The organism is Phenylobacterium sp. (assembly GCF_020253645.1).
GTDB lineage: Bacteria > Pseudomonadota > Alphaproteobacteria > Caulobacterales > Caulobacteraceae > Phenylobacterium.
The window spans coordinates 1-53,665 of record NZ_JADCBG010000019.1 but is presented as its reverse complement, the minus strand read 5'-3'; the positions used below and the strand labels follow the sequence as shown (position 1 = coordinate 53,665).

At 69.0% G+C, this 53,665-nt stretch carries 57 protein-coding genes and 1 riboswitch (1 of these 58 cut by a window edge); of the genes, 31 read left to right on the top strand and 26 right to left on the bottom strand.

From position 1 onward, the window contains the following. The 3 genes in view from INE98_RS01125 to INE98_RS01115 are tightly spaced (at most 45 nt apart) and all read right to left on the bottom strand, a layout consistent with a single transcriptional unit that may run on beyond the window. Positions 1-625 carry the 5' portion of a hypothetical protein gene (locus INE98_RS01125; protein ID WP_293535929.1) on the bottom strand. Its footprint begins 233 nt before the window's first position, so 625 of the gene's 858 nt are visible here — the first part of the coding sequence; the start codon lies at positions 623-625; its stop codon lies beyond the left edge, outside the window. Positions 626-670: 45 nt separating this feature from the next. Then, positions 671-1,702 carry a P63C domain-containing protein gene (locus INE98_RS01120; RefSeq protein WP_293535928.1) on the bottom strand — a complete coding sequence of 344 codons (1,032 nt, stop codon included), beginning with the start codon at positions 1,700-1,702 and terminating at the stop codon, positions 671-673. An 18-nt stretch (positions 1,703-1,720) separates the two neighbouring features. After that, the gene (locus INE98_RS01115; RefSeq protein ID WP_293535927.1) at positions 1,721-1,891 is read right to left on the bottom strand and encodes a hypothetical protein; all 171 of its coding nucleotides are present in this window, start codon (positions 1,889-1,891) and stop codon (positions 1,721-1,723) included. Positions 1,892-2,296: 405 nt separating this feature from the next. Here INE98_RS01115 and trmD point away from each other — a divergent pair, with 405 nt between their 5' ends. The 5 genes from trmD (at position 2,297) to INE98_RS01090 (ending at position 5,693) form a co-directional block, all read left to right on the top strand. Then, positions 2,297-3,019: a tRNA (guanosine(37)-N1)-methyltransferase TrmD gene (gene trmD, locus INE98_RS01110; RefSeq protein ID WP_293535926.1), complete on the top strand. Its 723-nt coding sequence runs from the start codon at positions 2,297-2,299 to the stop codon at positions 3,017-3,019. 24 nt (positions 3,020-3,043) lie between these two features. Beyond that, entirely contained in the window at positions 3,044-3,457 is a 414-nt protein-coding gene (gene rplS, locus INE98_RS01105; protein ID WP_293535925.1) for a 50S ribosomal protein L19, read from the top strand. A gap of 47 nt (positions 3,458-3,504) precedes the next feature. Next, complete coding sequence (gene rfbD, locus INE98_RS01100) at positions 3,505-4,419, top strand: dTDP-4-dehydrorhamnose reductase (RefSeq protein ID WP_293535924.1); 915 nt, start codon at positions 3,505-3,507, stop codon at positions 4,417-4,419. Further along, positions 4,416-5,282: a glucose-1-phosphate thymidylyltransferase RfbA gene (gene rfbA / locus INE98_RS01095; RefSeq protein ID WP_293535923.1), complete on the top strand. Its 867-nt coding sequence runs from the start codon at positions 4,416-4,418 to the stop codon at positions 5,280-5,282. Before rfbD ends, rfbA begins: the two co-directional genes overlap by 4 nt. Positions 5,283-5,348: 66 nt before the next feature. Continuing rightward, entirely contained in the window at positions 5,349-5,693 is a 345-nt protein-coding gene (locus INE98_RS01090) for a P-II family nitrogen regulator (RefSeq protein WP_293535922.1), read from the top strand. Between the two features lie 93 nt (positions 5,694-5,786). Here INE98_RS01090 and dnaJ read toward each other — a convergent pair whose 3' ends face one another. The 3 genes from dnaJ to INE98_RS01075 all read right to left on the bottom strand — a co-directional run bounded on the left by dnaJ (position 5,787) and on the right by INE98_RS01075 (position 9,576). Beyond that, a complete protein-coding gene (dnaJ, locus tag INE98_RS01085; RefSeq protein ID WP_293535921.1) occupies positions 5,787-6,926 on the bottom strand; it encodes a molecular chaperone DnaJ in 1,140 nt (379 codons plus the stop codon). A gap of 83 nt (positions 6,927-7,009) precedes the next feature. Continuing rightward, positions 7,010-8,905: a molecular chaperone DnaK gene (dnaK, locus tag INE98_RS01080; protein ID WP_293535920.1), complete on the bottom strand. Its 1,896-nt coding sequence runs from the start codon at positions 8,903-8,905 to the stop codon at positions 7,010-7,012. A 173-nt stretch (positions 8,906-9,078) separates the two neighbouring features. After that, a complete protein-coding gene (locus INE98_RS01075) occupies positions 9,079-9,576 on the bottom strand; it encodes a hypothetical protein (protein ID WP_293535919.1) in 498 nt (165 codons plus the stop codon). 134 nt (positions 9,577-9,710) lie between these two features. Here INE98_RS01075 and INE98_RS01070 point away from each other — a divergent pair, with 134 nt between their 5' ends. Then, a complete protein-coding gene (locus INE98_RS01070) occupies positions 9,711-10,607 on the top strand; it encodes a dienelactone hydrolase family protein (protein WP_293535918.1) in 897 nt (298 codons plus the stop codon). On the opposite strand, the gene INE98_RS01065 is transcribed toward INE98_RS01070, so the two are convergent. Next, positions 10,588-11,511 carry a LysR family transcriptional regulator gene (locus tag INE98_RS01065; RefSeq protein ID WP_293535917.1) on the bottom strand — a complete coding sequence of 308 codons (924 nt, stop codon included), beginning with the start codon at positions 11,509-11,511 and terminating at the stop codon, positions 10,588-10,590. The genes INE98_RS01070 and INE98_RS01065 overlap by 20 nt on opposite strands. Positions 11,512-11,607: 96 nt before the next feature. Between INE98_RS01065 and INE98_RS01060 the strand changes: the two genes are divergently transcribed. Continuing rightward, a complete protein-coding gene (locus tag INE98_RS01060) occupies positions 11,608-12,306 on the top strand; it encodes a pirin family protein (RefSeq protein ID WP_293535916.1) in 699 nt (232 codons plus the stop codon). 10 nt (positions 12,307-12,316) lie between these two features. Here INE98_RS01060 and INE98_RS01055 read toward each other — a convergent pair whose 3' ends face one another. From INE98_RS01055 to INE98_RS01040, 4 genes are all read right to left on the bottom strand, one after another. Then, positions 12,317-13,933, bottom strand: coding sequence for a M17 family metallopeptidase (locus INE98_RS01055; protein ID WP_293535915.1), 1,617 nt, complete (start codon positions 13,931-13,933; stop codon positions 12,317-12,319). Positions 13,934-13,973: 40 nt separating this feature from the next. Further along, positions 13,974-15,587, bottom strand: a complete 1,614-nt coding sequence (gene purH / locus INE98_RS01050; protein ID WP_293535914.1) for a bifunctional phosphoribosylaminoimidazolecarboxamide formyltransferase/IMP cyclohydrolase — start codon at positions 15,585-15,587, stop codon at positions 13,974-13,976. A gap of 22 nt (positions 15,588-15,609) precedes the next feature. After that, positions 15,610-15,693, bottom strand: a riboswitch (ZMP/ZTP riboswitch). 47 nt (positions 15,694-15,740) lie between these two features. Further along, entirely contained in the window at positions 15,741-16,400 is a 660-nt protein-coding gene (gene rpe, locus INE98_RS01045) for a ribulose-phosphate 3-epimerase (protein ID WP_293535913.1), read from the bottom strand. Continuing rightward, the gene (locus INE98_RS01040) at positions 16,397-17,734 is read right to left on the bottom strand and encodes an RsmB/NOP family class I SAM-dependent RNA methyltransferase (protein ID WP_293535912.1); all 1,338 of its coding nucleotides are present in this window, start codon (positions 17,732-17,734) and stop codon (positions 16,397-16,399) included. The genes rpe and INE98_RS01040 overlap by 4 nt, the downstream gene beginning before the upstream one ends. 62 nt (positions 17,735-17,796) lie before the next feature. Here INE98_RS01040 and INE98_RS01035 point away from each other — a divergent pair, with 62 nt between their 5' ends. Further along, positions 17,797-18,006 carry a DUF1674 domain-containing protein gene (locus tag INE98_RS01035; RefSeq protein WP_293535911.1) on the top strand — a complete coding sequence of 70 codons (210 nt, stop codon included), beginning with the start codon at positions 17,797-17,799 and terminating at the stop codon, positions 18,004-18,006. Positions 18,007-18,125: 119 nt separating this feature from the next. Here the strand turns inward: INE98_RS01035 and pyrF are convergent, their stop codons facing one another. After that, positions 18,126-18,845 carry an orotidine-5'-phosphate decarboxylase gene (pyrF, locus tag INE98_RS01030; protein WP_293535909.1) on the bottom strand — a complete coding sequence of 240 codons (720 nt, stop codon included), beginning with the start codon at positions 18,843-18,845 and terminating at the stop codon, positions 18,126-18,128. A 51-nt stretch (positions 18,846-18,896) separates the two neighbouring features. On the opposite strand from pyrF, the gene INE98_RS01025 reads away from it, so the two are divergent. Next, positions 18,897-19,586 carry a MarC family protein gene (locus INE98_RS01025; RefSeq protein WP_293535907.1) on the top strand — a complete coding sequence of 230 codons (690 nt, stop codon included), beginning with the start codon at positions 18,897-18,899 and terminating at the stop codon, positions 19,584-19,586. Positions 19,587-19,592: 6 nt separating this feature from the next. On the opposite strand, the gene INE98_RS01020 is transcribed toward INE98_RS01025, so the two are convergent. Then, positions 19,593-20,393, bottom strand: coding sequence for an SDR family oxidoreductase (locus INE98_RS01020; RefSeq protein ID WP_293535905.1), 801 nt, complete (start codon positions 20,391-20,393; stop codon positions 19,593-19,595). Between the two features lie 50 nt (positions 20,394-20,443). Continuing rightward, entirely contained in the window at positions 20,444-21,196 is a 753-nt protein-coding gene (locus INE98_RS01015; RefSeq protein ID WP_293535903.1) for a methyltransferase domain-containing protein, read from the bottom strand. 72 nt (positions 21,197-21,268) lie between these two features. On the opposite strand from INE98_RS01015, the gene gloB reads away from it, so the two are divergent. Then, positions 21,269-22,015, top strand: coding sequence for a hydroxyacylglutathione hydrolase (gene gloB / locus INE98_RS01010; protein WP_293535901.1), 747 nt, complete (start codon positions 21,269-21,271; stop codon positions 22,013-22,015). On the opposite strand, the gene INE98_RS01005 is transcribed toward gloB, so the two are convergent. The 3 genes from INE98_RS01005 to INE98_RS00995 are packed head-to-tail and all read right to left on the bottom strand — an operon-like array spanning position 22,012 to position 24,787. After that, the gene (locus tag INE98_RS01005) at positions 22,012-22,800 is read right to left on the bottom strand and encodes a DUF4908 domain-containing protein (RefSeq protein ID WP_293535899.1); all 789 of its coding nucleotides are present in this window, start codon (positions 22,798-22,800) and stop codon (positions 22,012-22,014) included. The genes gloB and INE98_RS01005 overlap by 4 nt on opposite strands. Positions 22,801-22,848: 48 nt before the next feature. Beyond that, positions 22,849-23,574, bottom strand: coding sequence for a beta-ketoacyl-ACP reductase (locus INE98_RS01000; RefSeq protein WP_293535897.1), 726 nt, complete (start codon positions 23,572-23,574; stop codon positions 22,849-22,851). Positions 23,575-23,611: 37 nt separating this feature from the next. Then, complete coding sequence (locus INE98_RS00995) at positions 23,612-24,787, bottom strand: acetyl-CoA C-acetyltransferase (protein ID WP_293535895.1); 1,176 nt, start codon at positions 24,785-24,787, stop codon at positions 23,612-23,614. A 136-nt stretch (positions 24,788-24,923) separates the two neighbouring features. Here INE98_RS00995 and phaR point away from each other — a divergent pair, with 136 nt between their 5' ends. Both phaR and INE98_RS00985 read left to right on the top strand, forming a co-directional pair. Then, complete coding sequence (phaR, locus tag INE98_RS00990) at positions 24,924-25,589, top strand: polyhydroxyalkanoate synthesis repressor PhaR (RefSeq protein WP_293535893.1); 666 nt, start codon at positions 24,924-24,926, stop codon at positions 25,587-25,589. Continuing rightward, positions 25,586-25,909: a hypothetical protein gene (locus INE98_RS00985; RefSeq protein ID WP_293535891.1), complete on the top strand. Its 324-nt coding sequence runs from the start codon at positions 25,586-25,588 to the stop codon at positions 25,907-25,909. The genes phaR and INE98_RS00985 overlap by 4 nt, the downstream gene beginning before the upstream one ends. 231 nt (positions 25,910-26,140) lie before the next feature. Here INE98_RS00985 and INE98_RS00980 read toward each other — a convergent pair whose 3' ends face one another. Next, a complete protein-coding gene (locus INE98_RS00980) occupies positions 26,141-26,908 on the bottom strand; it encodes a glycosyltransferase family 2 protein (RefSeq protein ID WP_293535889.1) in 768 nt (255 codons plus the stop codon). 70 nt (positions 26,909-26,978) lie between these two features. On the opposite strand from INE98_RS00980, the gene INE98_RS00975 reads away from it, so the two are divergent. Together INE98_RS00975 and INE98_RS00970 are read left to right on the top strand one after the other, a co-directional pair. After that, on the top strand, positions 26,979-28,646 hold the full coding sequence (locus tag INE98_RS00975; RefSeq protein ID WP_293535887.1) for a glycosyltransferase family 39 protein: 1,668 nt from the start codon (positions 26,979-26,981) through the stop codon (positions 28,644-28,646). Next, positions 28,643-29,548, top strand: coding sequence for a hydroxymethylglutaryl-CoA lyase (locus tag INE98_RS00970; protein ID WP_293535885.1), 906 nt, complete (start codon positions 28,643-28,645; stop codon positions 29,546-29,548). The genes INE98_RS00975 and INE98_RS00970 overlap by 4 nt, the downstream gene beginning before the upstream one ends. Here the strand turns inward: INE98_RS00970 and INE98_RS00965 are convergent. From INE98_RS00965 to cysS, 6 genes are read right to left on the bottom strand one after another with little or no spacing between them, the layout of a single operon-like run. Beyond that, positions 29,514-30,491 (bottom strand): glycosyltransferase family 2 protein, encoded by a 978-nt coding sequence (locus INE98_RS00965; protein WP_293535883.1) that lies wholly within the window; start codon positions 30,489-30,491, stop codon positions 29,514-29,516. The genes INE98_RS00970 and INE98_RS00965 overlap by 35 nt on opposite strands. Next, positions 30,491-32,431 (bottom strand): threonine--tRNA ligase, encoded by a 1,941-nt coding sequence (thrS, locus tag INE98_RS00960; protein WP_293535881.1) that lies wholly within the window; start codon positions 32,429-32,431, stop codon positions 30,491-30,493. The genes INE98_RS00965 and thrS overlap by 1 nt, the downstream gene beginning before the upstream one ends. A gap of 3 nt (positions 32,432-32,434) precedes the next feature. Beyond that, positions 32,435-32,710 (bottom strand): membrane protein insertion efficiency factor YidD, encoded by a 276-nt coding sequence (gene yidD / locus INE98_RS00955; RefSeq protein ID WP_293535879.1) that lies wholly within the window; start codon positions 32,708-32,710, stop codon positions 32,435-32,437. Positions 32,711-32,765: 55 nt separating this feature from the next. Then, entirely contained in the window at positions 32,766-33,218 is a 453-nt protein-coding gene (locus INE98_RS00950; RefSeq protein ID WP_293535877.1) for an iron-sulfur cluster assembly scaffold protein, read from the bottom strand. Next, on the bottom strand, positions 33,215-33,751 hold the full coding sequence (locus tag INE98_RS00945) for an SRPBCC domain-containing protein (RefSeq protein WP_293535875.1): 537 nt from the start codon (positions 33,749-33,751) through the stop codon (positions 33,215-33,217). The genes INE98_RS00950 and INE98_RS00945 overlap by 4 nt, the downstream gene beginning before the upstream one ends. After that, on the bottom strand, positions 33,751-35,148 hold the full coding sequence (gene cysS, locus INE98_RS00940; protein WP_293535873.1) for a cysteine--tRNA ligase: 1,398 nt from the start codon (positions 35,146-35,148) through the stop codon (positions 33,751-33,753). Before cysS ends, INE98_RS00945 begins: the two co-directional genes overlap by 1 nt. 138 nt (positions 35,149-35,286) lie before the next feature. On the opposite strand from cysS, the gene folE reads away from it, so the two are divergent. Then, positions 35,287-35,913, top strand: coding sequence for a GTP cyclohydrolase I FolE (gene folE, locus INE98_RS00935; protein WP_293515888.1), 627 nt, complete (start codon positions 35,287-35,289; stop codon positions 35,911-35,913). Between the two features lie 8 nt (positions 35,914-35,921). Next, complete coding sequence (gene hisI, locus INE98_RS00930; RefSeq protein WP_293535872.1) at positions 35,922-36,350, top strand: phosphoribosyl-AMP cyclohydrolase; 429 nt, start codon at positions 35,922-35,924, stop codon at positions 36,348-36,350. A gap of 6 nt (positions 36,351-36,356) precedes the next feature. Here hisI and INE98_RS00925 read toward each other — a convergent pair whose 3' ends face one another. Beyond that, the gene (locus INE98_RS00925) at positions 36,357-38,021 is read right to left on the bottom strand and encodes an alkaline phosphatase D family protein (protein ID WP_293535870.1); all 1,665 of its coding nucleotides are present in this window, start codon (positions 38,019-38,021) and stop codon (positions 36,357-36,359) included. A 135-nt stretch (positions 38,022-38,156) separates the two neighbouring features. Here INE98_RS00925 and INE98_RS00920 point away from each other — a divergent pair, with 135 nt between their 5' ends. The 4 genes from INE98_RS00920 (at position 38,157) to INE98_RS00905 (ending at position 42,209) form a co-directional block, all read left to right on the top strand. After that, positions 38,157-39,173 (top strand): RluA family pseudouridine synthase, encoded by a 1,017-nt coding sequence (locus INE98_RS00920; protein ID WP_293535868.1) that lies wholly within the window; start codon positions 38,157-38,159, stop codon positions 39,171-39,173. Between the two features lie 106 nt (positions 39,174-39,279). Next, positions 39,280-40,167 (top strand): RNA polymerase sigma factor RpoH, encoded by an 888-nt coding sequence (gene rpoH, locus INE98_RS00915; RefSeq protein ID WP_293535867.1) that lies wholly within the window; start codon positions 39,280-39,282, stop codon positions 40,165-40,167. A gap of 133 nt (positions 40,168-40,300) precedes the next feature. Further along, complete coding sequence (locus tag INE98_RS00910) at positions 40,301-41,599, top strand: cytochrome P450 (RefSeq protein WP_293535866.1); 1,299 nt, start codon at positions 40,301-40,303, stop codon at positions 41,597-41,599. Positions 41,600-41,615: 16 nt separating this feature from the next. Then, on the top strand, positions 41,616-42,209 hold the full coding sequence (locus INE98_RS00905; RefSeq protein WP_293535865.1) for a TetR family transcriptional regulator: 594 nt from the start codon (positions 41,616-41,618) through the stop codon (positions 42,207-42,209). 7 nt (positions 42,210-42,216) lie between these two features. Here INE98_RS00905 and INE98_RS00900 read toward each other — a convergent pair whose 3' ends face one another. Further along, positions 42,217-43,506, bottom strand: coding sequence for an adenylosuccinate synthase (locus tag INE98_RS00900; protein ID WP_293535864.1), 1,290 nt, complete (start codon positions 43,504-43,506; stop codon positions 42,217-42,219). Between the two features lie 215 nt (positions 43,507-43,721). Here INE98_RS00900 and INE98_RS00895 point away from each other — a divergent pair, with 215 nt between their 5' ends. From INE98_RS00895 to INE98_RS00845, 11 genes are all read left to right on the top strand, one after another. Continuing rightward, positions 43,722-44,138, top strand: a complete 417-nt coding sequence (locus tag INE98_RS00895) for a VOC family protein (RefSeq protein WP_293535862.1) — start codon at positions 43,722-43,724, stop codon at positions 44,136-44,138. After that, positions 44,135-45,121 carry a threonine/serine dehydratase gene (locus INE98_RS00890; protein WP_293535861.1) on the top strand — a complete coding sequence of 329 codons (987 nt, stop codon included), beginning with the start codon at positions 44,135-44,137 and terminating at the stop codon, positions 45,119-45,121. The genes INE98_RS00895 and INE98_RS00890 overlap by 4 nt, the downstream gene beginning before the upstream one ends. A 72-nt stretch (positions 45,122-45,193) precedes the next feature. Continuing rightward, positions 45,194-46,849 carry a M28 family metallopeptidase gene (locus INE98_RS00885; RefSeq protein WP_293535860.1) on the top strand — a complete coding sequence of 552 codons (1,656 nt, stop codon included), beginning with the start codon at positions 45,194-45,196 and terminating at the stop codon, positions 46,847-46,849. A 63-nt stretch (positions 46,850-46,912) separates the two neighbouring features. Then, positions 46,913-47,536 carry a TetR/AcrR family transcriptional regulator gene (locus INE98_RS00880; RefSeq protein ID WP_293535859.1) on the top strand — a complete coding sequence of 208 codons (624 nt, stop codon included), beginning with the start codon at positions 46,913-46,915 and terminating at the stop codon, positions 47,534-47,536. Further along, positions 47,533-48,585, top strand: coding sequence for an alpha/beta hydrolase (locus tag INE98_RS00875; protein ID WP_293535857.1), 1,053 nt, complete (start codon positions 47,533-47,535; stop codon positions 48,583-48,585). The genes INE98_RS00880 and INE98_RS00875 overlap by 4 nt, the downstream gene beginning before the upstream one ends. A gap of 3 nt (positions 48,586-48,588) precedes the next feature. Then, a complete protein-coding gene (locus INE98_RS00870; RefSeq protein ID WP_293535855.1) occupies positions 48,589-49,572 on the top strand; it encodes an NADPH:quinone oxidoreductase family protein in 984 nt (327 codons plus the stop codon). Between the two features lie 93 nt (positions 49,573-49,665). Continuing rightward, positions 49,666-49,800: a 50S ribosomal protein L34 gene (gene rpmH / locus INE98_RS00865; protein WP_293535853.1), complete on the top strand. Its 135-nt coding sequence runs from the start codon at positions 49,666-49,668 to the stop codon at positions 49,798-49,800. Positions 49,801-49,834: 34 nt separating this feature from the next. Next, positions 49,835-50,233, top strand: coding sequence for a ribonuclease P protein component (locus tag INE98_RS00860; protein ID WP_293535851.1), 399 nt, complete (start codon positions 49,835-49,837; stop codon positions 50,231-50,233). Between the two features lie 12 nt (positions 50,234-50,245). Next, the gene (yidC, locus tag INE98_RS00855; RefSeq protein WP_293535849.1) at positions 50,246-52,030 is read left to right on the top strand and encodes a membrane protein insertase YidC; all 1,785 of its coding nucleotides are present in this window, start codon (positions 50,246-50,248) and stop codon (positions 52,028-52,030) included. Beyond that, positions 52,027-52,713 (top strand): ribosome biogenesis GTP-binding protein YihA/YsxC, encoded by a 687-nt coding sequence (gene yihA, locus INE98_RS00850; protein WP_293535847.1) that lies wholly within the window; start codon positions 52,027-52,029, stop codon positions 52,711-52,713. Before yidC ends, yihA begins: the two co-directional genes overlap by 4 nt. 45 nt (positions 52,714-52,758) lie before the next feature. Next, the coding region (locus INE98_RS00845) for an acyl-CoA dehydrogenase family protein (RefSeq protein ID WP_293535845.1) at positions 52,759-53,665 on the top strand (907 nt) is incomplete at its 3' end.

The following is a 53,665-nucleotide window of genomic DNA, read 5'->3' as shown; positions in this document are numbered from 1 at the left end:
ACGCCGGTTGCCCATCCGGATCGAAAGGTTGGCGCGCTCGACGTTTGACGTTGAGACGTGCGGGATATCGGGGTTGCCTGTGACCGCGATCTTCCTGGCGCCAAGGCTTTCCGCCGGGCTGTGGCGGCCCGCCGGGGCCGTAGATCTTCACGGGCTGGGCGAAGTCCACATCATCGCCGAACGCACCCTCGACGGCTTCGACGTAAGCGCGATGGCCGTCCGACGTGATCTGGACGCGGTTGGCGAGACGCTCTTTCAGGTCTTCCATGAGCAGCCGCGCGCACGACAGGGTGCGGTCGCCAACGGCGTAGGTCACGATCAGCTTCGTGTCGGCTTCGATGGCCGTCCAGGTCCAAACGTCGCCAGCATCCATTGGCGCGGCCTTGGCCGAACCGGCGTTGCCTTGCTTGCAGTAGTTGAACGACCAGATTTCGTCGCACTGGACCTTGGACGCCTCGACGTTGCGGACCAGCTTGTCATGCAAGTCGATGGCGGTTTCGCCAGCGTCCACCAGTAGCTTCGTCACGGTGTTGATCGACACTTCCGCCACCCGCGAGATCGACCGGAGCGACGAGCCTTCAACCAGCATGTTGAGGATCAGGACGCGCTTCGCGAGGGGCAGCATGTTAATGCCCCTTTTATCTGAACTTATTGCTTGAGTGGCAAGCATTCAGTTGAAATCGAATTCGCGTTGCGGATCGTAAAGTCGCCGCAGATTCGTCTTGAACTCGTGCTTGTTGGCCGAAATTCGCAGTAGGGTCATGATGGTGATCACCTGGCTGCGGAAGTGGTCAAGACCCTGCTGTGGGGTGAGAAACTGATGATGCTTTCGCTTCCGGCGTCCGTTCTCAGATGGGTTGCTTTGATCAAGCGCCGGTAGAACAGGCTTTGGCATGCGCTCATATACGAGCTGGCGGATCAGCTTCCCTGCATACCGCGGGCCTCGGTTCTGAGGCTTTCTCTCCCACCCATAGACGCGATAGATCTCCTTCGTGAATTCATCCGGCACCGCCTGAATCCAGGGCCTATGCTCAGGCAGCAGATATGCCGAAAGGATCTTCTGTAGTTCGTTGGCGTCGCGCCGCTTTTGATATCCTGTGGCTTCGTCAATCAGAGCGATCAGGCCGACCCGCGTAAGGCCGGAAAGTATTACGCGACATCGGTGAGCAATCGCCGCTTGTTGCTTCTGTAACGCACCCTGATTGTCGGCAGCGATCACAGCTTCCGCCAATTCGATCAAGACATCCGACTCAAACCCATGTGCAGTTGTATTGCCGACGCGGAACTTGATTGGATTAGCTATTCTTGCGAGTAAATCATTGGAAACAAAGGCAGAAAGGCGGTTTTGGGCTGCAAAAAGCTCAAGACGATTCATACCCTTGACCATGGCCCCGCCCCTGGCCATTTCTAAGGCGCTCAATACGCCATTTGTCGCGATTACTCTTCTACCGTCATCGAGGACAAAGCAGGCAACCTCGATCCCGCCGATCCGAGCCGGTTTGTCCGGCGATCCCGCGATAGCATTTGCGCTCGCGTCACCCCATCGGGCCTTGGCCGCATCGCGCGCGATGCGAGAACGCTCCTGAGCTGACAGGGACCTCGACCGCGCCTCGCCGCCGAGTTTCTGTGGGGAATTAGTCATGTTCGCCTCATGCTTGCTGCATGAAGTCGGGTACTGCTTGCTGCGATTCTCAGCAAGCATAATCTCACTATGCTCCGATTACTGCTTGCTCCACCGCTTGGCCGCGGCCTTCTTCGCGATCTCCGACCGCTGCTCCGGCGTCAGGGCTGCGGCGCGAACGGCCCCGCCCTTCTTGCCGCCCTCGCGGTGGTGAGCCTTGCTGTCGTCGGCGGTGTCTTCGATTTCGCCAGTGGCGATCCTGCTAACCAACACAGCCAACCCGACAGCGTCGGCGGGGCGCTTGTCTCCGCGGGGCCCTTTAGGCATCGCTAGACCTCGTACGCATCAAGATCGCCCCGGAGACCGCGCAATACCTTTGCGGCGTCAAATCTGCCTCCGGTCTCTGCCGCCTGGATTGTGCCATTGAGCAATCCAGAGATTTCACCATCGTCAAACTTTCCTGAGATGTAGAGGTGCTTCAATAAGTTTCGCGTCAGCAGGAAAGTCGCCTGCGCTACCGCTTTGGGATCAGCGAACGGATCGGCCCTGGCGGCATCATAACGCCGACCTGGCCTAGGCGGAATGCTTGTCAACGCTGGCCGATTTCAAAGTGAGGCACCACCCGGGCCGTCGCAGGGACTCGAAAAACCGCCGGTCTTCGTCCACAAGCCCCGCATGTCCCGCGCCGCTCCCTTCGAGGTCACCGTCCTGACCATGTTTCCCGAGGCCTTCCCCGGGCCGCTGGGCGTTTCGCTGATCGGGACGGCCTGGCGGGAAGCCGGCCTCTGGTCCCTGGAAACGCTGGACATCCGGGGGTTTTCCAAGGATAAGCGCGGCTTCCTCGACGACACCCCCGCAGGGGGAGGTCCGGGGCAGGTGATGCGGGCGGACGTGATCGCCTCGGCGCTCGACAGCGTCGATCGGCGGGGACGGCCGCTTCTTTACATGAGCGCCCGGGGTCGGCCCCTGACCCAGGCGCGCGTCAAGGACTGGGCCGGCGGGCCGGGACTGATCGTCCTGGCGGGTCGGTTCGAGGGGGTGGACCAGCGGGTGCTCGACGCCCGGGGGTTCGAGGAGGTCTCGGTCGGAGACGCGGTCCTCGCCGGCGGCGAGGCGGCCGCCCTTGTGACCATCGAGGCCTGCGTAAGGCTCGTGCCCGGCGTCCTCGGCCAGGCGGAGAGCCTCAGTGAAGAGAGTTTCGAGGACGGGCTCCTGGAGCATCCGCAGTTCACGCGACCGCGGACCTTCGAGGGGCTTGAAATTCCGCAGGTCCTGCTCAGCGGCCACCATGCCCAGGTGGCGGACTGGCGCCGGGCCGAGCGGGAGCGCGCTACGCGGGAACGGCGTCCGGACCTCTGGGCCGCCTGGCTCGCCAATCAACAGGCAAAGGGCGAGTAAAGCCCGGTACGAAAGGACTGACCCATGAACCTGATCCAGGAACTGGAAAAGGAAGAAGCCGACCGCCTGGCCGCCAAGCGCGCCATCCCGGCCTTCCGCCCCGGCGACACCCTCCGCGTGAACGTGCGCATCAAGGAAGGCGAGCGGGAGCGCGTCCAGGCCTATGAGGGCGTCTGCATCGCCCGCCAGGGTCAGGGCATCAACGAGAGCTTCACGGTCCGCAAGATCTCCTTCGGCGAAGGCGTCGAGCGGATCTTCCCGATCCACTCGCCCAACATCGAGAGCATCGAGGTCAAGCGCCGCGGCGTCGTGCGCCGGGCCAAGCTCTATTACCTGCGCGACCGCCGCGGGAAGTCGGCGCGGATCGCCGAGCGCCAGATGACCGCTGCAGAGCGGGCCAGCGCCTCGGCCGCGGCGGACGACGGCGCCGAGGGCTGATCGGGCGCTGCGCCCGTCCCCCGGGCCGGGCGGCCTGAATCTTCGCCATGACTGGCTCCGGCCTTCGCGCCATTCTGCTAACCGGCGGTTCCGGCCAGGTCGGCCGCGCCCTGCGTGAGGCCCCGCCACCGGGCTTCGAGGTCGTGGCCCCGTCCCGGGTCGAGCTGGATCTGGCCGACGCCGCCTCGGTGGCGCGCTGGGTCGCCGCGCGACCCTGGGCGGCCATCGTCAACGCTGGCGCCTGGACCGCGGTGGATGCAGCTGAAACCCACCCCGCAGAGGCCTGGGCGGCCAATGCGCGCGGCGCCGCCGCCCTCGCGCGAGCCAGCGCCGCGCAGGGTTCTCCCCTGGTCCACATTTCCACCGACTATGTGTTCGATGGGGGGTTGGACCGGCCCTACCGTGAGGATGACCCGGTCGGACCTGTGAGCGTCTACGGCGCCTCCAAGGCGGCGGGTGAGATCGCTGTGGCCGCACTGAACCCGCGTCACGTGATCCTGAGGACCGCCTGGGTCTTCAGCCCCTGGGGCAACAACTTCGTCCGGACGATGCTGCGCCTTGGCGCGGAGCGGGAGACCCTTTCGGTGGTGGATGATCAGGTTGGCTGCCCGACTTCGGCCCTCGACATCGCTGCTGCGGTGGGCGCCATCTGCGCCCGACTCGGCGACCCGGGTGCGCCCTCCGGCGTCTTCCACTTCGCCGGGGCGGGCGAGACCACCTGGTTCGGACTGGCCTCGCGGGTCTTTCAGGGAACGGCGGCGGCGGGCCTGAAGGTTCCGGCCCTGTCGCCCATCGCCTCTTCGGACTGGCCGACGCCTGTGCGGCGCCCGGCGAACTCGCGGCTGGACACCACGCGGTTCACCCGCACATTCGACCTTGCGCCGCGTCCCTGGACGGAAACGGCGGACGAAGTGGTCGGCCGGCTCATCGCCGCCGCCCGGGAGGAGGAGAACCGCGCATGAAGGGCATCATCCTGGCGGGTGGCGCCGGCACACGGCTTCACCCCGCCACCCTGGCGGTCAACAAGCAGCTCCTGCCGATCTACGACAAGCCGATGATCTACTACCCCCTGTCCGTCCTCATGCAGGCGCGGATCCAGGACGTGCTGATCATTTCCTCGCCGGAATACCTGGAGAACTACCAGCGCCTGTTCGGCGACGGTTCGCAGTTCGGCGTACGCATGGCCTACGCTGTCCAGCCCAGTCCTGACGGCCTCGCCCAGGCCTTCCTGATCGGCGAGGACTTCCTGGCGGGTGACCGCGCCGCCCTGATCCTCGGGGATAACATCTTCCTCGGCGCGGGCATGTCCGGCCTGCTGGACGCCGCGGCCTCCCGGGAGACCGGCGCCACCATCTTCGCCTATGAGGTCGAGAGACCCGAGGCCTATGGTGTGGTCGAGCTGGACGGCTCGGGCCGCGCTCTGAGCCTTGAGGAGAAGCCCTCCCGCCCGCGATCGCGCCAGGCGGTGACCGGCCTCTACTTCTATGACCGCGACGTCGTGGACCTTGCCCGGCGAGTCCGCCCCTCGGCCCGGGGCGAGCTGGAGATCACCGACCTCAACCGCCTCTACATGGAACGGGGCGACCTCTTCGTTCAGAAGATGGACCGCGGCTTCACCTGGCTGGACACGGGCACGCATGACAGTCTCCTCGAGGCCAGCGAACTGGTGCGCACCCTTCAGAAGCGCCAGGGCCTGCAGATCGCCTGCCTCGAAGAGATCGCCTTCCTGAACGGCTTCATTGACGCGGACCAGGTCCGCAGGGCGGGTGAGGCGCTCTCGAAGACCGCTTACGGCCAGTATCTCCTGGATCTCGCCGGGCTCTGACGCGCGTGGGCTTGGCCGGCGGCCGTGATCAGCGTTAGTCTGGCGCGAAACGCCCGGAGGCCGCCCATGAAGATGATCGTCGCCGTGATCAAGCCAAGCCGACTGGACGCGGTCCTCGAAGCGGTTACCGAGGCCGGTGCGTCGGGCCTGACCGTTACGGAGGTGCGTGGCTACGGACGTCAGCGGGGCAAGACGGAGGTCTACCGCGGGGCCGAGTACGAGGTGAAACTCCTGCCGAAGGTCAAGCTGGAGATCGCCGTGCCTGTTGATATCGCCGACGCCGTGGTCGAGGCCATCACCCGCAGCGCCAACACCGGGAAGATCGGCGACGGCAAGATTTTCATCATGGACCTCGAAAAGGCCCTGCGCATCCGCACCGGCGAGGCTGACGCTGCTGCAATCTCGGGTTAGGTCCAGCGGGCCCCTCACGCGTCGGGAGACGCCCCGGTCGCAGTGACGGATCGGCGATCGCGGGCCCTGAGGGGTTGGGGCCGAAGCGCTGGATCACCCGCCTGTGACGTCTTCCCAGAACTTGCGGGCCTTGTTCAGGAAGCCGCTGGACTCCGGGTGCTGCTGTTCCCCACAGAGGTCAGCGAACTCCTGCATCAGAACCCGTTGGCGGGCGCTCAGCCGGGTCGGGGTTTCCACGAAGAGCTCGACGACCAGATCGCCCCGCTCCCGGCTGCGCAGGGCGGGCATTCCGCGCCCTCTGATCCGCACAGTGCGGCCGGTCTGGGAGCCCTCCGGCACCTTGACCGAGAGGCGGCCATGCGACTCGTCGCCATCAAGCAGGCACGGCGCCTCGATCTCACCACCGAGGGCGGCGGTGGTCATGGGGACGGGGACAGTGCAGTGCAGGTCCAGCCCTTCGCGCTCGAAGAGATCGTGCGGCCGGACAGAGACGAAGATGTAGAGGTCGCCGCGGGGACCGCCCCTGGCGCCTGCGTCTCCCTCTCCCGCCAGCCGGATCCGGGCGCCGTCATCCACGCCGGCGGGAATCCGCACCTGGAGGGTCCGGTTCCTCCGGACCTGGCCATGGCCGCGGCAGGTGGTGCAGGGGTCGCTGATGATCCGGCCTTCCCCGTTACAGCGCGGGCAGGTGCGTTCGATGGCGAAGAAGCCCTGCGAGGCGCGAATCCGGCCGGCGCCGCCGCAGGTCGGGCAGGTCGTGGCGCTGGTTCCCGGTTTGGCGCCGCTGCCATCGCACGCCTCGCAAGTCATTGCCGTAGCGGCGGTGATCTCGACCTCTGACCCGCCATAGGCCTGTTCGAGCGTGATCTCGAGGTCATAGCGCAGGTCCTGGCCCCGGGACGGTCCGCCCCGTCGTGCACCACCGCCGAACATGTCGCCGAAGGCGGAGCCAAAGACCTCCGAGAAGATGTCGTTGATGTCGGTGAAACCGGCCCCGCCGCCGCCCTGGCCGTTGTTGACGCCGGCGTGGCCGAACTGGTCGTAGGCGGCCCGCTTCTTCGGGTCAGAGAGGACCGAGTAGGCCTCGTTGATCTCCTTGAACCGGCCCGCGGACTCCTCCGAACCGCCGTTGCGGTCAGGATGGTGCTCCATGGCCAGCTTGCGGAAGGCCGATTTGAGGGCGGCCTCGTCGCTGTCGCGGGGGACGCCTAGGATTTCATAATAGTCGCGCATGAGGCGTCAGGCGTTCCGGTGCGTCTTTCCGAAAGGATTGCGGCCCCGCCCCTGTTCGGGGCGGGGCCGGGTCCCGGTCAGGTTCAGGCCTTCTTGCCGTCGTCGGTGACTTCCTCGAACTCGGCGTCGACCACGTCGTCCGAGCCGCCGCGGGCGGCGGCGCCGTCTCCGGCCTGCTGGGCGGCGTACATCGCCTCCCCGAGCTTCATGGAAGCCTGGGCCAGGGCCTGGGTCCTGGTGGTGATGAGTTCGGCGTCACCGCCATCCAGGACGCTCTTCAGGTCCTCGATCGCGCTGGTTATGGCCGCCTTTTCAGTCTCACCCACCTTGTCGCCATGTTCGCCCAGGGCCTTTTCGGTGGAGTGGATCAGGGCTTCGGCCTGGTTGCGGGCTTCGACCACCGCCTTGCGCTTTTCGTCCTCGGCCTTGTTGGCCTCGGCCTCGCGGACCATGGCCTCGATATCCGCGTCCGAAAGGCCGCCATTGGCCTGGATCCGGATCGACTGCTCCTTGCTGGTCGCCTTGTCCCGGGCCGAGACGTTGACGATGCCATTGGCGTCGATATCGAAGGTCACCTCCACCTGGGGCACGCCGCGCGGCGCGGGCGGGATGCCGACGAGGTCGAACTGGCCCAGCATCTTGTTGTCCGCCGCCATGGGACGCTCACCCTGGAAGACCCGGATCGTCACCGCCGACTGGTTGTCATCGGCCGTGGAGAAGGTCTGCGAGCGCTTGGTCGGGATGGTCGTGTTGCGCTCGATCAGCGGGGTGAAGACGCCGCCCAGGGTCTCTATGCCCAGGGTCAGCGGCGTGACGTCCAGCAGCAGCACGTCCTTGACGTCGCCCTGCAAGACGCCGGCCTGGATGGCGGCTCCAAGGGCCACCACCTCGTCGGGGTTGACGCCGGTATGCGGCTCGCGGCCGAAGAAGGCCTTCACCGTCTCGACCACCTTGGGCATGCGGGTCATGCCGCCGACCAGGATGACTTCGTCGATCTCGGACTTCTTCAACCCGGCGTCCTTCAGGGCCTGCTCGCAGGGGCCCAGGGTCTTGGACACCAGGTCATCGACGAGGGACTCCAGCTTGGCCCGCGTGAGCTTGATGTTCAGGTGCAGGGGCCCGGAGGCGTTCATCGAGATGAAGGGCAGGTTCACCTCGTACTGGGCGGTGAAGGACAGTTCCTTCTTCGCCTTCTCGCCTTCTTCCTTCAGCCGCTGCAGGGCCAGCTTGTCGTTCCGCAGGTCGACGCCGGTTTCCTTCCTGAAATCCTCCGCCAGGAAGTCGACCACGCGGAGGTCGAAGTCCTCGCCGCCCAGGAAGGTGTCGCCGTTGGTCGCCTTCACCTCGAAGACGCCGTCGCCGATCTCCAGGACCGAGACGTCGAAGGTGCCGCCGCCGAGGTCGTAGACCACGATCTTCTTGCCGTCGTTCTTCTCGAGGCCGTAGGCGAGCGCCGCCGCGGTGGGCTCGTTGATGATCCGCAGGACCTCCAGGCCGGCGATCTTGCCGGCGTCCTTGGTGGCCTGGCGCTGGGCGTCGTTGAAGTAGGCCGGGACGGTGATCACCGCCTTGTCGACCTTCTCGCCAAGGTGCTGCTCGGCGGCTTCCTTCATCTTCTGGAGGATGAAGGCCGAGACCTGCTGCGGGGAATAGTCCTTGTCCTGGGCCTTGACCCAGGCGTCGCCGGTGGGGCCGCGGACGATGTCATAGGGCACCATGCCCTTGTCCTTCTCCACCAGCGGATCGTTGTAGTTCCGTCCGATCAGACGCTTGATGGCGAAGAGGGTGTTGGCGGGATTGGTCACCGCCTGGCGCTTGGCCGGCTGGCCGACGAGGCGCTCGCCGTCCTCGAGGAAGGCCACCACCGAAGGCGTGGTTCGGACGCCCTCCGCGTTCTCGATCACCTTCGGCGTCTTGCCGTCCATGATCGCGACACAGGAATTGGTGGTCCCGAGGTCGATGCCGATGATCTTGCTCATGATGAGTCTCAAACGCTCCTATTTGGCGGACCGCGCCTGAGGAGCCTCGTCGCCAAGCACCCCTCCTTCCTGCGGCCCCCTTGAACAGTTCAGGGTCGCCGGCGGGTCCTTCTGGAACCACGCCGTCGCCCTGCGATATGGTGCGGAAGCGGCATTGCGCAAGGGGAAAGTCCCTAGGCGGCAAGGGGGCTTAGGGCCCCGGCGAAGGGTGTGCTCGCCAGGACGGCGGCGTAGCGTTCCCCCGGGAAGGGCGCCGGCTGGGATCGGGCGGCGAGGAAGGCGTGCTGCAGGATCATCGCCTGCTGCTCGATATTGAAGCTTCCGAAGTCGCTGTCGCAGCCCAGGGCGTAATCGTAGGCTCCGGGCCCGTCGCCGGCCCTGAGTTTGGCGAGGATCAGGTTGACCCCGATCTGGGCCTGCCAGGCGTGGGTCAGCTCGTGGATCAGTTCTGACTGTGCCGACGGGCAGGCAGTGCTGAAGTCTCCTGGGGCGAGTTGCGCCGGCCAGACGATGAGAGAGCCGCCTGCAGCGAAGGCTCTCCGCCAGAAAGGGATCGCGAGAATCCGCACCCGCGAAGCGTTGAGGGCGGCTCCGAACACGCTCGCCGCGAGGTCGACCTCCGCCGGGGTCAGACAGCGCACGGTCCAGGGCGTCATGGATGTCGGTTTCATCGCGTTCCGAGAATGCCGCCGGTGGCGGAGGATAGGAAGACCCGCCTGGCTTCTGTCGCCGGGGGCTTTGACAGAGGCTTTCCGGATCGCCAAATGACCTCCGTCGGCGTTAGCCGGCGAGGGAGACGCGCATCATGAAGACCCTGACCCGACCGGAGGGAACCCGGTCCGAGGATCTGGAAATGACCCGGCGGCGGCTGGCGCTGGCGGCCTTTGGGGGCTACGCGCTCTATGCCTTCTCCGCCGAGGCGCAGACCATCACGACAGACGCCGCCGGCCTTGTGGTCGGTGAGGTGGAGGTCGACGTCGGCGACCGGATGGCGCCGGCCTATCTCGCCCGGCCCGATGCGCGCGGGCGGTTCGCGGCGGTGGTGGTGATCTCAGAGGTGTTCGGCCTTCACGAATACATCCGGGATGTCTGCCGGAGATTGGCCCGTGCAGGCTATGTCGCCATTGCGCCGGATCTGTTCGTCCGCTCTGGCGATCCATCGAAGACCAACGATTTCAACCAGATCCGCCGGATCGTCAGCGCTGCGACCGACAAGCAGATCTTCAACGACCTCGCAGGGACCGTTCGCTTCCTGAGGGCTCAGCCTTACGTCGAGAGGTCCAGGCTCGCGATCACCGGGTTCTGCTGGGGTGGGGCGATCGTCTGGCTGGCCTGCCAGCGCATGCCCGATTTCCGCGCGGGGGCCGCCTGGTACGGTCGCCTGACAGCGCCCAAGCCGGGTGAATTCCTGGGCGAACCCAACCGGCCCTGGCCGCTTCAGGGCGTTGAGCAGCTGCGGGCGCCAGTCATTGGGTTCTATGCCGGCAAGGATCAGGGGATTCGGCTCACGGATGTCGAGGCGATGCGAAGCGCCCTTGCCGCCGCCCGTAAGACAGGAAGCCAGATCATCGTCTATCCGGATAGCCAGCATGGCTTTCACGCGGACTACCGGACCAGCTACGACCCTGCGGCCGCCCAGGACGCCTGGGCCCGGATGCTGGCTCACTTCAGCGCCAATGGCGTCAGGCCCCGACCGTTCTAGGCTGGAGCGGCCGACCAAGCCTGCGCGTCAGGAACTGGATCAGGGCCATGACCCTGGCCGGTCGCGGGCCTCCGCCGGGCGTGACGATGTGCATGCCGATCTCCGGCGCGCTCCAGTCCGTCATCACCGATTCAAGCCGGCCTGCCGCAATGTCTTCGTCCACGACGAAGTCCGGCAGGACCGCCAGTCCCAGGCCCGCCAGCAGCGAAGCCCTGAGTGCGTCGGCGTTGTTGGCCGTCAGCGGACCTCTTGGCCGTTGGACCCTTTCTTCGCCACCGGGACCAGTGAAGCGCCAGATCTGGCCCTCTCCGCGGTGCGCGTAGCCGAGACAGTCGTGCGCTTCGAGGTCCTCAGGCCTTTCCGGACGACCACGTAGTCCGAGATAGGCGGGTGATCCCACCAGGCGCAGCTGGACGGGTCTCAGCTTCCGGGCGGTCAGGCGAGAGTCGGGCAGGACGGCGATCCGGAGGGCGCAGTCGAAGCCCTCTCCGACCAGGTCCACCACTTCGTCCGAGAGCTGGAGGTCAATAGAAATCCCGGGATGCGCGGACAGGAAATCGGGAAGGAGATGCGCGAGATGGTCCAGTCCGTAGGACATCGGGGCGGACATTCTAATCCGGCCCCAAGGGCGGACGGCCTGGTCCAGGGCCCCCGCCTCCGCCGCCTCGGCCGTAGCGAGCATGGAGGCCGCCGCCTCCGCCAGGGACCTTCCCGCGTCGGTCAGGGAGAACCTGCGGGGCGTCCGGTGGATCAGCTGCGTCCCCAGTCGCGCCTCCAGCCGGCTCACTGCCTTGGAAGCGGTGGCCTTGGAAACGCCCAGGCTGGCGGCCGCGGCGGTGAATGACCTCAGCTCCGCCACCCGGGAGAACACCGCCAGTCCCTCAAGGTCTGGAAGTTTACTCATGGAAACGTTGATTTTCCAAAGTTTCGATTTCTTCGCCTCTGCTAGCGACTATCTCTGCGTCTGCAAAGACCAAGCCTCAGACTTCGGAGTGCGGCGATGATTGAACTGAGACCCTTTGGCGCCCTCGGCGGCGCCGATCACGGCTGGCTGCAAGCCCGCCACCACTTCTCCTTCTCCGGATACCAGGATCCCGCCCGAATGAACTGGGGCGCCCTGCGCGTCTGGAACGATGACGCCATCCAGCCGAACAGCGGCTTTGCGCCTCATCCGCACCAGGACATGGAGATCATCACCTATGTCCTGGAGGGCGCCATCAGCCACCAGGACAGCCTGGGCAACAGCGGGCGCACCGAGGCTGGCGACGTACAGGTCATGAGCGCAGGGTCCGGGATCCGCCACTCGGAGTTCAATCGCGAGCCCGGTGTCACACGGCTCTTCCAGATCTGGATCCTGCCGTCCATGTCTGGCGGAGCGCCCTACTGGGGCGCCCGACCCTTTCCGAAGGGCGAGCGCGCCGGCCGGTTCATCGCCCTGGCCTCGGGCTTCCCCGAGGACGCCGAGGCCCTTCCGATCCGCACCCCGGGGCGCGTCCTGGGCGCCACCCTGAAGGCCGGCGAGAGCCTGGACTATGCGCTTGCAGATGACCGGCGAGCCTACCTCGTGCCCGCCCGGGGCGCTGTGGAGGTCAACGGAGTTCGTGTCGGGACCCGGGACGGCGCCGCGATCGCCGCGGAGCCGCGGCTGCGTATCGCCGCCCTCGAGGACGCCGAGGTCGTCATGGTCGATACGGTCTGAGGCGAGCGCGCTATCGTCCCCAGTCCCGGGCGAACCGGTCGAGGAGCCGCACTCCGAAAGCCGCCGAACCGGCCGGCTTGACCGCGTTCGCGCTCCCGTAGGCCACGCCTGCGATGTCGATGTGCGCCCAGGGGACATCCCGGCTGACGAACTCGCCGATGAACCAGGCGCCAGTCCCCGCGCCGGCCCCGCCTTCGGCGCTGTTCTTGATGTCGGCGATCGTCGAGGCGGTGTCGGCGGCGTAGCTGGGATGCAGGGGCAGCTTCCAGAGCCGTTCCCCGGTCTGCTCCCCGGCGGTCATCAGCCGGTCCATCAGGGCGTCCCCGCGGCCGAAGAGACCACCGTAGTCGTCTCCCAGGGCGGTCCGGATGGCTCCCGTGAGCGTCGCCAGGTCGACAACGGCCGCCGGCTTCAGGTTGCGCTCGGACCAGACGAGGGCGTCGGCGAGGACAAGCCTTCCCTCCGCGTCGGTGGAGATGATCTCGATCGTCTTGCCGTTCATGGCGGTGAGGACATCGCCGGGGCGGATGGCGGCGCCATCGGGCATGTTCTCGGCGAGGGCGGCGACCGCCGCCACATTCACCGGCGCGCCGGACTTGGCGAGGGCGAGAACGGCCCCCATGACCGAAGCGGCGCCGGACATGTCCATCTTCATGTTGATCATGCCGGAGGACGGCTTGAGGGACAGGCCGCCGCTGTCGAAGGTGATGCCCTTGCCGGCGAAGACCAGAGGTCGGTCCGCAGAGACGCCCGCACCCCGGTAGCGGACGACCAGCAGGCGCGGCGGCCGGACCGAGCCCATGCCCACCCCGGAAAGGGCTCCCATGCCAAGCCGACGGATCGCCGTCTCGTCAAGCACTTCCAGACTGACCCCCGGAACCCCTGCGAAGGCCGCTCGGGTGCTTTCCACAAAGGCCTGAGGATACATCAGGTTGGCTGGCAGGTTGGAGACGTCCCGGGCCCATTGGATCGCTTCCACCAGGGCGAGGCCTCGGGTCCGGTAAATCGCGCCGGCTTCCTTCGCCCCTGACCCCATGAAGACAACAGGCCCGGGATCCGCTGGATTGCGGCCGCCCTTGAGGAGGTCCGACCGGTACTCCCCGATGCCGAACCCGATCGCGACCTCCGCCAGTCCTGCGCCGGTGAGGGGACCCGCCGCTACGGTGACCGGCCCCTTCACTCCGGACAGGGACCTTCCAAGGGCCTGGCCCGCCGAGTTCAGGTTCACCTCCTGAGCCGCATCTCCCAAGCCGAGGACAATCACCTGGTCCAGGCCGCCGAGCGCCCGCAAGGACAGCATCTCCCCGCTTCCGAAGCCGAACTTCTCGGCCTCGACGGACTTCTTGAGCGCCGCCGCCGCCTCGGGCGAAAGAAGAAGGGCCGCCCGCTCTGACGCGGCGACGGCGGAATTCGCCGCGATCACCAGCACGCCCGAGGTCACCGCCTGGCTTTCGAGGAAGCTGGCCGTCCGCCGTTGGGTCGCCGTAGCCCAGGCTGGCGCACTCTCAGGCCTGACCCTCTCGGCCGGAGCGGGCCGTGTTGTGGTCTCCAGCTCGGCGGCTTGCGTGTCGTTGGAGCCCAGGACCGAGACCAGCGCCACAAGGGCGGCGAGTCTATGCAGCATCATCACAATCACCTTTCAGGGCGCGTCCCGCGCAGTCCCGCTACTAGTGTCTGAAAACCCGCACGCCCGTAAAGGCCATCGTCACGCCGGCGGCGTCGGCGGCGGCGATGACTTCCTCGTCGCGGATCGAGCCGCCCGGCTGGATCACCGCCGTGGCGCCCGCCTCCGCCGCCTGGATCAGGCCGTCGGCGAAGGGGAAGAAGGCCTCCGAGGCGCAGGCCGAACCCCTGGCGAGGCTCTCGGGCAGTCCCGCCTGCTCGGCCGCTTCGCCGGCGCGAAGTGCGGCGATGCGTGCGGAGTCGCGCCGGTTCATCTGGCCTGCGCCGATGCCGGCGGTCTGGCCGTCCCGGGCGAAGACGATGGCGTTGGACTTGACGTGCTTGGCCACGGTGAAGGCGAACAGCATGTCCTCCACCTCCTGGGGGGTGGGCTGCCGCTTGGTGACGATCTTCAGGTCCGCCGCCGTCAGGCGCGAGGCGTCGCGGCTCTGCACGAGGAACCCTCCGGCCACCTGCTTGAAGACCTCCCCCGGGGCCAGCGGGTCGGGCATTCCGCCGGTCAGCAGCAGGCGCAGGTCCTTCTTCTTCGCGAAAAGGGCGATGGCGTCCTCGTCGGCCTCGGGGGCGACAACCACCTCGGTGAAAATCTTGATGATCTCCTTCGCCGCCGCCGCGTCCAGCCTGCGGTTGACCGCCACGATGCCGCCGAAGGCCGAGACCGGGTCGCACTGCAGGGCCCGACCGTAGGCGGTCTTCAGGTCCGCTCCCAGGGCCACGCCACAGGGGTTGGCGTGCTTGATGATGGCCACGGCGGCGGATTTCGTCGGGTCGAACTCGGCGACCAGCTCGATGGCCGCGTCCGTGTCGGCGATGTTGTTGTAGCTCAGCGCCTTGCCCTGCATCTGCCGGGCGGTCGCCACGCCGGTGCGCGGGGACTCCTCGACATAGAAGGCCGCCGCCTGGTGCGGGTTCTCGCCATAGCGCATGGTCTGGGCCAGCTTGCCGGAGAAGGTCCGGCGCCTCGGCGCCGTCTCGCCCAGCGCGCGGGCGAACCAGGTGGAGATGGCCGAATCGTAGGCCGCAGTGCGGGCGTAGGCCCGGGCCGCCAGGGCCTTGCGAAGGACCAGGGAGGTCGTCCCCTCCGCCGCCAGCTCGGCCAGCACCTCCCGGAGGTCCTCCAGCTCGGTGCAGACGGCCACATAGCCGTGGTTCTTGGCCGCCGAGCGGATCATGGCCGGGCCGCCGATGTCGATGTTCTCGATGGCGCTGGCGAAGTCGCCCCCGGCCGCCACGGTCTTCTCGAAGGGGTAGAGGTTCACGTAGACGAGGTCGATGCCGCCGATGCCGTGCTCGGCCATGGCCGCAGCGTGGGCCGGGGCGTCGCGCACCCCCAGCAAGCCCCCGTGCACCACCGGGTGCAGGGTCTTGACCCGGCCGTCCATCATCTCGGGAAAGCCGGTCAGGTCCGAGACGTCCTTCACCGCAAGTCCCGCGGCGGCGATGGCCGTCCGGGTGCCGCCGGTCGAGACCAGCTCGACGCCCATTTCCGCGAGGGTGCGGGCGGCCTCGACCAGGCCGGTCTTGTCAGAGACCGAGATCAGGGCGCGGCGGACGGGAAGGCGGTCGGGCGCGGGCGGGAAGTCGGGGGCTGCGGGCATGGCGCGCTCCGTTGGAGGTCAGGAGGTCGGCCCAGGCGAGCGGCGCAATGGCGTCCGTGCGCTTCCCGGTGGTGGCCCACCTGTATCGCCAGTCACGCAGGACGCGGGTCTTCTAGCGCTTTAGGCGATTCCCGGAAACCGTCGGCGGGACGGTCAGCCCCTCAGGGCCGAGATGTTGGCGGCATAGGCCTCAGGCCCGCCGCGGAAGACGGCCGTCCCGGCCACCAGGGCGGTGGCTCCGGCGTCTACGCAGAGGCGCGCGGTCTCCGGGGTCACCCCGCCATCCACCTCCAGCACGATGTCCCTGCCGCTGGCGTCGATCATCCGGCGCAGGGCCTCGATCTTGGCCAGCTGGGAATGCATGAAGGTCTGCCCGCCGAAGCCGGGATTGATCGACATGACGAGGATCAGGTCCACCTCGTCCATCATCCATTCGATCACCGAGGGCGAGGTGGAGGGGTTGAAGACCACCCCGGCCCGTGCGCCCAGCTGGCGGATGCGCTTCAGGGTCCGGTTCAGGTGCGGGCCGCTCTCGGGATGCACCGAGACGATGTCCGCCCCGGCCTCGACGAAGGCCTCCAGGTAGGGATCCACCGGCGCGATCATCAGGTGGACGTCCATGGGGACGGTGGCGTGCGGCTTCAGCGCCTTCACGATGTCGGGCCCCAGGGTGATGTTCGGCACGAAGTGGCCGTCCATGACGTCGATGTGCAGCCAGTCGGCGCCGGCGGCCTGGACGGCGCGGACCTCCTCGCCCAGCCGGGCGAAGTCGGCGGCGAGGATCGAGGGGGCGATGATCGGGCGCGGACTCATGATGCGGACTTAGCGGCCTCCGCCGCCTGCGCCAAGTCCCGGCGGGCGCGGCGGTTGGGCCGGCGGGCGAAGCGGGCGACGAAGAAGCCGTCCGTCCCGCCGGTGCGGTGGATCGGCAGGATGCGGAGGGTCCCGTCCGCCCGGCGGCTCTCCGGCGGCGCCCCGCCCTCGCCGGGGGCGATGGGGTCGAGGGCGAAGTCGGCGTGCCGCTTCAGGAAGGCGGCGACCTGGCCCTCGCCCTCCTCGGGCTCCAGGGAGCAGACGCAATAGACCAGTCGCCCCCCGGGGCTCACCCGCCGGGCGGCGGCGTCCAGCAGGCGTGACTGGGCGGCGACAAGGACCGCGATATCCCCGGGCTTCACCGCCCAGAGCACGTCCGGATTGCGCCGGAAGGTGCCCGTGGCGCTGCAGGGGGCGTCGAGCAGGACGGCGTCGAAGGTTCGCCCGTCGTCCCATGTCATGGCGTCTGCGGCGATCACCTCGGCGGAAAGGCTGGTCCGCTCCAGGTTCTCGCTCAGGCGGCGCAGGCGGGCGGCGGAGCGGTCGATGGCGGTGACCTTGGCGCCGGCGGCTGCAAGTTGAAGGGTCTTTCCCCCGGGCGCGGCGCACATATCCAGGGCCGACAGGCCAGGCCTTGGCCGCAGGAGGCGGGCTGGCACGGCGGCGCTGGCGTCCTGCACCCACCAGCGGCCCTCGGCGAAGCCCTCCCAGGCGGACACCTCGCCCCGCCGGGCCGTGCGCCAGGTGTCGGCCGCCAGGTGGGACAGGCCAAGCGCCCCGGCCAGCGGGTCGGGATCGTCACGGAGGGTCAGGTCGGTCTCTGGCTCGGTGGCGATCGCCGAAGCGACGCCCAGGGCGGCCGTGCGGCCGAAGGCGGCGCTCCAGCGGGCCAGCAACCAGTCGGGCGCCAGGGCCTCCGGGTCATCGAGGTCGGGAGGCTCGCGCAGCAGGCCGCGCAGGACGGCGTTGACCAGGCCCTTGAAGCGCCGGGCCGCCGGCAGGGAGTCCGCCAGATCGACGCTGGCGCTGACTGCGGCGTGCGGAGGGGCGCCCAGGGCCAGGGCCTGGGCTGCGCCAAGCCTCAGAATGTTGCGTACGACCTCCGGGGGCTGACGGGGAATTCGCGCATCCAGCGCCCGGTCGATGGGACCTAGCCGGCGCAGGACTGTCAGCACCAGCATCCGCGCGAAAGCCCGGTCCCGGGGCTCGAGTCCGGCCAGTCCCGGCGCCGCCTGGTCGTCCTCCAGGCCCGCCCGGCGGGAAAGGGCGGCGGTGAGAAGGTCCAGGGCGGCGCGGCGGGCCGGGAGGCCTGTGGGGGATCGGGGTTCGGTCACGCGGCCCCCGTGCCCGGTTCCGGGCCCAAGAGCAACTGGCGTTTGACGGCGCGGACGCCTAGATGAGGTCCATGGAAGACGAGCTCCCGCCCAACGCCGCCCCCGGCAAGGTCCTGCCCCCCGCCGCCCGCCGCGCCCTTGAGGAGGCCGCTGTACGCAAGGCTGCCGAGGCCGCCGAGGCCGAGCGCCTCGCCGAGCAGGGCGGCCCCGCCGGCCTCGAACCCACCCGCTTCGGCGACTGGGAGCGCAAGGGAATCGCAGTCGACTTCTAGCCGCGCCGACGCACCTCGCGGGAAAGACCAACAGCCTTCAATTGCTCCCCTGCGGGGGAGCCCCCCGGCGGAGCCGGGTGAGGGGGCGCTGCGGCGGCTCGGCACAGACCCCGATAGGGTCAGGCGGCGCCGGACGGGGCGGGGACCGACGCCATCTCGGCGATGACCTTCAGGGCCGCCTCCTCGGGGTCGTTCGCCGCCGAGATCGGGCGGCCGCACACCAGGTGGGAGGCGCCGGCGCGCAGGGCCTCGGCAGGGGTCGCGGCGCGGACCTGGTCGTTTTTCGCGGCCCAGTCCGGGCGGACGCCGGGTGTGACCACCAGGAAGTCCTTCCCCCCGATGCTGCGGGCCAGCTCGGCCTCCTGCGGGCTGGCCACCACGCCGGCGCAGCCCGCCGCCAGGGCCTGGTGAATGCGACGCTCGACAAGGCTTCGCGCCCCGGAGGCATAGCCGATGTCCTTAAGGTCCTCGTCCGAGAGGCTGGTCAGGACGGTGACGGCGAGCACCTTCAGGCTGGATCGCCCGACGCCGCGCACCGCCGCCGCCATCACCTGCGGCTCAGCATGCACCGTCAGGAGGTCGCAGCCGGAATCCGACAGGGCCGCCGCCGCCCGCTCCACCGTCGCGCCGATATCGTGTAGTTTCCAGTCGAGAAAGATCTGCTTTCCCTGGTCCTTCAGCTCCTGCGCCAGCGCCATGCCGCCCCTGGCGAACAGCTCCAGCCCGACCTTGTAGAAACATACCCGGTCGCCGAGGGCCGCAACGAGGGCCCGGGCCTCCTCAGGTCCGGGCTGGTCGAGGGGTACGATCAGGCGCGGATCGGCGACGAGAGAGGTCATCCTGCGGTCTCCGGTGTCGGCTTCGGGAGCGAAGTGGGTTAAGCAAATCCCATGATCCCCGAGATTTTCGCCGTCAACTTCTTCATCGCCCTGTTCGCCCTGATCGATCCGGTGGGCAACGTACCCCTGTTCGCCGCCGCGACCCGCGGGGTCAAGAACAGTACGGCGAGGCTAATCGCCGTCTTTGTCGCACTCTTTGTCCTCGGTTTCCTGATCTTCTTCTTCTTTACGGGCCTCAGCCTCCTGGCGTTCTTCGGGATCTCCCTTCCCGCCTTCCGGATCGCCGGAGGCATCCTGCTCCTCCTCCTCGGGCTGGACATGACCCGGAACGATTTCTCGGAGTCCATCGCCGCGGGCGAGGACGAGGCCGGTGAGGGCGGGCGCGCGGCGCAGGCGCGGCGCCGTTTCGAGTCCATGATCGTGCCGTTCGCCATGCCGCTCCTGATCGGCCCCGGCGCCATCTCCACCGTGATCATCTACGCCAGTGAAGCGCGCGACTATGGCCTCGCAGGCACCCTCACGGGCGTCGGGGTGATCGCCCTCGTCGCCCTCCTCACCATGCTGTCCTTCTGGGCGTCGCCGCTCATCTCGCGGCTGCTCGGCCGGATCGGTCTTTCGATCGTGGTCCGGGTTCTGGGCCTGATCCTGTGCGCCATGGCGGTGCAGTTCATTCTGTCCGGGATCGCCGACTCCACCAGCGGGCTGATCCTGGAGGAGGCCTCCAAGCCCTATCAGTCCTGATCGGGCTCAGGGTCGCCTGAAGCGCGCGCTCTGGGAGTCCATCAGCGCCAGGGCCCATTGCTCCGGGATCAGGCGGCCCAGGGCGGCGATCATCTTGTTCGGTGCGCCCGGAACGCAGACGGGGCGGTTGGCCTCCAGGGCCTCGACCCCGGCCTCGGAGACCTCGTCGGCGCCCATCCAGAGCCAGTCCGGCGTGCTTCGCCGGGTGAGATCCCGGGTGCCGTTCACGTCGTGGAACTCCGACCATGTGAATCCCGGGCAAAGCGCGCTGACGTGGACTCCCAGCCCACGGGTCTCCAGGTGCAGGCTCTGGGAGAAGCGCACCAGGTAAGCCTTTGTCGCCGCATAGAGAGTGTGGCCCCGGGCGCCCGGCAGAAGCCCCGCCAGGGAGGCCACGTTCAGGATCCGGCCGAACCGCCTTTCAGCCATTCCGGGCAGGACCCGGTGGGTGAGCTCAGTCGGGGCGTGCAGCAGGACCTGCAGAAAGTCGCTCTGCTCCTGCCAGCCGGTCTCGGCGTAGACCCCGGGCAGGCCATAGCCCGCATTGTTGACGAGGGCGTCGACGTCCCGGCCGGCCGCCTCCACGGCGGCGAGGAGCCGCGCCGGCGCGGCCGGATCCGAGAGATCCTCCGGAAGGACCAGGGCCTCCACCCCGAAACGCAGCCGCGCCTCCTCCGCCAGGGCTTCAAGCCTCTCACTCCGCCGGGCGGTGAGGGCCAGATCATAACCCCGGGCGGCGAGCGTCCGGGCGAGGGCCGCGCCGATCCCTGCGGAGGCGCCGGTCACCAGGGCGAGCTTTCGGTCCATGACGTCTCCTCTGTTCAATGCGGCAAGGGTGGAGAACCGGCCGGAAGGGTTCAAGCCCCCGGCGGATCCCGGCCGATGGGCTGGGGGCGTGCGCCGACAGGCGCGCGTCGCCGGTCCGGACGGCGGAGCAAGGCCTGGGAGTGGAGAGGTTGCAGGGTCAGTGTCTGCTTCACGGCCTCCATCAGGATGAGACCGGAAACGGGTGGCCAGAGTCGCGATCCCAGCCGCTCCAACCCCTCCGCCCAACCGGCCAGCAAGGCGACGGGCGGAACATAGAGGGCCCGGGTCCAGCCTGTGGGCTCCAGTCCCGCGTCGCGAAGCCGGCGCGCCAGCTGCCGGCGACTGAACGGTCGTCCGTGTCCGAAGGGAGTCGACTCGAACGGCGCCCAGGATCCGTTCCGTGCGGCTGTCACGGCGATCAGCCGGCCCGCGGGCGCCAGAACCCGGGTCAGCTCCCGAAGCAGGGCTCCGGGGTCGGGGCTCTCCTCGAGGGCGTGGACAAGAAGGATCCGGTCGAAGCGGGCGTTGGGAAAGGGCAGGGCGTCCTCCGCCGCCATGGTCGTCCGGCTCCGTTGAATGTGCGGCCAGGCCTCGGCCCCTTGCCCAGCCGGCATCATGGCGAGAGACCGCGCAACCCGGTCCGAGAGTGCGTCGAGGACCGGAGTGGCGTACCCTGCTCCCAGCACCTCCAGGCCACGGCAATCGCCCCAGGGCTGAAGCACCTGACGGGCGGTCATGTCCCGGGCGGCCTCTCCCAGGGGCGAGGCGTAGAAGGCCGCCAGATCAGAGATGTCTTGCCGCATGACGTGGATTTAGGCCTAGTCGCGGCCGACGGCGAGCCCCGGTGGTTCGGGGCCGGCCCGAGGAAGCAAGCCATGACCCTGACCGTTCACCAGTTTCCCTGCCTTTCTGACAACTATGGCTATCTTGTGCGTGACGATGCGACAGGCCGCACCGCCTGCATCGACACCCCGGACTCCGCCGCCATCCTGGCCGAACTGGCGCGTCTGGGTTGGAAGCTGGATCTGGTTCTGAACACCCACTGGCATGCCGACCATGCCGGCGGGAATGCCGAAGTGAAGGCTGCGACCGGATGCGATCTCCTCGGTCCGGCCGAGGTCTCCGGGCGCTTCCCGGTCGACAGGGTGCTCTCACCGGGCGAGACGGTCCAGCTGGGCGAGACGGCATTCGAGGTCCTGGAGTCCGGGGGCCACACCCTGGGGCACATCGCCTACTTCGTCCCCTCCGCAGGGGCCGCCTTCGTCGGCGACACCCTCTTCGCCCTGGGCTGCGGCCGGATGTTCGAAGGTTCACCCGCCCAGATGTGGTCCAGCCTGCAGCGTCTGGCCGCCCTGCCTGACGACACGCGGATTTACTGTGCGCATGAGTACACCGCCTCCAACGCCCGCTTCGCCCTCGCCGTCGACACGGACCCTGCGGTGAAGGCCCGAGCCGAGGCGGTCTTCGCCGCCCGCGAACGCGGCGAGCCGACCGTGCCCAGTCTCCTGGGGGAAGAGAAGGCCACCAACCCTTTCCTCCGCGCGCCGCAGCTTCGCCCGGGCTTGCCGCCACATGAGGCCTTCGCCGCCCTTCGCGCCGAGAAGGATGTCTTCCGGGGTTAACGGAGTCCGGCTGCGGCCAGGATCCGGTCCGAGGAGGGCCGCCCGGACAATCCCTGGCCGGGGGCGACGGTGATTTCGATGACGCCCTCGCGCAAGTCAGCCCGCGCCTGCCGGCCTTCGATCAGGCGCACCCGTTCCACGCCACCCAGGACGAGTCTCCCGTCCGGCAGGCGGGTCATGCGGATGATGGCCTCGGCGGCGACCATGGCGGCGTCGGCCGTCAGTGCTGAGGAGGAGGGTGAGGCGTCCGCCTCGAAGGGAATCAGCCGCCGCGCAGCCCGGGTGGCCCGGGTGCTGGCCAGGGCCAGTCGCTCCAGGAGTTGCTGCGGGCCAAGGGCGGTCATCCGCAGGGTCTGGCCCCCGCCGGACAGGGCGACGGCCAGGCCCTCCGGTCGCTCGCTGGTGAACACGGTCAGGCCGCCCGTCCGGCTGGCCCTCAGGATCGGCTCCCCCAGGTCGTTCAGGTAGAGGACGTCGCCACGGGGCGCCGGCTGCGGCTTCAGGACCCAGACCTCCGGGCTGCGGTCGAACTTGACCAGGGGCAGCCCCTGGCTGCGGTCGAAGGTGAACCGGACGCCGGTTTCCGAGGCGTACCTCGCCACCGGCGGGCCCCACGCCGGCCCGGCCTGACCCGTGGGCGGACCGAAGAGTGCGCCGCCCGCCATCCTCGACGCCTGCGCCCAGGCCGCAGGCGGTCCGGTCAGGACGGCGCCCGCCGCCAGCCCGGCGAAGAGAAGGCCAAGGCCGCTTCGGCGCAGGAGTTCAGGAGGTCTGCGGGAAGACATCAAGGATGGAGGTTACATGCCGACTGGGGCGGATTTTGGACCTGAGCGTTATCCCGCCATGTACTGGCCGCCGTTGAGCGACAGGGTGGATCCGGTGACGAAGCCGGCGTGCTCGCCCGCCAGGAAGGCCACCATGTCCGCGATCTCCTCGCCGCGACCAAGGCGCCCCACCGGGATCTGGGCGATGATGGAGGCAAGGACGCTCTCCGGCACCGCCTGCACCATCTCGGTGTCGATATAGCCCGGGCAGATGCAGTTGACCGTCACGCCCTTTCGGGCGTTCTCCAGGGCCAGGGCCTTGGTGAAGCCGATCATGCCGGCCTTGGCGGCGGCGTAGTTGGTCTGACCCATCTGGCCCTTCTGGCCGTTGATCGAGCTGATGTTGACGATCCGGCCCCACTCGCGCTCGCGCATGCCCTCGATGACCTGGCGCGTCATGTTGAAGACGGAGTCCATGTTCACCCGGATGACGTCCGACCACTGGGCCGGAGACATCTTGTGGAAGACTCCGTCGCGGGTGATGCCGGCGTTATTCACGAGTATGTCCACGGGCCCGAGTTCGGCCTCCACCGCCCGCACGGCCCGGTCGCAGTCCTCGAAGGAACCCACATTGCCCTTCACGACCATGACGCCGAGTTCGCGGGCGCAGGCCTGGGCGGCCTCCTCATTGCCCGAATAGCCCGCCGCCACCTTCATGCCGTCGGCCTTGAGCCGCTCGCAGATCGCACGGCCGATGCCGCGGGTGCCTCCGGTCACGAACGCCACTCTCGCCATCGCCGCCTCCTCCTGGATTGGATATTCTGAACCCGCGTCAGACCTGTTCGACGCAGAGGGCGACGCCCATGCCGCCGCCCACGCAAAGGGTCGCCAGGCCGCGGGCCGAGCCTGACCGCTTCATCTCATGCAGCAGGGTGGTCAGGATGCGGGCTCCCGAGGCGCCAATCGGATGGCCGATGGCGATGGCCCCGCCGTTCACATTGACCTTGTCGGGGTCCAGGCCCAGCTCGCGCACGACGCACAGGGCCTGGGCGGCGAAGGCCTCGTTGGACTCCACCCTGTCCAGGTCCGCGACGCTCCAGCCGGCGCGCTCCAGGGCCTTCCGGGTGGCGGGGATGGGGCCCGTGCCCATGACTTCGGGTTCGACCCCGGCCTGCGCCCAGGAGGCGATCCGAGCCAGTGGCGTCAGGCCGCGGGCCTTGGCTTCCGCCGCCGACATCAGCACCAGGGCCGCCGCCCCATCGTTGATCCCCGAGGCGTTGGCCGCAGTGACGGATCCATCCTTGTTGAATGCAGGACGCAGGCCGGAAATCCCTTCCAGGGTGACGCCATGGCGAATGAATTCGTCCTGGTCGACCACCGTGTCGCCCTTGCGGCCCTTGATCGTTACCGGAACGATCTCGGCGGCGAAGCGACCAGCCTTCTGGGCGGCCTCCGCGCGGTTCTGCGAGGTCACGGCGAACCGATCCTGGTCCTCCCGGGTGATCTGCCAGCGGGCGGCGATGTTCTCTGCGGTCTGACCCATGTGATAGCCATGGAAGGCGTCCCACAGGCCGTCCTTGATCATGGTGTCCACCAGGGCCAGGTCGCCCATCTTCTGGCCGCCACGCAGCTGTTGGGCGTGGGGGGCCTGGCTCATGCTTTCCTGGCCCCCCGCCACCACCACCCGTGCGGCGCCGTCGGTGATCTGCTGAGCGCCGAGGGCGATGGCCCGAAGGCCCGAGCCGCAAAGCTGGTTCAGGCTCCAGGCCGGCGCCTCGACGGGAATACCGGCGCCAATTGCTGCCTGCCTGGCGGGGCCCTGGCCAGCGCCCGCCTGCAGAACCTGCCCCAGGATCACCTCACTGACATCAGCTGCAGCCACCCCCGCACGCTCCAGGGCGCCGGAGATGGCGATCCGGCCCAGGTCATGGGCGGGAAGGCCGGAAAGGGCGCCGTTGAACGAACCCACCGGGGTTCTGGCGGCCGAGACGATGACAACGTCGGTCATGGCGGTGGGCTCCTTCTGGGTATGGCCAGCCATTCACGCCGGCCGCTTCCATCACCTTTCAGAAGACGCTCGCATCGGCAATACTGCAATGCAATACTGCGCGAGCATGCGAGGAATCGCGCTGGAAGGAACCGGAATGGCCGACTCGAAGGGCGCCAAGGCGGGCGACGGCCCGGTAGTCATCAAGAAGTACGCCAACCGCCGCCTCTACAACACGTCTTCCAGCACCTACGTCACACTTGAGCACCTGGCGGACATGGTCCGTAAGGGTGTCGACTTCGTGGTGTATGACGCCAAGACCAATGACGACATCACCCGTTCGGTTCTCGCCCAGATCATCTTCGACGAAGAGAGCCGGTCCGAGAGCCTCCTGCCGATCCAGTTCCTCCGCCAGCTCATCGGCTTCTATGGCAACTCCATGCAGGCCTTCCTGCCCTCCTATCTGGAGATGTCCCTCGCGTCCTTCGCCGAGCAGCAGGAACGCCTTCGCCACCAGCTGACCGGAGTAGGCCAGCCCGCAGGGCTGGCCGCCTACGAGGAACAGGTGAAGAAGAACATGGCCCTGTTCAGCCAGGCCATGCAGATGTTTTCGCCCTTCGCCTATGGCCGCCCGGAGGGCGCCGCCGGCGCTCCCGCCGCCGCGCCTCAGCCTGTGTCGACGCCCGCGGCTCCGGCAGACAGGGGGTCCGCCCCGGCGGCCGGCCACGACGCGGAGGGCGCCTCCGAGACCGACATTGCGGACCTGAAGCGTCGCATGGAGGAGATGGCCGCCCAGATCGAAAGGCTTGCCGCCGGACGATGACGAAGCCGATCGAGCCGATCCGGCGGACAAGGAGGTCCCGACCGGCCCCCTCGACCCCTGAGGAAGCCCAGGTCGAGCTTCCTGCGCCGACCGCCGGCGCGGGAAAACGGGAGCGCATCCGCCCCCCTTCCGAGGCTCCGCTCGCTGCAGGCGCGGCTGCGCTCAGCGCTCATCTGATCGGCCAGGAGGGCGCCCGTCGCGGCCTTCGGGGGGGCGCGCCAGTGCTGGACGCGGCCCGTGAGGCCTATGAGAGTGCAGAGTGGTCGGGCGGGGCGGATCGGCGCAAGAAGGCCGGACGGAAGGCGCGGATCAAGACCTGACCCTGGACCCGGCTGTTTCGGCCGCCCGGCCGGAATTGCCCCCGCCCGAACGCGAAGACCGATGAAATTCATCATGTATTTCAAGGAATAGAGTCTGGCTCGGGCCTTGCAGGGAGCGCACGGGAATTCCCCCCGGAGACCCTGCATGACCCGCATCGCCACCCGCGCCTTCGAAGTCGCCTTGGTCGTCGTGATCCTTACCGCCTTCACCTGAGGGCGAGTCCGCTGACCTCAGATCTCGGTGACCGGTCCGGGGTTGCGGGCCCGGGACTGGAGCCACATGACGCCCGCGAGATCAGAGGCTGAGGCCCAGAGCCTGCCGAGATTCGTGTACTTGGAGGCTCCGCTGGTCCGGGGACGGTGCCCGACCGGAAGGAACAGGGTCGAATAGCCTTCCCTCTGCATGAGGGCGGGAAGGTAGCGGTGGATGTGGTCGAAGTAGGGCAGGCGCAGGAACGCCTCCCGGCGGAAGGCCTTCAGTCCGCAGCCGGTATCGTTGGCCGTGTCCCTCAGAAGCCGGCGGCGGATGCTGTTGCCAATGCGGGATGCGATCTTTTTGGCGGCGCTGTCCTGGCGCCGGACCCGCTCGCCGCCCACGAGGGCGAGGTCCGGCGGGCCGGCCCGCAGCGCCTCCACAAGCCGGGGCGCATCGGCAGGATCGTTCTGTCCATCCCCGTCCAGGGTGACGATGATGTCGGACCGTGCGGCCAGAACGCCGGTGCGGACGGCGCGACTCTGCCCGGCGTTCGCTGCATGGGCGAGGATCCTGAGGGCGGGAAGGTCAGGCTGAAGGGCGGCGAGCTGCGCTCGCGTATTGTCCCGGCTGCTGTCGTCGACGAACAGGATCTCGATGTCGCGTCCATGGAAGGCGGCGGCGATCTCCCGCGCTAGCTCCGGGGCCGCCCCGGCCTCGTTGAAGACGGGCACAACCACGGAAACCTCCGGTCCGCCCGGAGGCGGCGGAGCTGCGGTCAGGTTCGGCTGAAGGGCGGCATCCATACCCGTTTCTACGATCTTTCGCGTCTCAAGGGAAACGACGCCGCCGCAGGATCATGCTAACCAGCCGTCCATGTGGCTGGCGAACACCATCGACATCTTCCGACGGCCCGGCGGTTGGCGCGGCCCGGCGCTCGCCGCCCTGTTCGCCTTCCTCGCTGGGCTTCCCGGGCTTCTGGCCCTGCCGCCCCTCGATCGCGACGAGGCCCGGTTCGCCCAGGCCACCGCCCAGATGCTCGAGCAGGGCGACTATGTGGTCATCCGTTTCCAGGACCAGCCGCGATTCAAGAAGCCGGTCGGAATCCACTGGATGCAGGCTGCGGTGGTTTCGGCCTTCGGTGACGCCGGCCAGCGGGATATCCGGCTCTACCGCATCCCCTCCCTGATGGGCGCCATGCTCGCCGCCGCCGCCTGCGTCTGGGGCGCTGCAGGGTTCTTCAGCCGGTCGCGGGCCCTCCTCGCCGGCCTGCTGCTGGGGGGAGGGCTTCTTCTCTCCACCGAGGCCTTCATCGCCAAGACCGACGCAATGCTGGCCGGGCTGACGGTCCTTGCCATGGCCGCCTTCGCGCGCCTCTACGCCGAGGCGCGGGGCGGGCCCGCGGCCGGCCGTCACACGGCCCCCCTCATGTGGATCGCCCTGGCTCTCGCATCCCTCGTGAAGATTCCCATCGCCCTGATGGTCGCCGCCCTTGCGGCCCTGACCCTGCGACTGGCCGACCGCAAGCCCCTCACGGTCCGGCCCGTCGGCTGGACCTGGGGCCTGATCCTCTTCGCCGCGATCGTCGGTCCCTGGGCCTGGGCGGTCACCATCGCGACCGACGGCGCCTTCTGGTCGACGGCCATCAGCGGCGATCTCGCCCCCAAGCTGGCGGGAGGCCATGAGAGCCACGGGGCCCCGCCGGGCATGCACGCCCTGGCCGCCCCGCTGCTGACCTTCCCCGGAACCCTCCTTCTTCCGGCCGCAGCCTGGGTCGCATGGCGCCGGAGGGCCGAGCCGGGCGTACGCTTCGCCCTTGCCTGGTTGATCCCCGCCTGGATCGTGTTCGAGCTGACGCCGACCAAGCTTCCGCACTATGTGCTGCCCTGCTACGCGGCTCTCGCCTGGCTTTGCGCCGCCGGTCTCACGGAGGCCGACCGGCCGCTGCCCCGGCGCCTCGGCGCGGCTCTGCACGGCCTCGCCGGCCTCTTGCTGGCGGGCGCCGCCATCTACCTTGCGGTGACCTACGGGAACCTCCCCGCCGCTGTTCTGACGGCTGTCCTCCTGCTCCTGGCCGGAGGCGCGGGCGCGATCCTCCTCCTCCGGGGTCAGGCCGTCCGCGCCCTGCTCTGGGCCCTGCCCCTGGGCGTCCTCGGACATGCCGCCCTGACCGGTCTCCTCGCGCCGGGCCTGAAACCCCTGCTTCTTTCGGAAAGGACGGTCGCCGTGCTTGAAGAGGCCCGGCTTCTCCCCGCCCAGGGGGTTGTGCCCGGTCCGGTCGCCGTGGCCGGCTATGCCGAACCCAGCCTGGTCTTCCTGGTCGGGACCGACACGGGCCAGGGGGGCGCCGAGGACGCCGCCCGGGCGTTGGCCTCAGGGCGCGCCGCCGTCGTCGAGAGCCGTGAACAGCCGGCCTTCCGCGCCGCTCTCGCCCGGGAGGGGATCACGCCGCGCGAGGTCGGCCAGGTCGCCGGCCTCAACTACTCCAATGGCGACGATACCGTCCTGACCGTCTACGCCCCGCCCAGGGAAATCCGCCCGTGAGCCGTTTCATCCAGATCGTCGAGGTCGGACCGAGGGATGGCCTCCAGAACGAGAAGACGACGCTGACCCCGGCCCAGAGGGTCGAATTCATCCGCCGGCTCGAGTCCGCCGGCGCCCGGCGCATCGAGACGGTCTCCTTCGTCAATCCAGCGCGCGTTCCCCAGATGGCCGGGGCCGAGGAGGTCTGCGAGGCCCTGCCCGCCGATCCGCGCCAGTCCCGGATCGGCCTCGTGCTGAACATGCGAGGATGGGAGAGGGCGGTCTCCACCGGCTGCGACGAGGCGAACGTGGTCGTCTGCGCCTCCGACGCCTTCGGGATCCGGAATCAGGGGGCCCCGACCTCGGATCAGATGGCCACCCTCGCCGCCGTGGCCGAGCGGCGCGCAGCGACGGGGGGGCCAAGGCTGTCCGTGACCTTCTCCGTGGCCTTCGGCTGCCCCTTCGAGGGCGAGGTGTCGCCACAGAGGGTGGTGTCCCTGGTGCGGGAGGCGGCCCAGCTTCCCCTCGACGAGATCGCCCTCGCCGACACCATCGGCGTCGCCGATCCCTGGACCGTCCGCAGGCTGTTGGAGGCGTGCCGGGGGGTGGCCGGCGATCGTCGCCTGCGCCTTCATTTCCACGATACGCGCAATACCGGCCTGGCCAACGCCTTCGCAGGCGTAGAGGCCGGCGTGGATGTGCTCGACGCCAGTTGCGGCGGCCTTGGCGGTTGTCCCTTCGCGCCGAACGCCACCGGCAACATCGGCACGGAGGACCTCGTCTACATGCTCGAGCGCGCAGGGTTTGCGACAGGATACGACCTGCCGGCCCTGATGGAGACGGCGGAGTGGATCTGCGCCCTGCTGGGCAAGACCCCGACAGCGTCGGTTACCCGTGCGGGGCTCTTCCCCCGACCCGCCTGAGGCCGTTTTCCGATCGCTGTGCAGGCCTGGCGTCGCGCAGCCGCCAGAGGACGGGCCGGATGACGGCGGCGGCGACAATGAGGGGCGAGATCCCCCAGACCGCCAGCGCCTCGATCCGCGACCTCGCCCGCTTCCGGAAGAAGCGAGCCAGTCCGCGTCCCTTGGCGAACTCCACCCGCAGCGGGTGCGCCCGGCTGGTGTGGCCCACATGCACGACCCTTGCGGCGGGCTGGAAGACCACCTGCCCTCCGGCCTGGCGCACACGCCAGCACAGGTCGATGTCCTCCACGTGCAGGAAATAGCCCTCGTCGAACCCGCCGAGGGCCTCGAAGTCAGCGCGCCGCATGGCGAAGCAGGCGCCTGACACCGTGGGCGCCTCGACAACGCCGGCCGGGGGCGGCTCGTCCTCCAGGTGCACCTCGAACCTGCGCAGGGCGGGCGCCAGCCTTGTCAGGTTCGACAGGCTGAGCAGGGTCGACACGGGCGTGATCTCGCCCCGACGACCGCCCCTCTGCTCCGAGCCGTCGCTGTTCATGATCCGGGCGCCCGCCAGGCTGGGCGAAGGGCGCCCGGCGAGGGCCTCCGAAAGGGCGGTGATTCCCCCAGGACCCAGGAAGGCGTCCGGGTTCAGGAACACGAGCAGCCCTCCCTTCGCAGCCTTCGCCCCCAGGTTGGCGCCGCGTGCGAAGCCTATGTTCCCCTGGCCGGAGATCAGGCGCACCCGGGGGTTCCGGCGCGCCAGCTCCCCGAGCCGGGCGGTGTCTTCCGGCAGGGAGCCGTTATCCACCAGGATGACCTCGGTCACTTCCGGTTGGGCCAGGGCGCTTTCGAGCGACGGGAAAAGGGAGTCGCCCGTCATGTAGACGACAACGATCACCGAGACCCCCCCGTCAGGGTGGGGAGGCGCCCGTGTCACAGCATCCTGGCCCGGACCTTGCGGCATCAGCTCCTCAACGCAGCACGGGCCAGATCCGGCGGGATCGCCTCGCCGGCAAGGGCCGACACCGCTTCGCCCAGGGGCAGGATGGTCTGCCCCTCGGACCCCAGTCGCCGGATCGCCACCGCGCGTCCCTCAGCCTCGCGACGGCCCACCGCGGCGATGACGGGGGTCTTGGCGAGGCTGTGTTCACGCACCTTGTAGTTGATCTTCTCGTTCCGCAGGTCCAGCTCGACCCGAAGGCCTGCAGCTTTCATCTCCGCCGCCACTTCGCGGGCGTACTCGTCAGCGTCGGAGGTGATCGAGGCCACCACCGCCTGGGTAGGGGCCAGCCACAGGGGGAAGGCCCCGGCGTAGTTCTCGATCGCCACGCCCAGGAACCGCTCCATCGAGCCGCAGATCGCCCGGTGCAGCATGACGGGCCTCTGCTTGGAGCCGTCCTCCGCCACGTACTCGGCGTCGAGGCGCTCGGGCAGGACGAAGTCCAGCTGCAGGGTGCCGCACTGCCAGGTCCGGCCAATGGCGTCGCGCAGGTGGAACTCCAGCTTCGGGCCATAGAAGGCGCCTTCGCCGGGCAGGGGCTCGACCTCCATGTTCACCGCCTGGCGGGCGGCCCGGTCGAGCTTGGCCTCGGCGATGTCCCAGACCTCGTCCGACCCCGCCCGGATGTCGGGCCGCAGGGCCAGCTTGACGCTGTGCAGGTCGAGGCCGAAGTCGGAATAGACCGAGTTCAGCAGCTTCACGAACTTCGTCGTCTCCGCCTCGATCTGGTCCTCGCGGCAGAAGATGTGGGCGTCGTCCTGGGTGAAGGCGCGCAGGCGCATGATGCCGTGCAGGGCGCCGGACGGCTCATACCTGTGGCAGGCGCCGAACTCGGCCATGCGCAGCGGCAGGTCGCGATAGCTCTTCTGGCCGAAGTTGAAGATCTGGACGTGCCCCGGACAATTCATGGGCTTGACGGCCAGCTCCTCGCCTTCCGTCGTCTCGCAGGTGAACATGGCCTGGCCGAACTTTTCCCAGTGGCCGGACTTCTCCCAGAGGCCCCGGTCCATGACCTGCGGCGCCTTGACCTCGACATAGCCGTCGGTCTCCAGGCGGCGGCGCATGTAGGCCTCCACCGTGCGGTAGAGGGTCCAGCCCTTGGGGTGCCAGAAGATCATCCCCTTCGCCTCTTCCTGCAGGTGGAAGAGGTCCATGGCCCGGCCGATCCGCCGGTGGTCGCGGCGCTCGGCCTCCTCGATCCGCTTCAGATAGGCCTCGAGGTCCGCCTCGCTCGCCCAGGCCGTGCCGTAGATGCGCTGGAGCTGGGCGTTGCGGTGGTCGCCGCGCCAGTAGGCGCCGGCCAGCTTGGTCAGCTTGAAGGCCTTGCCCACATGCCGCGTCGACGGCAGGTGCGGGCCGAGGCACAGGTCCTTCCAGCTTCCCTGCCGATAGACCGTGATGACCTCGTCCTCGGGCAGGTCCGATATGATCTCGGCCTTGTAGGCCTCGCCGATCTCCCTGAAGTGGGCGATGGCCTCATTCCGGTCCCAGACCTCGCGGACGATCTTTTCGTCCCGGTCGACGATCTCGGCCATGCGCGCCTCCATGGCCGAGAGGTCATCCAGCGAGAAGGGCTCGTCCCGGGCGAAGTCGTAATAGAAGCCCTCTTCGATGGCCGGGCCGATCGTCACCTGGGTCCCGGGGAAGAGTTCCTGCACGGCCTGGGCCAGGACATGGCTGGCGTCGTGCCGGATCACCTCCAGGGCGTCCGGGCTCTCGCGGGTCAGGATTTCGAAGGTCCCGCTGCGGGGCAGGGGGCGGTCGAGGTCCAGCAACTCGCCGTCCAGGCGCACCAGCAGGGCGCGCTTTTCCAGGGACTTGGCGATGGAGGCCGCCACGTCGCGGCCGCTGGCGCCCTCGTCGAAGGCCCTTTTCGAGCCGTCGGGAAAGATGAGTTCGATCATGGTTCAGGTCGTCCGGTTCGGAGACCCGGGGCCCGCCTTGGCGGGGCTATCCGGGCTCCGGGGCGGGACCGGGTCGTAACCCGATCCTCCCCAGGGATTGCATCTGCACAGTCGGCTGGCGGCCAGTCCGGCGCCTTTCCAGGGACCATGCGTGATCAGGGCCTCGGCCGCGTAATCCGAGCAGGTCGGAAGGAACCGGCACTGGCGCCCGATCAGGGGCGAAAGCGTCAGCTTGTAGGCGCGGTGGGCGCCCCTGACGCAACGTTGGTAAATGGTCATGCCGGCTCGCAGACTTGCGACTTAGGCCTGTGCCTATCCCGCGGGGTCCGCAGGATCAAGCCGCGCCGGCGGGGCTAGTTCGCGTTCCGGCCTTGCGGACGGCTTCAAGGGCGGCCTCGAAGGCCAGCAGGGTCGAAGCGTGCCGGGCGGGATAGTCCTTGACCGGGGCGAGCATGGCGAGATCCGAAAAACGTCCTTCAGGCGGCGATCCGCCTTCCTTCAGCATAGAGCGGAAGGCCCTGGTCGCCAACTCCAGGTCCGATTCACTGGCGCCGAGGATCGCCGCGCCGAGAATGGCGGCCGAAGCCTGGCCAAGGGCGCAGGCCTTCACGTCCTGGGCGAAGCGGTTGATCCGGCCCATGGCGTCGAGGCCGACATCGACCCTCACCCGGCTGCCGCAGAGGCGCGAGGTCTTCTCCGCGGAGCCGTCCGGGGCGTCGAGCCGACCCAGGTGCGGCAGGTTGGCCGCCAGGGCGAGGACCTTCGCCGAGTAGACATCGTCGATCATGTGTCCTTCGGCGGCGGGCCGCCCCTGTCCGCCCAGAGTCTCACGGCGTTCGCCGCCAGGGCCTCGTTCATGAGGCGGAACCCTTCCAGGTGGGCGCTGCGGTGGGCCTTGTAATGCGCCTTGGCCAGGAACCCCTGGAAGATCTCGCCGTTGGCGATAATGCAGCCGGTGGGGCTGAGGATGTCGACCTCGATGAACCGAACGGACTTCACCCAGCCGTCAGAGCGGGCGTCGCGCCAGTGAATCTGTTCCAGCGGCACCCATTCCAGAACGACGGGTCGGGCTTCCCGCGGCCTGCGGCCCGGCAGGGCCTCGGTCAACTCCAGCGGCGCGCCGATCCGGATCTGGCCTTGGGCCTGAGGATAGAGGGGATTCCAGCCGCTCCAGCCGTCGACATTGCTCAGCAGCTCCCAGAGGATTTCCGGCGGAGCCTGCACGCCGATCCGGTGCTCGACCTTCAGGGGCAGTGATCCCCCCGGAGGCTTGGGACCTCGGCCCCTCATGCCGAACATGGTCGGCGTCAGCATCGCCATCACGTTCTCTCCTTCAGTCGCCATGTCGCGCCCGTGGCGCTGTCCATGACCTCGACATTCAAGGCGGCCAGTTCGTCTCGGATCTGGTCGGCGGCGGCCCAGTCCTTGGCCGCCCGGGCCTCCGAACGACGGGTCACCAGGTCGTCGATCCGCGTCTTCAGGGCTTCGTCCACCCCGCCCTGGAACCAGGCCTCGGGGTCGCCGAACAGGAAGCCCATCAGACGGGCGGAGGCCAAGAGCCGGCCCTTGGCCTCGGCGCGGCCAGGGCCTGTCGCCGTCTCCAGGGCGGTGGCCAGGCCGAAAAGCTCGGCCATGGCGGCCGGCGTGTTCAGGTCATCCTCCAGGGCGGCCAGGAAGGCCGGGTCCGGACCCGTCTCGGCCGCGTCCACCCCGGCTGCGCGGCGCAGGGCGCCGTAGAGCCTGTCCAGGGCCTTGACCGACTGTGCAAGGAGGTCGCCGGTCCATTCCAGGGGGGCGCGGTAATGGCCGACCAGGAGGGCCCAGCGCAGGGCCTCTCCGGGCGCGGTCTTCACCAGGTCCTTGACCAGGGCGACATTCCCCTGGCTCTTCGACATCTTCTCCTCGCCGAAGTTCAGGAAGCCGTTGTGTACCCAGTACCGGGCGTAGGCGCGGTCCCTGTCCTGGGCGTGGTCGTGGAGGCAGGCGCCCTGCGCCCGTTCGTTCTCATGGTGCGGGAAGAGCAGGTCGATGCCGCCGCCGTGGATGTCGATGGGCAGGCCCAGGGACTGCTCGATCATGGCCGTGCATTCGATGTGCCAGCCCGGCCGGCCAGGGCCGAAGGGGCTGTCCCAAACCGGCTCGCCCGGCTTGGAGGGCTTCCAGAGCACGAAGTCCGCCGGATGGCGCTTGTAGGGGGCCACGTCCACCCGGGCGCCGGCGATCATGTCCTCCATCGGGTGGCCGGACAGGGCGCCGTAGTCGCCGCAGGCCTGGGTGTCGAACAGGACATGGCCCTCTGCAGCGTAGGCCGAGCCGTTCGCGACCAGCCGGCCGATCAGGGCGATGATGGCGTCCATGGTCCGCGTCGCCCGGGGCTGGAGGCTGGGCCTCAGGGCGCCCAACTCGGCCATGTCGGCGTTGTAGGCGGCCAGGTAGCGTTCGGTGATCACGTCGATGGCGACGCCTTCCTCGGCGGCCCTGCGGTTGATCTTGTCGTCCACGTCCGTGACGTTGGCGGCGTACAGCACCGCCGCCTCGCCGTAGGTCGCGCGGAGGAGGCGGAACAGCAGGTCGAACACCACAACCGGCCGGGCGTTGCCGATGTGGGCGTAGTTGTAGACCGTCGGGCCGCAGACATACATCGTCACCCGGGCTGGATCGGCGGGGACGAAGGGCCGCTTGGCGCGGGCCTGGGTGTCGTAGAGCGAAAGCGGCATGGGACGGGCTGGACCTGGCGGAATGCGTCGTGAGGTTGCCCCCGGCGGGGAGGCTCCCGTATACAGTCTGGCCGTCCGGCGGGCCAAGGACTTTGGGGACGCCCCCGACCCGCCGCGCGGCGCGTAAAGGAAGATCCCATGGCCGCTCCCGCCGACTCCAACGCCGCCGCCGTGCCTGCAGGCCTCGAACCCCTGCGCCGCCCGACCCGCGAGGAGGCCATGGAGGCCGTCCGCACCCTGATCGCCTGGGCGGGCGACGACCCCCGCCGCGAGGGCGTGATCGACACCCCCAAGCGGGTCATCGACGCCTACCAGGACTGGTTCGAGGGCTACCGCCAGGATCCCGCCAAGGAGCTGTCCAAGACCTTCGAGGACGTCCAGGGCTATGACGACATCGTCATGCTGCGGGACATCGAGGTGGAGAGCCACTGCGAGCACCACATGGCCCCCTTCCTGGGCAAGGCCTACGTGGCCTACATGCCGACCAACCGGGTCGTGGGCATCTCCAAGCTGGCCAAGGTGGTGACCATCTTCGCCCGTCGCCTGCAGAACCAGGAGACCCTGACCCAGCAGATCGCCAACGCCATCAACGACAGCCTGCGCCCGGCCGGCGTGGCGGTCCTGGTCGACGCCGCCCACCAGTGCATGACCACCCGCGGCCTGCACCACCGGCACGTCTCGACGATCACCACCCAGTTCACCGGGGTCTTCAAGACGGATGATGGGCTGCGTCAGCGCTTCCTGGACTTCGCCAACCGCAGATAGGAGCCGCCATGACCGCCGACTTCCCCGCGGCTCCCTCGGTCGAGGCGCTGGAGACCGGCGACGTCCTGGCCCCCCGCTTCGGCCCCGACGGGCTGATCGCCGCCATCGCCCAGCACGCCGAGACCGGCGAGGTGCTGATGCTGGCCTGGATGAACGCCGAGGCCCTGCGCGCCACCCTGGCCTCCGGCGAGGCCGTCTATTTCAGCCGTTCCCGCCAGGCCCTCTGGAAGAAGGGCGAGACCTCCGGCCAGGTCCAGGTCGTGGAAGAGGTGCGCATCGACTGCGACCAGGACGCCGTCCTCCTGCGGGTCCGGCCCCAGGGCGACGGCGGCGCCTGCCATGTGGGCGCCCGGACCTGCTTCTTCCGGAGCGTGACCGCCGACGGCGCGGGCCTCGTTCCCGTCCCCGGCGCCGGACCGGACCGCGAAGCTGGCTGAGCCGCCTCAGGCCTCCGCGAGCCCCGAGACCCCGTCAGGTCCCGGCGTGAAGGTGAAGGTCTTCAGGACGCGCGTCGTGAAACTGGTGTCCAGGATGGTGGAAACGGCGACCATTTCGGCCTTGCCTTCCGTGCGGCCCAGGGTGAGGAGGACGAAGCCCTTGGCGGCCTGGTTGGAATAGACCACCTCGCGGTTGGTGCGGGCGAAGATCTCGCCCACCGGAATGTCCGTCAGGATATCCCCGGCGCCCGGGCTGGTGACGGCGGTCGTCCCGAACTCGACGGCCACCCGGGTCCCGCCCTCGGGGGCGTCAAAAAGCTCGTTGGCCCAGAAGGCGTGGCTGTCGCCGGAGACGACCACGGCGTTGGCCTTGGCCTTCTGGATGAGGCCGTACAGACGCTGGCGGTCGGCGGGATAGCCGTCCCACATGTCTAGGCCATAGGGCAGACCCAGGCTCGCCATGCCGCTCATCCGTTCGAGGCGCGCCGCCCCTCCCGGCCCCATCCGGGCCATGGCGGCCTCGAGCCGGGCGGGTTCCGTCTCCGCCCTGATGTCGGGTACGCCGACCCGGGCCATGATCACCTCATTGCCGAGGACCTGCCAGGTGCGGCCGGTGCGGACCGAGTTGGCGAGGCCCCGGCGCAGCCAGTCCGCCTGGGCCGGGCCCATCATGCGGCGTTCCGGGTCGGCCAGACGCCAGCGGAAGCGGGCGACATCCGGCTTCCCGTCCGGTCCGTTCAGGTCCACGGCATAGTCGAGCTGTTCGTCCCGGGCGGTGATGCGGGTCTCAAGCATGAAGAGGGTGGCGAGGTCGCCGAACTCGAAGGCCCGGTGGATGGAAAAACCGCCGCCGTCCGGCTCCCGGATCGGCATCCACTCGTAATAGGCCTTGATGGCGGCGGCCTTGCGCCGGTTCCAGGAGCCCTGGTCCGGCTTGTGGTTCTCGGCGCCGCCCACCCAGGCGTTGTTCGCGGTCTCGTGATCGTCCCAGACAACGATCCAGGGGGCCCGGGCATGCGCGGCCTGGAGCTGGGGATCGGTCTTCACCTGGGCGTGGCGGTTGCGATAGTCGGAGAGGGTGACGATTTCGTGGGCCGGGCGGACCAGGCGGTTCAGTTTCCTGCCGGTCTCGGCGCCATATCCGTCGGCCGCGTATTCGTAGATGTAGTCGCCCAGGTGCAGGACGACGTCGACCCGGGGCAGGTCGGCGATGGCCTGATAGGCGTTGAAATAGCCGCCCGGGTAGAGGGCGCAGGAGGCGATAGCCAGCACGGCGTCCTCCACCGGGCCCTCGGGCAGGGTGCGGGTGCGGCCCATGGGCGAGGTCACGCCATTCGAGGTGAAGGTGAAGGTATAGGCCCGGCCGGCGTCCAGACCGCCGACGTCGACCTTGACCGTGAAGTCACGGGACGCCGAGGTGGTTCCCCGACCCGACTTCGCCCCGCCCGCCATGCGGTCTACGGGGTTGAGGCTCCACTCGTAGGAGATGGATCCGGCGGAGGGGTCCATGGGTGTGATCCGGGTCCAGAGTATGACCCGGTCGGCGGTGGGATCCCCGGAGGCCACCCCGTGGTCGAACCGAACCGGGCGGTCCTGCGCCGCTGCCGGCCCGCCGACAGCGGCGGTTCCCGCCCCGAAGAGGGCCAGAGCCCGGCGTCGATCCATGCGCATGTCTGGTGTCTCCCCCCCCAATCGGCCCCGAGGACCGGCGCCTTCCGCGGACGCCCCCCAATAAAGAAGCCTGATGACAGTCCCGTGTCCAGACCGGGGGCCTTGCGCCGGGTGGCGGAAGCGGGAACATGCGGCATGCCCGAGGCTCCGGACCCCGAAGGAATCGACGATGAGGACTCCGGCCCCGCGCCGGGCGGCGACATCCTGGAGGCTGTCCTGCCCGCCGGTGTTCCGGGGCGTCTCGACCGGGCCCTGGCGGACCTTCTGCCCCAGCTTTCCCGGGCGCGCCTGAGGAGCCTCCTGGAGACCGGCGCCGTCACCCGTGAGGGCGCGGTGGTCGCCGACCCCTCCGGGCGGGCGCTCCCGGGGGCCTATCGTGTGAGGGTCCCCGCCCCGGCGCCGGCTGTCCCTGCGCCACAGGACATCCCCCTGGCCATCCTGTTCGAGGACGCCTGCCTCGTCGTTGTCGACAAGCCCGCCGGCATGGCCGTGCATCCCGGACCGGGCGTACCGGACGGAACCCTGGTCAACGCCCTCCTTCACCACTGCGGCGCCTCGCTCTCGGGGGTCGGCGGGGTGGCGCGGCCCGGGATCGTCCACCGGCTGGACAAGGACACCTCGGGCGTCATGGTCGCGGCCAAGACCGACGCCGCCCACCAGGGCCTCGCCGCCCTGTTCGCCGCCCATGACATCGAACGAAGCTACATCGCCCTGGTGCGGGGCGCGCCAGGCCCGCCTGCCGGCGAGATCCGCACGCGGATCGGACGCTCGGCCCATGACAGGATGAAGATGGCGGTGCTGAAGACCGGCGGGCGAGAGGCGGTGACCCATTACCGGACCGAGCGCACCTTCGGACCCACCGCCGCGCCCCTGGCGGCCCGGGTGTCGTGCCGGCTCGAGACGGGCCGCACTCACCAGATCCGGGTCCACATGGCCTCCCTGGGCTGCCCCTGCCTGGGCGATCCTGTCTACGGCTCAGGCGCGCCGGCGGCCCCCGTCCGGGAGGCTCTGGCGGGCGCCGGGCTGACCCGTCAGGCGCTCCATGCGGCGGTGCTGGGTTTCGTTCATCCCGTGACAGGCGAGCGACTGCGCTTTGAATCGCCGATGCCCGCCGACATGGCCGCCCTGGAGATGCGCCTGTCCGATTTGTAACCGGCCCGCCGGCCGCTTCGCCTTGATGCCGCCGTTTTCCTCTCCTAGGTCATTCCCGAGTCGGGAGGTGGGTCTTTTCGCCTTCCGTGCAGGAGGAAATGGACCGATGTCTGCGAACGCTCTGGCGGTGATGACCCCCGAAGGCGGCCTGTCGCGCTACCTGACCGAGATTCGCAAGTTCCCCATGCTGACCAAGGACGAGGAGTTCATGCTGGCCAAGCGCTGGCGTGAACATGAGGATCCGAAGGCGGCGCACCGGCTGGTCACCAGCCACCTTCGCCTCGTGGCCAAGATCGCCATGGGATATCGCGGCTATGGCCTGCCGATCGGGGAGGTGATCTCCGAGGGCAATGTCGGTCTTATGCAGGCCGTCAAGAAGTTCGAGCCCGACAAGGGCTTTCGCCTCGCCACCTACGCCATGTGGTGGATCCGCGCCTCGATCCAGGAATACATCCTGAGATCCTGGAGCCTGGTGAAGATGGGCACCACCGCCTCGCAGAAGAAGCTGTTCTTCAACCTGCGCAAGGCCAAGAGCGCCATCTCCGCCTTCCAGGACGGCGACCTCCGGCACGATCAGGTTGAGCAGATCGCCACCAAGCTGGGGGTCGAGGAGTCGGAGGTCATTTCGATGAACCGCCGGTTGTCTGGTCCGGACGCCTCACTGAATGCGCCCATGCGTGTGGACGGGGAGAGCGAGTGGCAGGACTGGCTGGAGGACACCGGCGCCGTCAGCCAGGAGACCCAGGTCGCCGAGGACCAGGAGCGGACCCAGCGCATGAGCCTGCTGGACGCCGCCATGACCGAGCTGACGGACCGCGAACGGCACATCCTGACCGAGCGCCGGCTGAAGGACGACCCCACCACCCTCGAGGACCTGGCCTCCCAGTACGGGGTCAGCCGCGAGCGGGTGCGCCAGATCGAGGTGCGGGCCTTCGAGAAGCTGCAGAAGGCGATGCTGGCATCGGCCCGCGAGAAGAACCTGGTCGAGGCCTGACCGCTTCGCCCGGCGAGAGCGGCCAAGTCAACGCGCATTGACATCTGTCCTGTGAGTGGGTCACCTCGATCCTCCGGGGGGTTGCGCACGCACGCGGCCCCGCTGGCAAGAACGGCAGGAACGGGAGAGCGCCATGAACATCGCCGTCAGGATCGAGTCCGACGAGGCCGTCCGCGAGGCCAACGAAACCCCCCTCGAGCTTCTGAACCCGGGCCGTCCAGACCGGTTCCAGAAGGACACCATCCTGGCGGTCTTCGCCCGTTTGCGCCGCGAGGACCCGGTCCACTTCACCGCCGAGAGCGACTTTGGCCCCTATTGGTCGGTCACCCGGTGGAAGGACATCATGGCGGTGGACACCAACCACGAGATCTTCTCTTCGGCCCAGGGCATCACCCTGCCCAACCTGGTGGCCCTGGCCGAGCAGCAGAAGGTGCTGGGTGAACTGGCCCGGCCCCGCACCGGCGGCGGCGCCGGCTTCATCACCATGGACGAGCCCGAGCATGGCGTGCAGCGCAAGGCCGTCAGCCCCACAGTGGCGCCGGCCAACCTTCAGCGCATGGCGCCGATCGTCCGTGAGCGTGCCGGCCTGATCCTCGACTCCCTGCCCATCGGCAAGGAGTTCGACTGGGTCGACCTGGTGTCGAAGGAACTGACCGCCATGACCCTGGCGACCCTGTTCGACTTCTCCTTCGAGGACCGCCGCAAGCTGACCTACTGGTCCGACATCGTCACCAACCCGCCCGGCCACGGCCCGGTGAAGAGCTGGGAGCACAAGTTCCAGGCCCTGACGGAGTGCTTCATGGCCTTTGAGGAGCTGTGGAACCAGAAGGTCGACGCCGAGCCGTCCGCCGACCTGATCTCCATGCTGGTGCACAACCCGGCCACCCGGGACATGGACCGCGACACCTATCGCGGCAATGTCATCCTGCTGATCGTCGGCGGCAATGACACCACCCGCAACACCATCTCCGGCAGCGTCGTGGCCCTGAACCAGTTCCCGGCTCAGTATGACAAGCTGCGGGCCAACCCGGCCCTGATCCCGTCCATGGTCTCCGAGACCATCCGCTGGCAGACCCCCCTGGCCCACATGGCCCGGGTGGCGAAGTCCGACTTCGAGCTGGGCGGCAAGACCATCAAGGCCGGCGACCGGGTGGTGATGTGGTACCTCTCGGGCAACCGGGACGAGGACGAGATCGACAACCCCAACGCCTACATCATCGATCGCGACCAGTCCCGGCATCACATGTCCTTCGGCTTCGGCGTGCACCGTTGCGTGGGCAACCGCGTGGCCGAGCTCCAGCTGACCATCATCTGGGAAGAGATCCTGAAGCGTTTCCCGGAGATCCGGCTGGCGGGCGAGCCTGTGCGCAACTATTCGGCCTTCGTGCACGGCTTCGAGACCCTGCCGGTCATCATTCCGAGCCGGAACTGAGCCGGGAGCCAACCCGATGACCGACCTGGCTGAACCGGCGCATCTTGTCGCGCCGCGGCGACGCGACGCCGCGGCGACCCGGGCGGCCATCCTCGAGGCGGCGAAGCGCGCCTTCGCCGTCACCGGGTACGACCGGACGTCCCTGCGCGACATTGCCGCCCTGGCGGGGTCGGACGTGGCCCTCATCCCGCGCTATTTCGGCGGCAAGGAGGGCCTGTTCACCGAGGCCCTCAAGGCGACCATCGCCCCCGACCGCCTGCGCGACTGGGACCGGCGCCGCTTCTCCCGGGACGTCGCCGAGATGATGGCCGGCGCCGCCGATATCGCCGATCCCCGGACCCGGACCTTCCAGTTCCTGCTGCAGGCGGCGACCTCGCCCACCACGGCGCCGCTGCTGGGCCGTGCGGTGCAGGAGCGTTTCCTGGCGCCCATCCGGGACTGGCTGGGCGACGAGGCCGGGCAGGAGCGGGCCCGCGTGCTGGCCGCCATCTACATCGGCTTTCTGGTCGAACGCCTGATCCGCGGCGCCGCCCTGGAGGGCGTCGAGCGCACCGCCTTCGTCGACCGGGTGACGGCCGTTCTCGAGGGTGTGATCGATCCCCAGGCCTGAGCCCGCCTCAGTCCAGGTAGGGGTCGCGCATCATGATGATGTCGTCGCGCTGGGGGCTGGTGGACAGAAGGGCCACCGGCGCGCCGACCAGCTCTTCGATCCGGCGGACATACTTCACCGCGGCTCCGGGGAGGTCCTTCCAGGAGCGGGCGCCCTGGGTGCTGTCGGTCCAGCCCTCGATCTCCTCGTAGACCGGGACCAGGCGGGCCTGGTCGCGCAAGCCGGCGGGCAGATAGTCCACCGGCTGGCCGTCGAGGGTGTAGCCGGTGCAGATCTTCAGGGTCTCGATCCCGTCCAGCACGTCCAGCTTGGTCAGGACGATGCCCTCGACGCCGCCGACCCGGACCGACTGACGCACCAGGGCGGCGTCGAACCACCCGCAGCGGCGCGGCCGGCCGGTGACCGTGCCGAACTCATGGCCGCGCTCGCCCAGCCGGGCGCCGATCTCGTCGTGCAGCTCGGTGGGGAAGGGACCCTCGCCCACCCGGGTGGTGTAGGCCTTGACGATGCCCAGGACATAGCCGCCCGCCTGGGGCCCGACCCCCGAGCCCGCCGCCACCTGGCCGGCCACGGTGTTGGAGCTGGTCACGTAAGGATAGGTGCCGTGGTCGACGTCCAGCAGGGTGGCCTGGGCGCCCTCGAACAGGACCCGCCGGCCGGCGCGGATCTGGTCGCCGAGGATGCGCCAGGCCGGCTTCACGAAGGGCGCGACCTGGGGCGTGATCTCCGCCAGCTGGGCGAGGATGTCGGCGGGGGTGACGGGGGAGAGGCCCAGGCCCGCGCGCAGGGCGCCGTGGTGGGCCAGCAGGCGCTCGATCTTGGTCTCCAGCGCCTCGCGGTCGGAGAGGTCGGCGAAGCGGATGGCCCGGCGGCCGACCTTGTCCTCATAGGCCGGGCCGATGCCGCGGCCCGTGGTGCCGATCTTCCCGGCGCCGGCCCGGGCCTCCCGCGCCTGGTCGAGGTCGCGGTGCAGGGGCAGGATGAGGGTGGCGTTGTCCGCCAGGACCAGGACGTCCGGCGTGACCTCCAGGCCCTGGGCCCGGGCGCGGCCGATCTCGTCCATCAGGGACCAGGGGTCCACCACCACGCCGTTGCCGATGATGCTGAGCTTGCCCTGCACCACGCCCGAGGGCAGCAGGGACAGCTTGTAGGTCTTGTCGCCCACCACGATGGTGTGGCCGGCGTTGTTGCCGCCCTGGAAGCGGACGACCACGTCCGCCCGGTCGGCCAGCCAGTCGATGACCTTGCCCTTGCCCTCGTCGCCCCACTGGCCGCCGATGACGGTGACGTTGCCCATGATGTGATCCTGTCAGGTATGCGTCCGCCGCCTGCCAGCGACTCCGTTCCCGCCCTTCGACAGGCGCTCGGCGGGGGGAGGGTCTGCAATGTCTGGACCCGAGGCGGCGCAGGTTGCGCCGGGCTTCCGGTCCGCGGGGGATAGACAGGCGGGCGGGGCCGACGTCAAGGGGTTTTGGTCTGGAGCCGTCGGTCTCCGGGCGCTAGGACGGAACCATGGACAGACCTCGCTTCCACCTCGCCTTCCCCGTCCGCGACCTTGCCGAGGCCCGGGCCTTCTATGGCGGCCTGCTGGGCTGCGCCGAGGGCCGTTCGAGCCCGGAATGGGTGGACTTCGACTTCCACGGCCACCAGATCGTGGCCCACCTCGCGCCGGCGCCGGAGGATGTCGCGACCAATCCCGTGGACGGCGAGGACGTGCCGGTGCGTCATTTCGGGGTGATCCTGGACCTCGCCTCATGGCGCGCCCTGGCCGACCGGCTGGAGGCGGCGGGCGTGGACTTCATCATCCCGCCCCAGGTCCGTTTCCAGGGCCAGCCCGGCGAGCAGGCGACCCTCTTCTTCCTCGATCCGTCGGGCAACGCCCTGGAGTTCAAGGCCTTCGCCGACGACGCCATGGTCTTCGCCCGGTGAGCGTCCTGGCCTTCGCCGATATCGAGGCGGCGGCCGAGCGCCTTTCGGGACAGGCGGTCGTCACGCCCCTCATCGAGAGCCCGGCCCTGAACGAGAGGCTGGGCCTGCGGGTGCTGATCAAGCCCGAGACCCTGCAGAGGGTGGGGGCCTTCAAGTTCCGGGGCGCCTTCAACCGACTGTCGCAGATCGCCCCCGCCGACCACCCTCGCGGGGTGGTGGCTTTTTCCTCGGGCAATCATGCGCAAGGGGTGGCCCTGGCGGCGCGGCTGCTGGACATGCCGGCGGTGATCGTCATGCCCGCCGACGCCCCTCAGGTGAAGGTCGAGGCCACCCGCGGCTACGGCGCCGAGGTGGTCTTCTACGACCGGATGACCGAGAGCCGGGAGGCGATCGCCGCCCGGCTGGCCGGGGAGAGGGGAGCCGTCATCGTCCCGGCCTACGACGATCCGGACATCATTGCGGGGCAGGGTACGGCGGGGCTGGAGCTGGCCCGGCAGGCGCAGGCCCTGGGGGCGGAGATGGACGTCGTGGTCGGTCCGGTGGGTGGCGGCGGACTGATGGCGGGGGTGGCCCTGGCGGTGCAGACCCTGTCGCCCCGGACCCGGATCGTGGGGGTGGAGCCGGAACTCTATGACGACGCCCGCCGGTCCCTGGCCAGCGGCCGGCGCGAGACGGCGGCGCCGACCGTGCGGACCCTCTGCGATTCCCTGGAGACGCCGTCGACGGGGGAGCTGACCTTCCCGATCCTGAGGGAGCGCCTCTCGGCCATCGTGACCGTGAGCGACGCCGAGGTGGCCGAGGCCCTGCGGCTGGCCTTCTCCACCCTCAAGCTGGTGGTGGAGCCCGGCGGCGCGGTCGGCCTGGCCGCCTTGATGGCGGGCAGGGTTCCCGGAATCCCGCCCGGCGCCTGCGTCGGCCTCGTCCTGTCCGGCGGCAATGTCGACCCGGACCTCTTCGGGCGGGTGCTGCGCGGGGAATTCTGAGCCGCCGCCGCTGGCGGAAGCCGTCCCCAGGGGTTAATCACGCGGGCAGACCTGTTTCCCCCGGGGACCCGAATGACCCTCAAGCGCACCCTCCTGGCCGGCCTGTCGGCCCTGTTGATCTCTGTTCCCGCCCTGGCCGCCGACCTGGATCCGGCCCGCCTGACCCAGCATGTGAAGGTGCTGTCGGACGACGCCTTCGAGGGCCGCGCCCCGGATACCGAGGGCGAACGCAAGACCGTGGCCTACCTCGTCGAGCAGTTCAAAAGCTTCGGCCTGCAGCCCGGCGGCGACCTGCAGAAGGACGGGACTCGGGCCTGGACCCAGGACGTGCCCCTGGCCCGCTTCGACACCGAGGGCCCGGTGGCGGTCAGCGTGAACGTCGGCGGCCAGACCCGCGCCTGGACCCAGGGCGAAGAGGTCGCCATCCGGGCGGCCCAGACCGGGATCAGCCGCCTGACCCTGAAGGATGTCCCCCTGGTCTTCATCGGCTATGGGGTGACGGCGCCCGAGCGGAACTGGGACGACTTCAAGGGCCTCGACATGAAGGGCAAGATCGGCCTGGTGCTGATCAACGACCCCGACTTCGAGACCGGACAGGGGGACTTCGGCGGCAAGGCCATGACCTATTACGGCCGCTGGACCTACAAGTTCGAGGAGGCCGCCCGGCGCGGGGCCGTGGGCTTCCTGGTGATCCATGAGACCGATCCGGCGTCCTACGGCTGGGCGACGGTGAAGAACTCCAACACCAGCACCCTCTTCGACATCATCCGCGCCAATCCCGCCCAGTCCCACGCGCCCCTGGAGGGCTGGATCCAGCGCGACGTGACCGTGGACCTGTTCAAGGCGGCGGGCCTCGACTTCGAGGCGCTGAAGGCCAAGGCCCAGACCCGGGACTTCCGCCCTGTCGAGCTGACCGGCGTGACCTTCTCCACCGACTACGCCGTCCGGGCGCAGAAGATCATCTCGAAGAACGTCGTCGCCCGGAAGCCGGGGCGCCGCCATGCCGACGAGACCGTCATCTACACGGCGCACTGGGACCATCTGGGCGTGGGCGCGCCGGACGCCAGGGGCGACCGGATCTACAATGGCGCCCAGGACAACGCCCTGGGGATCGCCTCCCTGCTGGAGGTCGGCCGCAAGTACGCCCTCGCGCCGGCGCCGGATCGCTCGGTGGTCTTCCTGGCCGTGACCGCCGAAGAGCGCGGCCTCCTGGGCTCTGAGTACTATGCCGCCAACCCGCTCTATCCGCTGGCGACGACGGCGGGGGTGATCAACATGGACGGGGCTTCCACGGCTGGCCCGGCCAGGGATTTCACGACCTCCGGCGACGCGCCCCTGACCCTGCAGGACGACCTGGTGGCCCTGGCCGCCAAGCGGGGCCGGGTCTATACGCCGGATCCCAACCCGGGCGCCGGCTACTTCTTCCGCTCGGATCACTTTCCTTTCGCCAAGCGCGGCGTGCCGGCCATCTCCTTCGGGTCGGGCCGGGACCTGATCGAGGGCGGCAGGGAGAGGGGCGAGGCCCTGGCCAGGGACTATACGACCTACCGCTACCACCAGCCCGCTGACGAATGGTCGCCCGACTGGAACCTGACCGGGGCGGCCCAGGACGGGGCGCTGCTTCACGATCTCGGTCGTGAGCTGGCCAACTCCCGTCGTTGGCCGGACTGGAAGGCGGGCTCGGAGTTCCGCGCCGTCCGGGCGGATACAGCGTCCTTGCGGCGATAGGCGAGGTCTCGACGCCAGCGCGCGATGTCCTATGGTGACGCGCGTCATCTTTTGAGCGAGTCCATGCCCGACACCGCCCTCGCCCCTGCCGGAAAGCGCGAGATCACCAAGGCGCAGAACCGCCAGACGATCCTCGATGCGGCGCGCGAGGTGTTCGGCGAGGTGGGGTTCGAGGCGGTGACCGTGCGCGACATCATCCGCCGCACGGGCCTGGCCTCGGGGACCTTCTACAACTACTTCCGCTCGAAGGAGGAGGTCGCCGCCGCCCTGTCCCGGGACGGCGCCCGCCGCTTTTCACCGGTGCTGAAGGCCCAGCGGGAGCGGGCCCGGACCTGGGAGGAGTTCGTCCGCGGGGCGCTCAGCGCCTATTACGGCTTCCTGGCCAGCGAGCACGACAGCTGGATGTCCCGCCGGACGGCCGGGGAGGCGGGCGAGGTCCCGATGGGCGAGACTCCGGAAACGGCCGCCGTCTTCGAGGAGGTGCGCCGGTCCATCGTCGATGAGGCGGAGCGCGGCGGAGCGCGGGGGGTCGACGCCGATTACCTCGCCGCCGCCTGCATCGGACTCGCAAGGGAAATCGGCTGGAAGATGCTGACCCGACGTCCTGTGGACACCGCCGCTGCAACGGACTTCGCCGCCACCCTGATCCTCCGGGGCACCGCCGGCCTCGCCGAGGCGCCCCGGTGAGCCGCGCAAGCCAGGGTCGGGCGGTCCTGTCCTGGATCCTGTCCCTTCCCGCGCCCGTCCTGCGCCTGCTGTCCGGCGGCGCGGCGACCTACCGGGAGGGGCGGACCCTGGATCCCCGCCTTCAGTTCCTGGCCGCCGGCGCGCGCCGGGGTCGCCCGATGAGCGCCATGACCCCTGAGGAGGCCCGCCGCGCCAGCGCCGCCGCCTTCCGCGCCACCGCCGAGGCGCCGCCCCCCGGCGTACGCATCGAGGCCCTGACCGTACCGGGCGGCGAAGGCGACCGGCCCGCCCGCCTCTATCGGCCCTCACGGCCCTTGCCGGATATTCCCGTCCTGGTCTTCGCCCACATGGGCGGCGGAGTGATCGGCGACCTCGATACCGCCGAGGGGTTCTGCGGTCGCCTGGCCGAGTCCCTTCGCGGGCCCGTCTTGTCCGTGGATTACCGTCTGGCCCCCGAGCACCGGTTCCCGGCGGGATACGAGGATGTCCTGGCGGCCTTCCGCTGGGCCCGCGACAACGCCGGGGCCCTGGGCGCGCCTGCGGGGCGGGCGGCCATCGGCGGAGACTCCATGGGCGGGCTGTTCGCCGCCGCCCTGGCGCAGGAGATGCGGCGGACCGGTGAGCCGGGACCCGACCTGCAGCTGCTGGTCTATCCTTGCGTGGACCTGGCCAGCGAGACCCCGTCCATGACGGCCTTCGCCGACGCCTTTCCCCTGGACCGGGCCACGATGGACTGGTTCGTCGGCCACTATCTCCCGCCCGGCGGGGATCCCGCCGATCCGCGCAATGCGCCGGGCCAGACCGAGGACCTGTCAGGCCTGGCGCCGGCCGTGATCGCCACCGCCGGCTTCGATCCCCTGGTCGACCAGGGCGAGGCCTACGCCCGCCGTCTCGCCGCCGCCGGCGTGCCGGTGGACTACCGACGCTATGACAGCCTGGTCCACGGCTTCACGGCCTTTGGCGGCGTAGTCCCGGAGGCCCGCCGGGCCTGCGCGGAGATCGCCGGCCTGGTCGCCGCCCGGCTCTCCCAACCCCTTCGGAAGGACTGAACCATGCGTGCGCTCGTCGTCGAGGAACTGGCCGCGGAGTACGCCGGCTGCCGGGTCAAGGACCTGCCCGATCCGGTCCCGGGGCCTGGGGAGGTGCTGGTCAAGGTCCGGGCGGGCGCCCTGAACTTCCCCGACCTCATGCAGACTCGCGGCGAGCACCAGCACAAGCCGCCCGTACCCTTCACCCCGGGCATGGAGATGGCCGGAGACGTGGTGTCGGTGGGCGAAGGCGTCACCGCCTGGAGACCCGGCGACGCCGTGGCGGGGGGGTCGCGCACCGGCGCCTTCGCCGAGTACGCCGTCAGTCCCGCCGCCGCCCTGCACCGCAAGCCTGAGGGAATGACCTACGGCCAGGCCGCCGGCTACCAGGTCTGCTACCTCACCGCCTGGGTCGCGCTGGTCCGCAGGGCGCAGGTCCAGCCCGGGGAGTGGATTCTGGTGCATGGCGCCGCCGGGGGGACGGGCCTTGCGGCCGTCGACCTGGCCCGGCATCTGGGCTGCCGGGTGATTGCGGCCTCGGCCTCCGACTCCAAGCTGGCGGTCATCGAGAAGGAGTATGCCCCGGACGCCGTGGTGAATGTGACAGGGGGGTTCAAGGACAGGGTCAAGGAGATCACAGGCGGGCGCGGCGCCGATGTCATCTTCGACCCGGTCGGCGGGGATGTCTTCGACGAGAGCGTGCGCTGCATCGCCTTTGATGGCCGCATCCTGTCCATCGGCTTCACCTCAGGTCGCCTGCCCGTGCTGCCGGTCAACTACGCCCTGATCAAGGGTTTCTCGGTCATGGGGGTCCGGGCTGGCGAGTATGGCCGGAAGTTCCCGGAGAGGGGCCGGGAGAACAACGAGGCCATCTGGAAGCTGGCGGCCGAGGGCGCCATGCATCCCCGGGTGGATCGGGAGTTTCCCCTGGACCATTGGCGCGAGGCCTTCGACACCCTGGCCGACCGGACCGTGGTGGGAAAGACCATCATCCGGCCCGACCTTTGACCGCTCACCGGGCCGCCCGGCAGGCCGGCGGCATTGACAGGGGATCGGGCATCCCTTATTCCCCGCGCCTCGTTTGCCCCCGGAGCTGGTCCCGTGAAGCGCACATTTCAGCCCTCCCGTCTCGTGCGCGCGCGCCGTCACGGCTGGCGCGCCCGCATGGCCACCAAGAACGGCCGCAAGGTCATTGGTCGTCGTCGCGCCAAGGGCCGCAAGCGGCTGACCGCCTGACGGCGCGACGCCGGCAGGTTGAAGGGCCCTCCGGATGGAGGAACCCGCCCCCCCCATTGAGCGCCTCAGGACGCGCCCGGGCTTCCTTGAAGCGGCCCGGGGAAAATCATGCGCGCGCGGCGCTGTGCTGATGCAGGTCCGAGACCGCCAGGACGGGGACCCCTTGATCCGCGTGGGATTCACGGCGACCCGAAGGATCGGCGGCGCCGTGGTCCGGAACCGCGCAAAGCGCAGGCTGAGGGAGGCGGCCCGCCTTCTGGTTCCCGGCCTCGGGCGTCCCGGGTGCGACTATGTCCTGATCGCCCGGGGCGGAACCCCTGCGCGTCCCTGGCCGCGTCTCCTTGACGATGTGAAAACCGCGCTGATAAGCCTCGCGACCGAGGGCGACCGCCCTGTCCGCGCGCCTGACCGCGCCCCTTCCTTAACAGACTGAGCGCGCGATCGAATGCCCGACAATACGAACCGCAATACGATCCTCTTCGTCGTTCTCTCCCTCGCCCTGCTGTTCGGCTACCAGGCCCTGGTGCTGGGTCCGCAGAACGAGCAGCGGGAGGCCGAGCTGAGAGCGCGTGAAGGCGCCCAGGCCGTCCAGCCATCGGGCTCGCCTGCGGCGACTGTCCGGCCGGAGGGTCCGGTCTATGTCTCAAGGGCCGCCGCGCTGGGCGGCTCCCCCCGGGTTACGGTGGACACACCCGCCCTCCAGGGCTCCCTGTCCCTGCGCGGAGGCCGGATCGACGACCTCTTCCTGAGGGACTATCGGGTCACCGTTGATCCGGAGTCGCCCCCCGTGGAGCTGCTCCGGCCCGAGGGGATGCGTGACGCCTGGTTCGCCGAGTTCGGATGGACCGGCGCCAACCTGCCGGGCCTGCCTTCATCGGCTTCCCAGTGGACCCTTGTGCAGGGCGACCGGCTCTCCCCCGGCCGGCCCGTGGTGCTCCGGTACGATGCAGGCCAGGGGCTGGCCTTCACCCGGCGGATCGAGGTGGACGACAAGTTCATGTTCACGATCACCGATACGGTCGCGAACAGCCTGTCCAATCCCGTGACGATCGCACCCTATGCTGCAGTCCAGCGTCGCGGCGCCCCCGCAGTCCCCGCGATGAACGCTCATGAAGGCGCCGTCGGGGTCATGGACGGCGTTCTGGAGATGCTGAACTACAACCAGCTGAAGAAGGAGGAGGAGAAGGGCTTCTCCGCCACCGGCGGCTGGCTCGGCATCACCGACAAGTACTGGCTGGCGGCGGTGGTTCCCGAGCAGACAGAAAAGGTGAACGCCGCCTACAGGACCACCCAGGTCTCTGGCGTCGACATCTTCGAGGCCAATTTCGTCGCCCAGCCACGGGTGGTGCAGCCCGGCGGGACCTACACCCACGTGAGCCGTCTCTTCGCCGGCGCCAAGACGGTTCCGGTCCTCAGGACCTACGAGGACACCCTGGGGATTCCGCGGTTCGAGGACGCCGTCGACTGGGGCAGGCTGTTCTTCATCACCAAGCCCGCCTTCTGGCTGCTCGAGGTCTTCAACGGCCTGCTCGGCAGCTTCGGGCTCGCCATCCTTGCGCTGACCGTGGTGGTCAAGCTGCTGATGTTCTATCCGGCCAACCTGTCCTACGAGTCGCTGACCAAGATGAAGAAGGTCCAGCCCCAGGTCGAGGAGCTGCGCGCGCGCTGGAAGGACGACCCGCAGAAGCAGCAGCAGGAGCTGATGCGTCTCTATCAGTCGGAGAAGATCAATCCCCTGATGGGCTGCCTGCCCATGCTGGCCACGATCCCGGTCTTCCTGGCCTTGTTCAAGGTGCTCTCGGTCGCCATCGAGATGCGCCATGCGCCCTTCTACGGCTGGATTCAGGACCTCTCGTCCCGCGATCCGACGACTCTCCTGAACCTGTTCGGCCTGATCCCCTGGGATCCCGCGACGACCCCCTTCATCGGCGGTTTCCTGAACACCTACCTGCACATCGGTGTCTGGCCGCTGGCCTATGGCGTTACGCAGTGGCTTTCCATGAAGATGAGCCCGCCCGCTCCAGACCCGATCCAGCAGAGGATCATGGAGCTGATGCCGGTGATCTTCACCTTCGTCCTGGCGTCACTGTCAGTGGGCCTGATGATCTACTACACCTGGAGCAACATTCTCACGATCCTCCAGCAGTATGTGATCATGCGGAAGTACCAGGTGGATAATCCGATCGACGACTTCCTGAATCGCCTGAAGGCGCGAAAGGCCCCCGGGTGAGCCCCGGGGACGCCCGCGAACCCGACCCCGGGGACTATCCGGACGAGGAAATCGAGGCGGCGCGCGTTCTGTTCGCCCGGCCGGCGGTGTTCATGATGGGCGCGGTCTCGGTGGCCGGCCTGCCGGAGCCGGACCTGCCGGAGGTGGCCTTCGCCGGCCGGTCCAATGTGGGCAAGTCTTCGCTGATCAACGCCCTGGTCGGCCAGAAGCACCTGGCGCGAGCCTCGAACGAGCCGGGGCGGACGCGCGAGGTCAACTTCTTCCTCGTCGACGGCCGTCTGCGCCTGGTGGACCTTCCCGGCTATGGCTGGGCCCGGGCCGCCAAGGGCGAGGTGAAAAAGTTCCAGGCCCTGGGCCGGGACTATCTTCGCGGCCGGCCCAACCTGCGCCGGGCCTACCTGCTCATCGACGCCCGGCATGGCCTGAAGGAGGTGGACGAGGAGCCCATGGCGGCCTTCGACCAGGCGGCGGTCTCCTACCAGGTGATCCTGACCAAGGCCGACAAGCTCAAGCCCGCCGAGGTGGAGGCGGTCCGCGCCCGCACCGAGGCCCGAATCGCCAAGCGTCCCGCCGCCTTCCCGGGGGTGATCGCCACCTCCTCGGAGAAGGGGACCGGCCTTCCCGAGCTGCGCGCCGCCATCGTCCGCGCCTGCGGGATCGGAGACTCGCCTGACGCTGGGTGAGGCGGCATAGACTTCCGCCACTACGGCGAGTGACGGGAGGCCACCATGCTCGACACCTCAGGACGCACCCTCTTCGACGAGGACCTGAAGATTTTCCGGGAGCAGGTGCGCAAGGTCTACGCCCAGCACCTCGTCCCCAACCTCGACCGCTGGGAAGAGGAGGGCGTGGTGGACCGCGCCTTCTGGCTGGCCTGCGGCGAGGCCGGCCTGCTCTGCCCTCAGGTCCCGGCGGAGTACGGCGGCCTGGGCCTCGACTACCGCTACAATTCGGTGATCGGCGAGGAGCTGACCTACGCCGGCTCCACGGCGGGCATCACCCTGCAGTCGGACATCGTCGCGCCCTACCTCGTTCACTACGCCAGCGAGGACCTCAAGCAGGTCTGGCTGCCGAGGATGGTGTCGGGCGAGGCCATCGCCGCCATAGCCATGACCGAGCCCGGCGCGGGCTCCGACCTGCAGGGGGTGCGCACCACCGCCCGCCGGGACGGCGACGACTACGTGATCTCAGGGTCGAAGACCTACATCACCAATGGCCAGAGCGCCGACATCGTCGTCGTCGTGGCCAAGACGGACCCGGACAAGGGCGCCAAGGGCATCTCCCTGATCCTGGTCGAGGCGACCCGCGAGGGTTTCCGGCGTGGCCGGAACCTGGACAAGATCGGCCAGAACTCCGCCGACACCTCCGAGCTCTTCTTCGAGGACGTGCGCGTCCCCGTCGGCAACCTGCTGGGCGAGGAGAACCAGGGCTTTGTCTACCTGATGACCCAGCTGCCGCAGGAGCGGCTGCAGATCGCCATCTCCGGCCAGGCCGGCGCCCAGCGCGCCTTCGACGAGGCGGTGAAGTTCACCAAGGACCGCAAGGCCTTCCGCCAGACCGTCTTCGATTTCCAGAACACCCGCTTCACCCTGGCCAACCTGAAGGCCAAGCTGCAGGCGGGATGGGCGCACCTGG

Excerpts from the sequence above, each read along its gene's own strand:
- INE98_RS01120 (WP_293535928.1), bottom strand. The coding sequence starts at position 1,702 with ATGCTTGCTGAGAATCGCAGCAAGCAGTACCCGACTTCATGCAGCAAG.
- trmD (WP_293535926.1), top strand. The coding sequence starts at position 2,297 with ATGTCCCGCGCCGCTCCCTTCGAGGTCACCGTCCTGACCATGTTTCCC.
- rplS (WP_293535925.1), top strand. The coding sequence starts at position 3,044 with ATGAACCTGATCCAGGAACTGGAAAAGGAAGAAGCCGACCGCCTGGCC.
- rfbD (WP_293535924.1), top strand. The coding sequence starts at position 3,505 with ATGACTGGCTCCGGCCTTCGCGCCATTCTGCTAACCGGCGGTTCCGGC.
- rfbA (WP_293535923.1), top strand. The coding sequence starts at position 4,416 with ATGAAGGGCATCATCCTGGCGGGTGGCGCCGGCACACGGCTTCACCCC.
- INE98_RS01090 (WP_293535922.1), top strand. The coding sequence starts at position 5,349 with ATGAAGATGATCGTCGCCGTGATCAAGCCAAGCCGACTGGACGCGGTC.
- dnaJ (WP_293535921.1), bottom strand. The coding sequence starts at position 6,926 with ATGCGCGACTATTATGAAATCCTAGGCGTCCCCCGCGACAGCGACGAG.
- dnaK (WP_293535920.1), bottom strand. The coding sequence starts at position 8,905 with ATGAGCAAGATCATCGGCATCGACCTCGGGACCACCAATTCCTGTGTC.
- INE98_RS01075 (WP_293535919.1), bottom strand. The coding sequence starts at position 9,576 with ATGAAACCGACATCCATGACGCCCTGGACCGTGCGCTGTCTGACCCCG.
- INE98_RS01070 (WP_293535918.1), top strand. The coding sequence starts at position 9,711 with ATGAAGACCCTGACCCGACCGGAGGGAACCCGGTCCGAGGATCTGGAA.
- INE98_RS01065 (WP_293535917.1), bottom strand. The coding sequence starts at position 11,511 with ATGAGTAAACTTCCAGACCTTGAGGGACTGGCGGTGTTCTCCCGGGTG.
- INE98_RS01060 (WP_293535916.1), top strand. The coding sequence starts at position 11,608 with ATGATTGAACTGAGACCCTTTGGCGCCCTCGGCGGCGCCGATCACGGC.
- INE98_RS01055 (WP_293535915.1), bottom strand. The coding sequence starts at position 13,933 with ATGATGCTGCATAGACTCGCCGCCCTTGTGGCGCTGGTCTCGGTCCTG.
- purH (WP_293535914.1), bottom strand. The coding sequence starts at position 15,587 with ATGCCCGCAGCCCCCGACTTCCCGCCCGCGCCCGACCGCCTTCCCGTC.
- rpe (WP_293535913.1), bottom strand. The coding sequence starts at position 16,400 with ATGAGTCCGCGCCCGATCATCGCCCCCTCGATCCTCGCCGCCGACTTC.
- INE98_RS01035 (WP_293535911.1), top strand. The coding sequence starts at position 17,797 with ATGAGGTCCATGGAAGACGAGCTCCCGCCCAACGCCGCCCCCGGCAAG.
- pyrF (WP_293535909.1), bottom strand. The coding sequence starts at position 18,845 with ATGACCTCTCTCGTCGCCGATCCGCGCCTGATCGTACCCCTCGACCAG.
- INE98_RS01025 (WP_293535907.1), top strand. The coding sequence starts at position 18,897 with ATGATCCCCGAGATTTTCGCCGTCAACTTCTTCATCGCCCTGTTCGCC.
- INE98_RS01020 (WP_293535905.1), bottom strand. The coding sequence starts at position 20,393 with ATGGACCGAAAGCTCGCCCTGGTGACCGGCGCCTCCGCAGGGATCGGC.
- INE98_RS01015 (WP_293535903.1), bottom strand. The coding sequence starts at position 21,196 with ATGCGGCAAGACATCTCTGATCTGGCGGCCTTCTACGCCTCGCCCCTG.
- gloB (WP_293535901.1), top strand. The coding sequence starts at position 21,269 with ATGACCCTGACCGTTCACCAGTTTCCCTGCCTTTCTGACAACTATGGC.
- INE98_RS01005 (WP_293535899.1), bottom strand. The coding sequence starts at position 22,800 with ATGTCTTCCCGCAGACCTCCTGAACTCCTGCGCCGAAGCGGCCTTGGC.
- INE98_RS01000 (WP_293535897.1), bottom strand. The coding sequence starts at position 23,574 with ATGGCGAGAGTGGCGTTCGTGACCGGAGGCACCCGCGGCATCGGCCGT.
- INE98_RS00995 (WP_293535895.1), bottom strand. The coding sequence starts at position 24,787 with ATGACCGACGTTGTCATCGTCTCGGCCGCCAGAACCCCGGTGGGTTCG.
- phaR (WP_293535893.1), top strand. The coding sequence starts at position 24,924 with ATGGCCGACTCGAAGGGCGCCAAGGCGGGCGACGGCCCGGTAGTCATC.
- INE98_RS00985 (WP_293535891.1), top strand. The coding sequence starts at position 25,586 with ATGACGAAGCCGATCGAGCCGATCCGGCGGACAAGGAGGTCCCGACCG.
- INE98_RS00980 (WP_293535889.1), bottom strand. The coding sequence starts at position 26,908 with ATGGATGCCGCCCTTCAGCCGAACCTGACCGCAGCTCCGCCGCCTCCG.
- INE98_RS00975 (WP_293535887.1), top strand. The coding sequence starts at position 26,979 with ATGTGGCTGGCGAACACCATCGACATCTTCCGACGGCCCGGCGGTTGG.
- INE98_RS00965 (WP_293535883.1), bottom strand. The coding sequence starts at position 30,491 with ATGCCGCAAGGTCCGGGCCAGGATGCTGTGACACGGGCGCCTCCCCAC.
- thrS (WP_293535881.1), bottom strand. The coding sequence starts at position 32,431 with ATGATCGAACTCATCTTTCCCGACGGCTCGAAAAGGGCCTTCGACGAG.
- yidD (WP_293535879.1), bottom strand. The coding sequence starts at position 32,710 with ATGACCATTTACCAACGTTGCGTCAGGGGCGCCCACCGCGCCTACAAG.
- INE98_RS00950 (WP_293535877.1), bottom strand. The coding sequence starts at position 33,218 with ATGATCGACGATGTCTACTCGGCGAAGGTCCTCGCCCTGGCGGCCAAC.
- INE98_RS00945 (WP_293535875.1), bottom strand. The coding sequence starts at position 33,751 with ATGGCGATGCTGACGCCGACCATGTTCGGCATGAGGGGCCGAGGTCCC.
- cysS (WP_293535873.1), bottom strand. The coding sequence starts at position 35,148 with ATGCCGCTTTCGCTCTACGACACCCAGGCCCGCGCCAAGCGGCCCTTC.
- folE (WP_293515888.1), top strand. The coding sequence starts at position 35,287 with ATGGCCGCTCCCGCCGACTCCAACGCCGCCGCCGTGCCTGCAGGCCTC.
- hisI (WP_293535872.1), top strand. The coding sequence starts at position 35,922 with ATGACCGCCGACTTCCCCGCGGCTCCCTCGGTCGAGGCGCTGGAGACC.
- INE98_RS00925 (WP_293535870.1), bottom strand. The coding sequence starts at position 38,021 with ATGCGCATGGATCGACGCCGGGCTCTGGCCCTCTTCGGGGCGGGAACC.
- INE98_RS00920 (WP_293535868.1), top strand. The coding sequence starts at position 38,157 with ATGCCCGAGGCTCCGGACCCCGAAGGAATCGACGATGAGGACTCCGGC.
- rpoH (WP_293535867.1), top strand. The coding sequence starts at position 39,280 with ATGTCTGCGAACGCTCTGGCGGTGATGACCCCCGAAGGCGGCCTGTCG.
- INE98_RS00910 (WP_293535866.1), top strand. The coding sequence starts at position 40,301 with ATGAACATCGCCGTCAGGATCGAGTCCGACGAGGCCGTCCGCGAGGCC.
- INE98_RS00905 (WP_293535865.1), top strand. The coding sequence starts at position 41,616 with ATGACCGACCTGGCTGAACCGGCGCATCTTGTCGCGCCGCGGCGACGC.
- INE98_RS00900 (WP_293535864.1), bottom strand. The coding sequence starts at position 43,506 with ATGGGCAACGTCACCGTCATCGGCGGCCAGTGGGGCGACGAGGGCAAG.
- INE98_RS00895 (WP_293535862.1), top strand. The coding sequence starts at position 43,722 with ATGGACAGACCTCGCTTCCACCTCGCCTTCCCCGTCCGCGACCTTGCC.
- INE98_RS00885 (WP_293535860.1), top strand. The coding sequence starts at position 45,194 with ATGACCCTCAAGCGCACCCTCCTGGCCGGCCTGTCGGCCCTGTTGATC.
- INE98_RS00880 (WP_293535859.1), top strand. The coding sequence starts at position 46,913 with ATGCCCGACACCGCCCTCGCCCCTGCCGGAAAGCGCGAGATCACCAAG.
- INE98_RS00870 (WP_293535855.1), top strand. The coding sequence starts at position 48,589 with ATGCGTGCGCTCGTCGTCGAGGAACTGGCCGCGGAGTACGCCGGCTGC.
- INE98_RS00860 (WP_293535851.1), top strand. The coding sequence starts at position 49,835 with ATGGAGGAACCCGCCCCCCCCATTGAGCGCCTCAGGACGCGCCCGGGC.
- yidC (WP_293535849.1), top strand. The coding sequence starts at position 50,246 with ATGCCCGACAATACGAACCGCAATACGATCCTCTTCGTCGTTCTCTCC.